The organism is Mycobacterium sp. NPDC003323, assembly GCF_053589535.1.
This window is the reverse complement of record NZ_JBSFSB010000001.1, coordinates 915,334-971,160: the sequence shown is the minus strand read 5'-3', so window position 1 is coordinate 971,160 and position 55,827 is coordinate 915,334. Positions and strand designations below refer to the sequence as shown.

General features: G+C 67.8%; 57 protein-coding genes (2 of these 57 cut by a window edge). 26 read left to right on the top strand and 31 right to left on the bottom strand.

Features of this window, described 5'->3' with window-relative positions:
- Together alaS and ACWDUN_RS04540 are read right to left on the bottom strand one after the other, a co-directional pair.
- Positions 1–719 carry the start of an alanine--tRNA ligase gene (gene alaS / locus ACWDUN_RS04545; RefSeq protein WP_449925112.1) on the bottom strand. It extends 1,969 nt beyond the left edge of the window, so the window shows 719 of its 2,688 coding nt (coding positions 1–719); it begins with the start codon at positions 717–719; its stop codon lies beyond the left edge, outside the window.
- Positions 720–783: 64 nt separating this feature from the next.
- Entirely contained in the window at positions 784–1,173 is a 390-nt protein-coding gene (locus ACWDUN_RS04540; RefSeq protein ID WP_449926264.1) for a secondary thiamine-phosphate synthase enzyme YjbQ, read from the bottom strand.
- 126 nt (positions 1,174–1,299) lie between these two features.
- Between ACWDUN_RS04540 and ACWDUN_RS04535 the strand changes: the two genes are divergently transcribed.
- A complete protein-coding gene (locus ACWDUN_RS04535; protein ID WP_449925109.1) occupies positions 1,300–1,608 on the top strand; it encodes a GlsB/YeaQ/YmgE family stress response membrane protein in 309 nt (102 codons plus the stop codon).
- Positions 1,609–1,668: 60 nt separating this feature from the next.
- On the opposite strand, the gene ACWDUN_RS04530 is transcribed toward ACWDUN_RS04535, so the two are convergent.
- Genes ACWDUN_RS04530 through ACWDUN_RS04520 form a run of 3 tightly spaced genes read right to left on the bottom strand, consistent with a single transcriptional unit; the run spans position 1,669 to position 4,166 of the window.
- Positions 1,669–2,004, bottom strand: coding sequence for a hypothetical protein (locus ACWDUN_RS04530; protein WP_449925106.1), 336 nt, complete (start codon positions 2,002–2,004; stop codon positions 1,669–1,671).
- Positions 2,001–3,308, bottom strand: a complete 1,308-nt coding sequence (locus ACWDUN_RS04525; protein WP_449926261.1) for a replication-associated recombination protein A — start codon at positions 3,306–3,308, stop codon at positions 2,001–2,003. The genes ACWDUN_RS04530 and ACWDUN_RS04525 overlap by 4 nt, the downstream gene beginning before the upstream one ends.
- A 30-nt stretch (positions 3,309–3,338) precedes the next feature.
- Entirely contained in the window at positions 3,339–4,166 is an 828-nt protein-coding gene (locus tag ACWDUN_RS04520; protein ID WP_449925103.1) for a DUF3097 domain-containing protein, read from the bottom strand.
- A 112-nt stretch (positions 4,167–4,278) separates the two neighbouring features.
- On the opposite strand from ACWDUN_RS04520, the gene ACWDUN_RS04515 reads away from it, so the two are divergent.
- Complete coding sequence (locus tag ACWDUN_RS04515; RefSeq protein WP_449925100.1) at positions 4,279–4,746, top strand: MerR family transcriptional regulator; 468 nt, start codon at positions 4,279–4,281, stop codon at positions 4,744–4,746.
- Positions 4,736–5,749 (top strand): NAD-dependent epimerase/dehydratase family protein, encoded by a 1,014-nt coding sequence (locus ACWDUN_RS04510; protein ID WP_449925098.1) that lies wholly within the window; start codon positions 4,736–4,738, stop codon positions 5,747–5,749. The genes ACWDUN_RS04515 and ACWDUN_RS04510 overlap by 11 nt, the downstream gene beginning before the upstream one ends.
- On the opposite strand, the gene ACWDUN_RS04505 is transcribed toward ACWDUN_RS04510, so the two are convergent.
- The 5 genes from ACWDUN_RS04505 to ACWDUN_RS04485 all read right to left on the bottom strand — a co-directional run bounded on the left by ACWDUN_RS04505 (position 5,746) and on the right by ACWDUN_RS04485 (position 12,381).
- Positions 5,746–6,807: a zinc-binding metallopeptidase family protein gene (locus tag ACWDUN_RS04505; protein ID WP_449925096.1), complete on the bottom strand. Its 1,062-nt coding sequence runs from the start codon at positions 6,805–6,807 to the stop codon at positions 5,746–5,748. The genes ACWDUN_RS04510 and ACWDUN_RS04505 overlap by 4 nt on opposite strands.
- A gap of 63 nt (positions 6,808–6,870) precedes the next feature.
- Positions 6,871–7,758 (bottom strand): transglutaminase family protein, encoded by an 888-nt coding sequence (locus ACWDUN_RS04500; RefSeq protein ID WP_449925093.1) that lies wholly within the window; start codon positions 7,756–7,758, stop codon positions 6,871–6,873.
- Positions 7,755–10,385: a circularly permuted type 2 ATP-grasp protein gene (locus ACWDUN_RS04495; protein WP_449925090.1), complete on the bottom strand. Its 2,631-nt coding sequence runs from the start codon at positions 10,383–10,385 to the stop codon at positions 7,755–7,757. The genes ACWDUN_RS04500 and ACWDUN_RS04495 overlap by 4 nt, the downstream gene beginning before the upstream one ends.
- Before the next feature lie 48 nt (positions 10,386–10,433).
- Positions 10,434–11,771, bottom strand: a complete 1,338-nt coding sequence (locus ACWDUN_RS04490; protein ID WP_449925087.1) for a hypothetical protein — start codon at positions 11,769–11,771, stop codon at positions 10,434–10,436.
- Between the two features lie 121 nt (positions 11,772–11,892).
- On the bottom strand, positions 11,893–12,381 hold the full coding sequence (locus tag ACWDUN_RS04485) for a winged helix-turn-helix transcriptional regulator (protein WP_449925085.1): 489 nt from the start codon (positions 12,379–12,381) through the stop codon (positions 11,893–11,895).
- A 96-nt stretch (positions 12,382–12,477) separates the two neighbouring features.
- On the opposite strand from ACWDUN_RS04485, the gene ACWDUN_RS04480 reads away from it, so the two are divergent.
- A complete protein-coding gene (locus ACWDUN_RS04480) occupies positions 12,478–13,662 on the top strand; it encodes a thiolase family protein (RefSeq protein ID WP_449926259.1) in 1,185 nt (394 codons plus the stop codon).
- 3 nt (positions 13,663–13,665) lie between these two features.
- Here the strand turns inward: ACWDUN_RS04480 and ACWDUN_RS04475 are convergent, their stop codons facing one another.
- From ACWDUN_RS04475 to aspS, 3 genes are all read right to left on the bottom strand, one after another.
- The gene (locus ACWDUN_RS04475; RefSeq protein WP_449925082.1) at positions 13,666–14,973 is read right to left on the bottom strand and encodes a hypothetical protein; all 1,308 of its coding nucleotides are present in this window, start codon (positions 14,971–14,973) and stop codon (positions 13,666–13,668) included.
- Between the two features lie 142 nt (positions 14,974–15,115).
- A complete protein-coding gene (locus ACWDUN_RS04470; protein ID WP_449925079.1) occupies positions 15,116–15,568 on the bottom strand; it encodes a nitroreductase family deazaflavin-dependent oxidoreductase in 453 nt (150 codons plus the stop codon).
- Positions 15,565–17,334, bottom strand: a complete 1,770-nt coding sequence (gene aspS / locus ACWDUN_RS04465; RefSeq protein WP_449925076.1) for an aspartate--tRNA ligase — start codon at positions 17,332–17,334, stop codon at positions 15,565–15,567. The genes ACWDUN_RS04470 and aspS overlap by 4 nt, the downstream gene beginning before the upstream one ends.
- Before the next feature lie 73 nt (positions 17,335–17,407).
- Here aspS and ACWDUN_RS04460 point away from each other — a divergent pair, with 73 nt between their 5' ends.
- Together ACWDUN_RS04460 and ACWDUN_RS04455 are read left to right on the top strand one after the other, a co-directional pair.
- Positions 17,408–18,289 (top strand): oxidoreductase, encoded by an 882-nt coding sequence (locus tag ACWDUN_RS04460; RefSeq protein ID WP_449925073.1) that lies wholly within the window; start codon positions 17,408–17,410, stop codon positions 18,287–18,289.
- Between the two features lie 18 nt (positions 18,290–18,307).
- A complete protein-coding gene (locus tag ACWDUN_RS04455; protein ID WP_449926256.1) occupies positions 18,308–18,799 on the top strand; it encodes an SRPBCC family protein in 492 nt (163 codons plus the stop codon).
- Here ACWDUN_RS04455 and ACWDUN_RS04450 read toward each other — a convergent pair.
- Positions 18,793–20,268 (bottom strand): carboxylesterase/lipase family protein, encoded by a 1,476-nt coding sequence (locus ACWDUN_RS04450; RefSeq protein ID WP_449925070.1) that lies wholly within the window; start codon positions 20,266–20,268, stop codon positions 18,793–18,795. The genes ACWDUN_RS04455 and ACWDUN_RS04450 overlap by 7 nt on opposite strands.
- Before the next feature lie 77 nt (positions 20,269–20,345).
- On the opposite strand from ACWDUN_RS04450, the gene ypfJ reads away from it, so the two are divergent.
- The 5 genes from ypfJ (at position 20,346) to ACWDUN_RS04425 (ending at position 24,633) form a co-directional block, all read left to right on the top strand.
- Complete coding sequence (gene ypfJ / locus ACWDUN_RS04445) at positions 20,346–21,239, top strand: KPN_02809 family neutral zinc metallopeptidase (protein WP_449925067.1); 894 nt, start codon at positions 20,346–20,348, stop codon at positions 21,237–21,239.
- Positions 21,236–21,778 (top strand): DinB family protein, encoded by a 543-nt coding sequence (locus tag ACWDUN_RS04440; RefSeq protein WP_449925064.1) that lies wholly within the window; start codon positions 21,236–21,238, stop codon positions 21,776–21,778. Before ypfJ ends, ACWDUN_RS04440 begins: the two co-directional genes overlap by 4 nt.
- Before the next feature lie 76 nt (positions 21,779–21,854).
- Positions 21,855–22,253, top strand: a complete 399-nt coding sequence (locus ACWDUN_RS04435) for a hypothetical protein (RefSeq protein WP_449925061.1) — start codon at positions 21,855–21,857, stop codon at positions 22,251–22,253.
- Positions 22,254–22,255: 2 nt separating this feature from the next.
- Positions 22,256–23,818 (top strand): flavin-containing monooxygenase, encoded by a 1,563-nt coding sequence (locus tag ACWDUN_RS04430; RefSeq protein WP_449925058.1) that lies wholly within the window; start codon positions 22,256–22,258, stop codon positions 23,816–23,818.
- Complete coding sequence (locus ACWDUN_RS04425; RefSeq protein WP_449925055.1) at positions 23,815–24,633, top strand: mycofactocin-coupled SDR family oxidoreductase; 819 nt, start codon at positions 23,815–23,817, stop codon at positions 24,631–24,633. Before ACWDUN_RS04430 ends, ACWDUN_RS04425 begins: the two co-directional genes overlap by 4 nt.
- Position 24,634: 1 nt before the next feature.
- On the opposite strand, the gene ACWDUN_RS04420 is transcribed toward ACWDUN_RS04425, so the two are convergent.
- Positions 24,635–25,525 (bottom strand): acyl-CoA thioesterase, encoded by an 891-nt coding sequence (locus ACWDUN_RS04420; RefSeq protein WP_449925053.1) that lies wholly within the window; start codon positions 25,523–25,525, stop codon positions 24,635–24,637.
- Positions 25,526–25,670: 145 nt separating this feature from the next.
- On the opposite strand from ACWDUN_RS04420, the gene ACWDUN_RS04415 reads away from it, so the two are divergent.
- Genes ACWDUN_RS04415 through ACWDUN_RS04405 form a run of 3 tightly spaced genes read left to right on the top strand, consistent with a single transcriptional unit; the run spans position 25,671 to position 28,661 of the window.
- Positions 25,671–26,240, top strand: coding sequence for a TetR/AcrR family transcriptional regulator (locus ACWDUN_RS04415; RefSeq protein WP_449925051.1), 570 nt, complete (start codon positions 25,671–25,673; stop codon positions 26,238–26,240).
- Between the two features lie 58 nt (positions 26,241–26,298).
- On the top strand, positions 26,299–27,420 hold the full coding sequence (locus ACWDUN_RS04410; protein ID WP_449925048.1) for an acyl-CoA dehydrogenase family protein: 1,122 nt from the start codon (positions 26,299–26,301) through the stop codon (positions 27,418–27,420).
- Complete coding sequence (locus ACWDUN_RS04405; protein WP_449925045.1) at positions 27,417–28,661, top strand: acyl-CoA dehydrogenase family protein; 1,245 nt, start codon at positions 27,417–27,419, stop codon at positions 28,659–28,661. The genes ACWDUN_RS04410 and ACWDUN_RS04405 overlap by 4 nt, the downstream gene beginning before the upstream one ends.
- Position 28,662: 1 nt before the next feature.
- On the opposite strand, the gene ACWDUN_RS04400 is transcribed toward ACWDUN_RS04405, so the two are convergent.
- The 4 genes from ACWDUN_RS04400 to ACWDUN_RS04385 are packed head-to-tail and all read right to left on the bottom strand — an operon-like array spanning position 28,663 to position 31,479.
- Positions 28,663–29,037 carry a hypothetical protein gene (locus tag ACWDUN_RS04400; RefSeq protein ID WP_449925042.1) on the bottom strand — a complete coding sequence of 125 codons (375 nt, stop codon included), beginning with the start codon at positions 29,035–29,037 and terminating at the stop codon, positions 28,663–28,665.
- Positions 29,034–29,954, bottom strand: a complete 921-nt coding sequence (locus ACWDUN_RS04395; protein ID WP_449925039.1) for a carbon-nitrogen hydrolase family protein — start codon at positions 29,952–29,954, stop codon at positions 29,034–29,036. The genes ACWDUN_RS04400 and ACWDUN_RS04395 overlap by 4 nt, the downstream gene beginning before the upstream one ends.
- 42 nt (positions 29,955–29,996) lie before the next feature.
- Positions 29,997–30,632 (bottom strand): TetR/AcrR family transcriptional regulator, encoded by a 636-nt coding sequence (locus ACWDUN_RS04390; RefSeq protein ID WP_449925037.1) that lies wholly within the window; start codon positions 30,630–30,632, stop codon positions 29,997–29,999.
- 22 nt (positions 30,633–30,654) lie between these two features.
- Complete coding sequence (locus tag ACWDUN_RS04385; protein ID WP_449925034.1) at positions 30,655–31,479, bottom strand: alpha/beta fold hydrolase; 825 nt, start codon at positions 31,477–31,479, stop codon at positions 30,655–30,657.
- Between the two features lie 140 nt (positions 31,480–31,619).
- On the opposite strand from ACWDUN_RS04385, the gene ACWDUN_RS04380 reads away from it, so the two are divergent.
- Positions 31,620–32,390 carry a phytanoyl-CoA dioxygenase family protein gene (locus ACWDUN_RS04380; RefSeq protein ID WP_449925031.1) on the top strand — a complete coding sequence of 257 codons (771 nt, stop codon included), beginning with the start codon at positions 31,620–31,622 and terminating at the stop codon, positions 32,388–32,390.
- Here the strand turns inward: ACWDUN_RS04380 and ACWDUN_RS04375 are convergent.
- The 3 genes from ACWDUN_RS04375 to ACWDUN_RS04365 all read right to left on the bottom strand — a co-directional run bounded on the left by ACWDUN_RS04375 (position 32,360) and on the right by ACWDUN_RS04365 (position 35,661).
- Positions 32,360–34,039 (bottom strand): DUF222 domain-containing protein, encoded by a 1,680-nt coding sequence (locus ACWDUN_RS04375; RefSeq protein ID WP_449925028.1) that lies wholly within the window; start codon positions 34,037–34,039, stop codon positions 32,360–32,362. The genes ACWDUN_RS04380 and ACWDUN_RS04375 overlap by 31 nt on opposite strands.
- Before the next feature lie 62 nt (positions 34,040–34,101).
- Positions 34,102–35,118, bottom strand: a complete 1,017-nt coding sequence (locus ACWDUN_RS04370; protein WP_449925025.1) for an Rv2578c family radical SAM protein — start codon at positions 35,116–35,118, stop codon at positions 34,102–34,104.
- A 111-nt stretch (positions 35,119–35,229) separates the two neighbouring features.
- The gene (locus ACWDUN_RS04365) at positions 35,230–35,661 is read right to left on the bottom strand and encodes a hypothetical protein (RefSeq protein ID WP_449925022.1); all 432 of its coding nucleotides are present in this window, start codon (positions 35,659–35,661) and stop codon (positions 35,230–35,232) included.
- 283 nt (positions 35,662–35,944) lie between these two features.
- Between ACWDUN_RS04365 and urtA the strand changes: the two genes are divergently transcribed.
- Genes urtA through urtE form a run of 5 tightly spaced genes read left to right on the top strand, consistent with a single transcriptional unit; the run spans position 35,945 to position 40,691 of the window.
- Positions 35,945–37,153: an urea ABC transporter substrate-binding protein gene (urtA, locus tag ACWDUN_RS04360; RefSeq protein ID WP_449925019.1), complete on the top strand. Its 1,209-nt coding sequence runs from the start codon at positions 35,945–35,947 to the stop codon at positions 37,151–37,153.
- Positions 37,154–37,187: 34 nt separating this feature from the next.
- Positions 37,188–38,072, top strand: coding sequence for an urea ABC transporter permease subunit UrtB (urtB, locus tag ACWDUN_RS04355; protein ID WP_449925016.1), 885 nt, complete (start codon positions 37,188–37,190; stop codon positions 38,070–38,072).
- Positions 38,069–39,193, top strand: coding sequence for an urea ABC transporter permease subunit UrtC (gene urtC / locus ACWDUN_RS04350; protein WP_449925013.1), 1,125 nt, complete (start codon positions 38,069–38,071; stop codon positions 39,191–39,193). Before urtB ends, urtC begins: the two co-directional genes overlap by 4 nt.
- Positions 39,190–39,999 carry an urea ABC transporter ATP-binding protein UrtD gene (urtD, locus tag ACWDUN_RS04345; RefSeq protein WP_449925010.1) on the top strand — a complete coding sequence of 270 codons (810 nt, stop codon included), beginning with the start codon at positions 39,190–39,192 and terminating at the stop codon, positions 39,997–39,999. The genes urtC and urtD overlap by 4 nt, the downstream gene beginning before the upstream one ends.
- Positions 39,999–40,691 carry an urea ABC transporter ATP-binding subunit UrtE gene (gene urtE / locus ACWDUN_RS04340; RefSeq protein WP_449925007.1) on the top strand — a complete coding sequence of 231 codons (693 nt, stop codon included), beginning with the start codon at positions 39,999–40,001 and terminating at the stop codon, positions 40,689–40,691. The genes urtD and urtE overlap by 1 nt, the downstream gene beginning before the upstream one ends.
- Before the next feature lie 26 nt (positions 40,692–40,717).
- Here urtE and dtd read toward each other — a convergent pair whose 3' ends face one another.
- Positions 40,718–41,149, bottom strand: a complete 432-nt coding sequence (dtd, locus tag ACWDUN_RS04335; protein ID WP_449925005.1) for a D-aminoacyl-tRNA deacylase — start codon at positions 41,147–41,149, stop codon at positions 40,718–40,720.
- A 22-nt stretch (positions 41,150–41,171) separates the two neighbouring features.
- Between dtd and ACWDUN_RS04330 the strand changes: the two genes are divergently transcribed.
- Both ACWDUN_RS04330 and ACWDUN_RS04325 read left to right on the top strand, forming a co-directional pair.
- Positions 41,172–41,693, top strand: coding sequence for a hypothetical protein (locus ACWDUN_RS04330; RefSeq protein ID WP_449925002.1), 522 nt, complete (start codon positions 41,172–41,174; stop codon positions 41,691–41,693).
- 79 nt (positions 41,694–41,772) lie between these two features.
- Complete coding sequence (locus ACWDUN_RS04325; RefSeq protein ID WP_449925000.1) at positions 41,773–42,288, top strand: hypothetical protein; 516 nt, start codon at positions 41,773–41,775, stop codon at positions 42,286–42,288.
- Positions 42,289–42,370: 82 nt separating this feature from the next.
- Here the strand turns inward: ACWDUN_RS04325 and hisS are convergent, their stop codons facing one another.
- Both hisS and ACWDUN_RS04315 read right to left on the bottom strand, forming a co-directional pair.
- Complete coding sequence (hisS, locus tag ACWDUN_RS04320; RefSeq protein WP_449924998.1) at positions 42,371–43,630, bottom strand: histidine--tRNA ligase; 1,260 nt, start codon at positions 43,628–43,630, stop codon at positions 42,371–42,373.
- The gene (locus tag ACWDUN_RS04315) at positions 43,627–44,295 is read right to left on the bottom strand and encodes an MBL fold metallo-hydrolase (protein WP_449924995.1); all 669 of its coding nucleotides are present in this window, start codon (positions 44,293–44,295) and stop codon (positions 43,627–43,629) included. Before ACWDUN_RS04315 ends, hisS begins: the two co-directional genes overlap by 4 nt.
- 121 nt (positions 44,296–44,416) lie before the next feature.
- Between ACWDUN_RS04315 and ACWDUN_RS04310 the strand changes: the two genes are divergently transcribed.
- From ACWDUN_RS04310 to ACWDUN_RS04300, 3 genes are read left to right on the top strand one after another with little or no spacing between them, the layout of a single operon-like run.
- Entirely contained in the window at positions 44,417–45,292 is an 876-nt protein-coding gene (locus ACWDUN_RS04310; RefSeq protein WP_449924992.1) for a peptidylprolyl isomerase, read from the top strand.
- 2 nt (positions 45,293–45,294) lie between these two features.
- Positions 45,295–46,272, top strand: a complete 978-nt coding sequence (locus ACWDUN_RS04305; protein WP_449924989.1) for a peptidylprolyl isomerase — start codon at positions 45,295–45,297, stop codon at positions 46,270–46,272.
- Positions 46,272–46,703, top strand: a complete 432-nt coding sequence (locus ACWDUN_RS04300) for a DUF3592 domain-containing protein (RefSeq protein WP_449926253.1) — start codon at positions 46,272–46,274, stop codon at positions 46,701–46,703. Before ACWDUN_RS04305 ends, ACWDUN_RS04300 begins: the two co-directional genes overlap by 1 nt.
- Before the next feature lie 30 nt (positions 46,704–46,733).
- Here ACWDUN_RS04300 and ACWDUN_RS04295 read toward each other — a convergent pair whose 3' ends face one another.
- The 6 genes from ACWDUN_RS04295 to yajC all read right to left on the bottom strand — a co-directional run bounded on the left by ACWDUN_RS04295 (position 46,734) and on the right by yajC (position 54,743).
- A complete protein-coding gene (locus ACWDUN_RS04295; RefSeq protein WP_449926250.1) occupies positions 46,734–49,040 on the bottom strand; it encodes a RelA/SpoT family protein in 2,307 nt (768 codons plus the stop codon).
- A gap of 69 nt (positions 49,041–49,109) precedes the next feature.
- Complete coding sequence (locus ACWDUN_RS04290; RefSeq protein WP_449924986.1) at positions 49,110–49,661, bottom strand: adenine phosphoribosyltransferase; 552 nt, start codon at positions 49,659–49,661, stop codon at positions 49,110–49,112.
- Positions 49,631–51,283, bottom strand: a complete 1,653-nt coding sequence (locus ACWDUN_RS04285; protein ID WP_449924983.1) for an ABC transporter substrate-binding protein — start codon at positions 51,281–51,283, stop codon at positions 49,631–49,633. The genes ACWDUN_RS04290 and ACWDUN_RS04285 overlap by 31 nt, the downstream gene beginning before the upstream one ends.
- Entirely contained in the window at positions 51,283–52,518 is a 1,236-nt protein-coding gene (gene secF, locus ACWDUN_RS04280; RefSeq protein ID WP_449924980.1) for a protein translocase subunit SecF, read from the bottom strand. Before secF ends, ACWDUN_RS04285 begins: the two co-directional genes overlap by 1 nt.
- 4 nt (positions 52,519–52,522) lie before the next feature.
- Complete coding sequence (gene secD / locus ACWDUN_RS04275) at positions 52,523–54,313, bottom strand: protein translocase subunit SecD (RefSeq protein ID WP_449924978.1); 1,791 nt, start codon at positions 54,311–54,313, stop codon at positions 52,523–52,525.
- Positions 54,314–54,395: 82 nt separating this feature from the next.
- The gene (gene yajC / locus ACWDUN_RS04270; protein WP_449924975.1) at positions 54,396–54,743 is read right to left on the bottom strand and encodes a preprotein translocase subunit YajC; all 348 of its coding nucleotides are present in this window, start codon (positions 54,741–54,743) and stop codon (positions 54,396–54,398) included.
- A 254-nt stretch (positions 54,744–54,997) separates the two neighbouring features.
- Between yajC and gabT the strand changes: the two genes are divergently transcribed.
- Positions 54,998–55,827: the 5' portion of a 4-aminobutyrate--2-oxoglutarate transaminase gene (gabT, locus tag ACWDUN_RS04265; protein ID WP_449924972.1), read on the top strand. Its footprint extends 517 nt past the window's final position; only the first 830 of its 1,347 coding nucleotides appear in the window; it begins with the start codon at positions 54,998–55,000; its stop codon lies off the right edge, out of view.

The following is a 55,827-nucleotide window of genomic DNA, read 5'->3' as shown; positions in this document are numbered from 1 at the left end:
AGGCACGCGATCCGTTCCACGCCCATACCGGTGTCGATGTTCTTGCGCGGCAGCGGACCGAGGATCTCGAAATCGTCCTTGCTGGTGCCCTCACCGCGCTCGTTCTGCATGAACACGAGATTCCAAATCTCGATATAGCGGTCTTCGTTGGCCTCGGGCCCACCGTCGATGCCGTATTCGGGGCCGCGGTCGTAGTAGATCTCCGAGCACGGACCGCACGGCCCGGGGATACCCATCGACCAGTAGTTGTCGGCCATGCCGCGACGCTGGATGCGCTCCAGCGGCAGACCGGCCACTTCCTGCCACAGCCCGATGGCCTCGTCGTCATCGAGATAGACGGTGGCCCAGAGCTTTTCCGGATCGAAGCCATAACCACCCTCGGACACCGGATTGGTCAGCAGCGTCCAGGCCAGCTCGATGGCGCCCTTCTTGAAATAGTCGCCGAAGCTGAAGTTGCCGGCCATCTGGAAGAAGGTGTTGTGCCGGGTGGTGATGCCGACCTCGTCGATGTCCGGCGTGCGGATGCACTTCTGGACGCTGGTGGCCCGCTCGTAGGGCGGCGTGCGCGCGCCCAGGAAAAAGGGCACGAACTGCACCATGCCGGCATTGACGAACAGCAGGTTCGGGTCGTCGAGGATCACCGAGGCGCTGGGCACCTCGGTATGTCCCGCTTTCACGAAGTGATCGAGGAAGCGTTTCCTGATCTCGTGTGTCTGCACGTGCTGCTGTCCTTTGGTTCGACCTGCGAATACTTCGACCGCACCACAGTACCGTTCGCGATCCTCAGCCCGACACGAAGCTCAGCCGCACCGATCTGCGCGGGTTGTCCCTGTTCAGGTCCACCAGCACGATGCTCTGCCAGGTACCCAGCAGCGGTGTGCCATCCCCCACCGGCACCGTGACCGACGGGGACACCAGCCCGGGCAGCACATGATCGGCACCGTGTCCGGGTGAGCCGTGCGCGTGCCGGTACCGGTCGTCGCGCGGCAGCAGGCGCTCCAGGGTGTCGACGAGGTCGTCATCGGAGCCGGCCCCGGTCTCGATGACGGCGACGCCGGCGGTGGCGTGCGGCACGAAGACATTGCACAGGCCGTCGCCCTTGGCGGCACAGAACCGCGTCACCTCCGCGGTCAGGTCGACGATCCGGCGGCGCGAGGTGTCCAGGTCCAGCATCTCGGTCTTCACGGTGTCGACCCTACGAGTCGGCCGGCGAATTGACACGGCCGTTTATCGGTCGGCGGCCGAGGGTACTTCTGCGACAACCGAAAAGCCCGCCAGCTGACACAGCACGGAGGAATGATGACCGTCACCGGAATCTTCACCGCAATTTTGATCGGCATCGTGGTCGGTGCGCTCGGGCGACTGGTGGTGCCCGGCAAGCAGAAGATCGGGATGCTGCTGACCATCCTGGTCGGCATCGTCTCCGCCCTGGTCGGCACGGCGCTGGCCCGCGCGATCGGCATCCCCACCACCACCGGCGGAGTGGACTGGATGGAACTGCTGGTCCAGGTCATCGTCGCGGCTGCCGGCGTGGCGTTGGTCACCGCGCTGGTGGACCGGCGCCGGACCCCGATCCTGGGCCGACGCCGATCGGGCATGTTCCGCTGACCCGCGCGTCGGTTCGGAGAGCGGCGCGCGTCGCGGCGTCGAGACCTCGCGGTCGGGGGTTCAGCGCAACGCGTCGCCGGGGAAACCCATACAGGGGTGCACCTCGAAGGTGAACACGCCGGCCTGTACACCGGGATCGGCGTTCATGATCTCGACGGTCTCTTCCACCGAGACCGCGAACACCCCGACCCCGCACACCTCGGAGTCATCCATGACCGGCAGCACGATGACGAGCTTGCCCTCGTCGCGTAGCCCGAAATTGCGCCTGCCGTGCTCCCACACGTGCTGCGGGGCGTCGGCGGCCGTCGCGTTCGGCCCGTCCTTGAGCAGCATCAGGCTGTAGGTCTTGGCGGTGCCGAGCACCGCGTTCATCTCGTCATCGCTGAACGTCTTCATCCGCGCTTCCTCCGAAGGATCGCCCGCAACTTCTCCAGCCGCGTCGAGATTTCCCGCTCGGCACCGTAGGTGGTGGGGTGGTAATAGTCCACACCCACCAGCTCGTCGGGTGCATATTGTTGCGACGCAACGCCACCCGGCGCATCGTGGGCGTACTTGTATCCCACCGCATTGCCCAGTTTCTGGGCGCCGGAATAGTGCCCGTCCCGCAAGTGCGGCGGGACCAGACCGGCCTTGCCCGCGCGGATGTCGCCCATCGCCGCGCCCAGTGCCGTCGTCACCGCATTGGACTTGGGTGCGGTGGCCAGGTGCACGGTGGCGTGCGCCAGGGTCAGCTGCGCCTCGGGCATGCCGATGAGTTGCACGGTCTGGGCGGCGGCCACCGCGGTGGGCAGCGCCGTCGGATCGGCCATCCCGATGTCCTCGCTGGCCAGGATCATCAGGCGGCGGGCGATGAACCGCGGGTCCTCCCCCGCGGTCAGCATCCGGGCCAGGTAGTGCAGCGCGGCGTCGACGTCGGAGCCGCGCACCGATTTGATGAAGGCGCTGATGACGTCGTAGTGCTGATCGCCATCGCGGTCATAGCGCACCGCGGCCTGATCCAGCGATTGCTCGACAACCTCCACGGTGATCCGCTCGCCTGCTTCGGCGGCCACCTCCAGCGCCGTCAGCGCCCGGCGCGCATCCCCGGCCGACAGTTTGACCAGTAGCTCCAGCGCGTCGTCGTCGACCGCCACCTTGCCGGCGAGCCCGCGTTCGTCGGTCACCGCGCGCTGCAGCACGGTGCGGATGTCCTCGGGCCCCAGCGGCTGCAACTGCAGGATCAATGAGCGTGACAGCAGCGGCGCCACCACCGAGAACGACGGGTTCTCGGTGGTCGCCGCGACCAGCAGCACCACCCGGTTCTCGACCGCAGCGAGCAGCGCGTCCTGCTGGGTCTTGGAGAACCGGTGCACCTCGTCGATGAACAACACCGTCTGCTGGCCTCGGATCGCGGCATGGCGCGCCTCTTCGATGACGGCGCGCACCTCCTTGACCCCGGCGGACAGCGCCGAAAGCGCCTCGAACCGGCGCCCGGTGGCACCTGAGATCAACGAGGCCAGCGTGGTCTTACCGGTGCCCGGCGGGCCGTACAGGATGACGCTGGCCGCACCGGAGCCCTCCACCAGACGGCGCAGCGGCGAACCCGGCTTGAGCAGGTGCTGCTGGCCCACCACGTCATCGAGTCCGGCCGGGCGCATCCGCACGGCCAGTGGGCTGGCGGCCGCGGGCAGCGCATCGCCCGGAGGCGGGTCCCCGGGCATGTCGAACAGACTGTCGGCCACCCCTCAACGCTAGGTGGTGACGAAGTCGATGAGCTCCTCGACCCGCCCGATCAGCGCCGGCTCCAGATCATTCCAATCCCGGACCCGGCCGCGGATGCGCTGCCAGGCGCCGGCGATATCGGTCTGGTCGGCGTGCGGCCAGCCGAGTGCCGCACAGACACCGTGTTTCCACTCGATCCCGCGCGGTATCACCGGCCACGCCGTGCGCCCGATCCTCTCGGGTTTGACTGCCTGCCAGATATCGATGAACGGGTGCCCGACCACCAGCGTGTGTTCTCCGCCCGGTCCGCGACGCACCGCGTCGGCGATCCGGGACTCCTTGGACCCCGCGACCAGGTGGTCGACCAGCACGCCGAGCTTGCGACCGGGCCCCGGCCGGAACTCGGCGACGATCCCGGCGAGATCGTCGATGCCGCCCAGATACTCGACGACCACCCCCTCGATGCGCAGGTCGGCACCCCAGACCTGCTCGACCAGTTCGGCATCGTGGCGGCCCTCGACATAGATGCGGCTGGCCAGTGCCACCCGCGCCTTGGCGCCGGTCACTGCGACCGAGCCCGACGCGGTTCGCGCCGGCGCCTTGACGATCTTCGGGACGGTCAGGATGACCGGTTTGCCCTCGACCAGGAAGCCGGGACCGAGCGGAAACGAGCGCACCCGCCCCGAGCGGTCCTCCAGTTCCACCCGCCCGTTCTCGATGCGCACCACCGCGCCGACGAATCCCGTGGAAGGATCCTCGACCACCAGGCCTTTGTTCGCCGGGTGTTCCACCGACCGAACACGTTTCGGCGTGTGCGGGTTGCGGGACAGGATGTCGGAGCCGTAGCGATCAGTCACGCGGGCGATCCTAGGAACGGCGCCGGCCGACGCGGCGCTGCGACATGCCGCCGTCACTGCATCGAGATCTGCGCTTGACTTGAAGCGCTTCAAGTTCGGCAGAGTGGTCGCCATGACCACCGAACTCGCCGAGGATCTGACCATCCAGCAGGTGGCGCGGCGCACCGGACTCAACGAATCGGCGTTGCGCTATTACGAGCGCATCGGGTTGATCGAACCGGTGCCCCGCGACGAGAGCAGCGGCCACCGCCGATTCCCGCCCGAACTGGTCACCGCCGTCGAGGCGCTGGCCTGCCTGCGCGGCACCGGGATGTCGGTGCAGGACATGCGGTCCTATGTGGACCTCATGCGGCGCGGGCCCGACGCGGCCGCCGAGCAGCAGCGCCTGTTCGCCGAACACGAACGGCGCCTCGGCGAGCAGATCGCACGGCTGGAACTACGCCGCCGGTACGTGGCGGCCAAGGCCCGGATGTGGGGTGCCCGCGCCGACGGCAACACCGCCGCCGAACAGCAGATCATCCGCACCGTCATCGAACTGAGTGACCGATTACTGGAACAGGAGGGCGCACATGAGCGCTGACACCGTGCTCGTCACCGGAGGATCCGGATTCATCGCGACCCACACCATCGCGCAGCTGCTGACCACCGGTCACCCGGTGCGCACGACCGTGCGATCTGCCCAGCGGCGCACCGAGGTCACCGACACGTTGGCCCGCGCCGGCGTGGACACCACCCTGCTGAGCTTCGCGATCGCCGACCTTGATACCGACGACGGTTGGGATGATGCCGTGCGCGGGGCACCCCATGTTCTGCACATGGCCTCACCGTTTCCGCCGCAGCAGCCCACCGATCCCGACGAGCTGATCGGGCCCGCCCGCGACGGCACGCTGCGGGTGCTGCGCGCCGCCGCCCGCCACGATGTGCGCCGGGTGGTGTTGACATCGTCGTTCGCCGCAGTCGGCTACAGCCCGAAGCCCTCGGACCGACCGTTCGACGAGACGGACTGGACAGATCCCGATGACGACAACAGCCCGTACGTGCGGTCCAAGACGCTGGCCGAACGAGCGGCCTGGGACTTCGCGGACGCTCACCCCGATGGCCCGGAGCTGACGGTCATCAACCCCGTCGGCGTCTTCGGCCCGGCCCTCGGGCCGAACCTGTCGAGTTCGGTCGGCATCATCGCCTTGTTGTTGGGCGGTCGGCCGTCGCCGCTGCCGCGAGCGTCGTTCTCGATCGTCGATGCCCGGGACGTGGCCGATCTGCACATCCGCGCGATGCGCAGCCCCGCCGCGGCGGGCGAGCGCTATCTGGCCGTGGCCGGCGCCCCGATGACACTGCCGCAGATCGCGGCGACGCTGCGCGCCCGCCTCGGCACCGCCGCCGACGCGGTGCCTGTCCTCGACGCCCCCGACGACGAGATCCGGGCCGCGGCCCGCGACACACCGGAGCTGCAGGCCTTCGTCGATCTGCTCGGTCCGCCGCGGAGGATCTGCGGCGCCAAGGCCGTCGATCAGCTCCGGTGGCGACCGCGGCCGGCCGCCGATGCGGTGACCGCGACCGCGCAAAGCCTGCTGAACCGCTAGCCCGGCCCTGTTACGGCGGCGAGCTTCTCCGGCGATGAGGTGATCTCGTCGATCACGGTGTGGATGAAGCGCATCTTCTCCAGCACCGCGGGCGGCAGGACGAACGGATACAGATCGTCGTGACCCATCGAGCGGTTCACCATGTTCAACGCCCAGGTCAACGGCAGCCACATCTCGATGATCGTGTCGAACCCACTGGGCCCCAGGGCTCGTCGGTCGAAGGTCGCACCGGCCGGGGCCAGCCCGAAGGCCGCGGCGGTGTCCAGGGTGTCCCGGATGTGCAGGTAATGGGCGAACGTCTCGGCCCAGTCCTCGGCGGGGTGCATGGTGGCGTAGGAGGACACGTGGCGGTCCTGCCAGCCCGCCGGCGCGCCCTGGCTGTAGTGCCGGTCCAGCGCGGCCTGGTAGTCCAGGTCGGGGTCGCCGAAGAGCTCCTCGAACCGTTCGCGGTACTCCGGTGACGGGTCGACCAGCCGGTAGAAGTAGTAGTGGCCGATCTCGTGGCGGAAATGGCCCAGCAGGGTCCGGTATGGCTCCTCCATCGACACGCGCAGCTGTTCGCGGTGCACATCATCGCCCTCGGCGAGGTCGAGGGTGATCACACCGTTGGCATGCCCGGTGAACACCTTCTGGAACTCACTGGAGAGCAGGTCGAAGGCCAGCCCGTAGTGCGGGTCGTCGGCACGGCTGACGACCGGGAGTTTCAGCTCGGCCAACTCGGCGATCAGGCGGCGCTTGGACCGCTCGGCGGCCGCGAAGGCCGCCATCGCCGCGGTGTCACCATCGGCCGGACGGGTCCTGGTCAACGCACACGATGCGCACAACCGGGCACCTCCGTCCGTTTCGACCAGCCAGTTGCATTCGGCGGCATACAGATTGGCGCACAGCGCGTACTTCTTCTCGTCGACCGCCCCGGCGTGGTTGCTCTCGTCGCTGCTGGCGATCACCAGCAGCGCCATGTCATCGAGGGAGAAGCCCAGCGCCGAGCCGCAGGACAGGCACTTGGAATTCTCGAACGCCAGTCGCCGGCCGCAGTTCGGGCAGTTGAAGTCCCGCATGCACGCTCTCCCTCATCGCACGGACGGTTGCTGGTGCCCGCTTCGGATCGCGCTCAAACCAGGTCATCTCGGCGCGACATCGACAGAGACCTCGATCACGCTACTCTCCGACTCTGTGTAGATGATCCCGCGCAGCGGCGGTACATCCGCATAGTCGCGCCCGAATCCGACCACCACATAGCGCTCGTCGACCATCTGGTCATTGGTGGGATCCAGGCCCAGCCAGACGTTCTGCGGGGTCCACACCGCCGCCCACGCGTGTGTCGCGTCCACGCCCACCATGCGTTCCTTGCCCGGCGGCGGATCGGTGGCCAGATATCCGGACACATAACTGGCCGCCAGACCGTTGGCCCGCAGGCAGGCGATGGCCAGCCGGGCGAAATCCTGGCAGACCCCTTCCCGGGCGGCCAGCACCTCGGCCACCCCGGTCGAGATCGTGGTCGAACCGGACCGGTAGGTGAAGTCGCCGAAGATGCGTGCATTGAGGTCGCGCAACACCTCGATCAACGGTCGCCCCGGCTCGAAACTCGGTGCGGCGTAGGCACGTACCTCGTCGGTGATCTCCGGCGGCGCGAGATCGAGGGTGAATTCGGATGCCAGCGCCCCGTCCGGGCCCACCGGCCGCGCGATCTCCCACGGCGCGCGTGCCGACCCACCGTCGTAGCGCTCCGGTGCCGGCGGATCGACCTCCACCACCGATCGACTGGTCACCGACAGCATGCGGTGCCGCTCGGTGACGTGGAAATACGAACTCAGGTTGCCGTAGGCGTCGTGGCTGGTGGACCTGTCGGAGGCCTCGGGTTCGATGATCAGCTCATGGGACAACATGCGCTGTCCTGGCACGTCGCGCGGCGTCAGGAAGCCGCGGCCGTAGGAACCGGTGACATCGTCGGAGTAGCGGTAGGTGGTGCGATGGGTGATCTCGTAGGCGCGCGGCACGGGCGGGGTCACGGCAGCAGCCTCCGCTCGTCGGGTCCCCACAGCGGTTGCATCCCGGTGGGCAGCGACAGATGCGCGGTGGTGATGAGGTCGGACAGTTCGCGCAGGTCGGCATGCAGACCGTCGAGGAGGTCGGCGAGTTCGGTACGGGTGCCGCCGGTTCCGGTGATCTCCAGATCCGCCGGGTCCACCCGGCGCAGCCGTGCGGTGATGTCGTCGGCCAGTCGTTCGGGGCGCGACGAGCCCGACGCGGACGGCAGCCGGCGCAGGTCCTGATGCAACCGGTCGAACTGATAGATCAGTGATCGCGGGTTCTCGCCGTCGAAGAGCACGAGGTCGGCGACCGCGACGATGCTGACCTTGCCGAGGTTCCGCCGGCGGTAGATCACCGAGGACTCGCACGCCACCAGCATCGACTCGGTGACCGTTTGTTCGGCGCCCGGCCGGCGCACCGTGGTCAGCGTCGCCCGCAGCAGCGCGGTCAATCCGAGGCTGCGCTCGATACGTTTGCCGATGTCCATCATGGTCCAGCCGATGTCCTGGACCATCGATTCGGCGGCCATTCCCGACAGTGCCAGCATGCCGGCCAGGGTCTGGGTGTGTGCGGTCAGCAGATAGGCGTCGCCGGCGGCATGGGACTCGGGCTGGCGCGCCCGGGCACCCACGGCGCGGTCGACGGCCGCCAGCACCATCCAGGTGTCATTGGACATCTGGTCACGCACGCCGCGGGCGGCCTGTCCGAGGCGTTCCACCGATTGGGCCAGCGACCCCGGACGGCGACGGTCCGCGGTCAGTGACCACAGTGTGCTGAGCGCGACCGCGATGGCCTCGTGGTCGTCATCGCGCACTCCCGTGTCGGTACCGGTGACCGCACCGACGGCGGCCAACAGCACCGGCACGCACTGGCTTTCGGCCATGTCCTGGCGGTACCGGAATTCGTGGTAACGCTCGCGGGTCACGGTGAGCAGCCGCGCCATCTGCTCGGCGCGTTCGGCGTACCGGCCCAGCCAGAAGAAGTCCGACAGCACGCGCGGCGAGCTGACCCCCCTGGTCGGGCTCGGCGTCATGACCGGTAGGTCCACCGACGGCGCCGGCACGGCCTGCGCCCGGTCCGGGGTCCGTACCCAGACATCCTTGGCGGCAACGGTATCCAGGGTGTATGCGGCGTTACCGGATGCCGGCAGGAAACCCAACCCGCCCGTCATCGGCGCGTATCCACCACGCTGGGCCACCGTGAACAACCGCATGCCGACATCGGCCGCGGACACCCCGCCGGGCAGGAAATCAGTGGGCGCGGAAGAGAATTGCGGCAGTTCCTGGCCCACCCACTGCCACGGGTTCGCGCCGATGCGGGCGGCCAGTTCCTCGCGCGCCGACAGCGACAGCGCGGGCCCGACGATCGTCGGGCCACCGGTGACGGGTTTGATCAACAATCCCGACAGATGTGCCAGCAGATGCGAACGCTCCACATCGATACCGCCCCAGTACATCTGCGGCGACCCCAACTGCGGGGACTCGCCGACCAGCAGCTCGGCCAGTTCCGGCAGGAAGCGTTGCAGTCCGGGACTTTCCAGGATTCCGCTGCCGAGCGTGTTGACCACGGTTGCCGCACCGCGGCGCAGCACCTCCACCAGACCGACGACCCCGAGCCGGGAATCGGCTCGCAGGTCCAGCGGATCGACATAGTCGGCGTCCACGCGACGCAAGACGACATCGACGCGTTTGAGCGTGCCCAGCGAGCGCATCCACAGCTTGCCCTCGCGTACCACCAGGTCGGCGCTTTCCACCAGGGGAAAGCCGAGCACGCTGGCCAGGTAGGCCTGGTCGAACGAGGTCGCGGACTGGGTGCCGGGGCTCAGCACCACCACGACGGGTTCCTCGGCGGTTTCCGGTGCCGCATCGATGAGCGCCAATCGCAGCGCCTGCGCCCAGGGCGACGCCGGCCGGGGGCCGATGTGTTCGTACAGATCGGGTGCGGCGTGCGCGATGACGCGCCGGCCGGCCAGCGCATACCCCGCGCCCGACGGCGCCTGGGTCCAGTCGGCGTTCACCCGGAAGCCACCGTCGGCGGCGCGGCTGACATCGCAACCGTGCAGGAACAGCTGATGCCGGCCCGGCACCTCGATACCGTGAGCGGCCCGCACATAGGCCGGGTGCGCGAACAGCAGCTGCGGCGGCAGCACGCCGCTGGTGACCGAGCGTCGCTCGCTGTACAGGTCGGTCAACACCGCGTCCAGCAGCCGGGAACGCTGCACCACACCGGCTTCCAGGACATCCCAGTCGGCGGTGGAGATCAGCAGCGGCAGTGCGTCGAGGTGCCATGGTTCGGCGATACCGCCGTCCCCGGGCGCGCCACCGGCGGCGTCGGCCTGCTCCACGTGCACATAGGTGATGCCGTCGTCATCGACCAGGTTGCGCACCGTCTCCCGGAGCCGGTCGAGCCCGTGACGGCCGCGGTCGGCCACGCATTCGGCGAGTTCCTGCCAGGCCGGCCGGACGTTGCCGGAGGCATCGACGAACTCGTCGTAACCGTTGCCGACGGTGCCCCGGACGTCGAACAACGCCTGCTGGGCGCGTCGACTCCGGTACCCGGCGAGCACGTCCTCGGCGCGTGTCGTCATCTCTGTGCGAAGAACCATCACCGCGAAACGGTACGCACCCGGCGCGGACAGCGCAGGAGTGGATGGCTACTCGATGACCGCCGTGAGGTCGAAGTCGTAGAAGGCCTCCTTCACCGCCTGCATGAGGGCCTCCCGGCTGTTGTCGGCACCGGGTTCCCACGCGGCGACCGTGATGCACACCGCGCCGCCGACGGTGCCGGCGGCAACCAGCATCCGTCCGCCCATCCGCTCCAGATCCAGGGCGGTGATCCCGGGCTCGGGCGAATGTGCGAAGAACACATCAGCCGGGGTGCCGTCGGGGCGGTTCACCTGCTCGGGCAGCGGTCCGCTGTTGGAGGATCCGATCGGCTTGCCGACCTTGAGCACCAGCTTCTCCAGCCGGCGCAGCAGGAACTTCGGGGTGTAGGGAGCCAACGGCAGCGGGGCGAGCAGCCGCTCGCGGTTCTCGGCGAGTTCGATCAGGGCCGACTTGATGCCGCCGCGGATGGGACCGAGGTCACCGACGGCGGCCGAGGGATCGGCCATCACCGTGATGGTGTTGAGAGCGTTGCCCCGGGTGTCACCCTCCACGCGCTCACTCACCGGCAGCGACAGCATCGCCAGGCCGTCGCCGTCCACCCGCCCGGTGATGGCACCGACGCGGGCCGCGATGCCTGCCAGCAGCGCATTACTGGTTCCGCCAAGGGCTTTCGCGCGACGGTCCCATTCCTGCTGGTCCACCCGCACCGATACCGTGGGCAGGCCGATCGCCCCGCCGGACCTACGGCGGGTCACCGTCACCGGTGCCGCCTTGGCCGACTCGGACAGCTCGGCGGACTGTTCCCGCGCCAGTCGCGCCGCGCCGACCACCGCGCCGGGTATCTCGCGCACCGCACGGGCGCTGATGGCGAGATCGTGGCGCCGCGTCTGACGGCGGGTACGCGAGCCGGGCTCGGGATAACCCAGATCGCGACCCGTGCCGTCGACGGCGTGGGTGATCGATTCGATGAGCGCCCCGGCGTCGGCGACCGTGTGTGACACCACGAGGGTGACCACGGCGCCGCCCTCGACCAGCGGTTGCACGCCGATATGCCACGGCGGTCCGTGTTCGGGGTCGACGGGGACGTTCGACCGTTCCTCGACGAAGTCCCACACCTCGTCGCGGCGCCGTTCGGCGGCCGAGATGTCGATACCCGCGGATTGCCCGCAGGGCACCCAGTGGTGGCGTCCCAGCGGTATGGAGGAACGCTCCAATCGCCGGCCGAGCAACCCGTCGGCCAGATTGCGCTGGAAACGACGCAGACCGTCCATGTCGACACCACGCTCGTAGATCCACACGTACTGGATGACCGGTCCCCGCCCCAGTGCCCGCAACGCCAGATAGGAACCCTGGTCCATATACGCCAGCGTGTTGTCAGGTTTCATGCGCGCCAGGGCCCTTTCTCGCCACGGTGTGTCGTCGGCACGGTGGGCCCCCGGGTACGGGTTCGACGAATCGGGATTTTAACGGACTAGTTAATATTGTGGGGCCGCATCGGCGGGGCGACTACGCTCGCGGGTCCGGATCCTTGCGTACCAACCGCATGGCCAACTCCCCGGGCGGCACCGAATGGCCCTTGTCGCACACGATCTCGACGTGGGCATCGGCCCCACAACCACGATGCCCCAACCGCAGCCTGCCGTTGTTGGGCAGATGATTGCGACCCCACTCGAACATCGCCCAGACCACCGGCATGAAATCGACTCCGGCCTGGGTCAGCACGTACTCGTGCCGCACACGCTGCCCCGGCTCGCGGTAGGGCTGCTTCTCCAGCAAGCCCGCTGCCACCAACTCTCCCAGCCGGGCCGAGGTGGCGGCCCTGGTGAGTCCGACCCGGCGAGCGAACTCGTCGAAACGCGTGGTGCCGTAGTACGCCTCGCGCATGATCAGCATGGTCGACTTCTGCCCGGCGACGGCCATGGTCTTCTCGATGGGACATTCGCCGATGGCCGACCACGCGTCACGGTCGACCAAGGGGCCCTGCAGCACTGTCATGCACATCACTCTATCGCTGGGTTGTTGTAACTGAACTCAGGTGTTACATCTGAGTATAGAAAGCAATACTCAGCGGTGAGTGAGCAGGAGGAGATCATGTCCGGATACTCGGATCGCGACGCGGTCATCGTCGGTGCGGTGCGCACCCCGGTCGGTAAGGGCAAGCCTGGCGGCGCATTGCACGATGTACTGCCCGCCGATCTGCTGGCACACAGCCTGCGCGAACTGATCCAGCGCACCGGCGTCGATCCGGCCCTCGTGGACGACGTCATCGCCGGGGCCGTCACCCAGGTCGGCGATCAGGCCGTCAACATCGCCCGCAACGCCTTGCTCGGCGCGGGATTCCCGGAGTCCGCGCCCGGCACCACGGTCGACCGCCAATGCGGAAGCAGCCAGCAGGCCATCAGCTTCGCCGCCCAGGGCGTGCTGGCCGGCGCATACGACATCGTGATCGCCGCCGGCGTGGAGTCGATGTCACGGGTGCCGATGGGATCATCGGTGCTGCCCGGCAGTGACCCGTTCGGTCGCGATATGGCCGCCCGTTACCCCGAAGGGCTTGTGCCCCAGGGCATCAGCGCAGAACTGATCGCGGCCAGATGGCGGTTGTCACGCACCCAGCTCGACGAGTTCTCGGCATCGAGCCACGAGAAGGCCGCCCGCGCCACCAAGGACGGCCTGTTCGACGACGAACTGGCTCCGATCGCCGGGCTGAGCACCGATGAGATCATCCGGCCGGGCACCACCGTGGAAACCCTCTCAGGCTTGCGGCCGGCGTTCTTCAACGATGCCTACGCGGCGCGGTTCCCCCAGATCAACTGGCAGATCACCCCGGGCAACTCGTCACCGCTGTCCGACGGCAGCGCGGCGGTCATGATCACCAGCGGTGCGACCGCGCGCCGACTCGGACTCAAGCCGCTGGCGCGCATCCACACCACCGCGGTGGTCGGCTCCGATCCGCTGTACATGCTCACCGGCGTCATCCCCGCCACCGAGAAGGTGTTGCACCGGGCCGGATTGACGCTGGCGGATATCGACCTGTTCGAGGTCAACGAGGCCTTCGCCCCGGTCGTACTGAGCTGGGCGGCCGATACCGGAGCCGACCTGTCGAAGGTCAACGTCAACGGCGGCGCCATCGCGATCGGGCATCCGCTGGGCGCCAGCGGCGCACGCATCATGACCACGCTGGTGAACGCGCTGCAACAGCGCGGCGGACGCTACGGTCTGCAGACGATGTGTGAGGGCGGCGGCATGGCCAACGCCACCATCATCGAGCGGTTGTAGACCTCACCATTCAATATCGGGTGTCAGGCCGAAATCACCGAACGCCGTGGAGACCGCCTTCGCCAGCGCCTCCGCGGTGTTCGGCCCGCCCACCTTCCACGAGGCGATGCTGATGGCGGCGGAGGCGCCGGTGATGGTGACCCCGAGCGCCAGATGACCGCCGCGGCGGGCGAAAGCAGCTTCGGTGACCCCGTTCTCGATCATCCGGCCGATGAAGAAGTCGGCCTCGGTACCGTCGATGCGGCTCAGCGCAGGCGGCATCTCACCGGCATTCGAGCAGCCGATCGGCTGCCCCTCCTGCAGCACCGCCTTCTCGACGGTGGCCATCAGGAATTTCGGCACGAACGGGATGAGCGGCAGTGGCGCCATGACCGCGTCGCGGATCTGGTCCATCTCGACGAGCGCCTCCTTGACCGCCCGCCGCAGAATCCCGAGATCCGCGACGACGGCATCCGGATCGACCGTCACGGTGATGACGTTGAGCGCATTGCCGCGGGTGTCCCCCGCGGTTCGCTCGCTCACCGGAAAAGTGAGCATCACGTTGCCGTCGGCGTCGACCCGGCCCAGCGCCCGGCCGAGCCGAGCCGCCAGGGCGGCGACCAGCGCGTTGCGGGTACCGCCGAGATCGGCGACCTTCTCGTCGAAACTCGCCACGTCGATACTGGCCGCCACCATCGGAACGGTGACCGGCTGATCGGATCCGGCGTCGGCCGCGACCGGCCGTTTCGGCGGTCTGGGTTTGCCCGCGCTCTGCTGCCGTTGCAGCTTCACCGTGCCGATCAGCGCCGACGGGATGCCGGGCAGCACCCGGGCGGTGGTACCGATGTCCTCGCGCAGCGCCTGTGCGCGGGTCCGCGATCCCGGCGACGGGTACCCCAGGTTCCAGTCCGTGCCCTCGACTGCCGAGACGATCGACAACGTGGAGGCGGCACCGTCGGCGATGGTGTGCGAGAAGACCAGTGACACCGCCGCGCCTCCGCCGACCAGTGGTTGGACGGCCAGGTGCCACGGCGGCCCGGTTTCCGGATCGACCGGCACCTTTGCCCGTTCGTTGGCCCATTCCCATACCTGCGCGCGGGTGCGCTCATGCGCGGCGACGGCGATGTCCTCAGGGCCGGTGTAACTCACCCAGCGGTGCCTGCCGAACGGCAGCGGTGAGCGTTCGATGCGGCGACCCAGCAGGGTGTGGCGCAGGTTGCGGTGGAAGCGCCGCAACCCGTCCATGTCGACGCCACCGTCATAGATCCACACGGACTGACCGACCGGGCCGCGCCGCAATGCGCGCAGGGCGACATACGACGCGTGGTCCATATAGTCGACCGTGTTCGCCGCCGGTAGCGCCATGGCTGAGCCCATCCCCACCCCAATCCCCGATGTATCGGGGGTGAGAGTACGTCCGGGCCTGCGTCCGCGTGCGAAATCGGCAAAGTCTGTGACGCCTCTCGCACCGCCGCTACGTGCGGACGAGCTCGAACAGTGGGATGACCCGCGACGTCTTCGCCTGATACTCGGCGAAGACCGGGGCCCGCTCGACGATCTTCGGATACGCCGTGTCGCGCTCGTCGTCGGGCAGTTCCCGGGCGGTGACGTCATAGGCGTCGGTGCCGATCTCGATGTGCGCCTTCGGGTTGGCGCGCAGATTGTGCACCCACGCCGGATCCTTCGGCGCGCCGGCATAGGAACCGACGATCAGCACCTTGCCGTCGATCTCCAGATAGGCCAACGGTGACAATCGCGACTTGCCCGATCTGGCGCCGACGGTGTGCAGCAGCAACAGCGTGCCGCCCTCGAAGGGGCCACCGACCTTGCCGGCGTTGGCACGGAACTCCTCGACTATCTGCCGGTTGAAATCGTCGAGTGCGGAGGTGTCGGCCACCAGCTTGCCCTTGTCCAACTCGTCACTCATGCCTTCTCCTCCGGCTTGGCGTCGATTCCCGCCTCCTTGCGCTGCTGCGCGGTGATGGGCGCCGGGGCATCGGTCAGCGGGTCGACGCCACCGCCGGACTTCGGGAAGGCGATGACCTCACGGATCGAGTCGGTGCCGGCCAACAGCGCGGTGATGCGGTCCCAGCCGAACGCGATGCCGCCGTGCGGCGGGGCGCCGAAGGTGAAGGCATCCAACAGGAACCCGAACTTGTCGGCGGCCTCGTCGTGGTCGATGCCCATCATCGCGAACACCCGCTCCTGCACATCGCGGCGGTGGATACGGATCGACCCGCCGCCGATCTCGTTACCGTTGCAGACGATGTCGTAGGCGTTGGCCAGCGCCGCGCCGGGATCGGTGTCGAAGGTGTCCACCGAGTCCGGCTGCGGTGCGGTGAACGCGTGATGCACAGCGGTCCAAGCACCGGAGCCGACGGCGACGTCACCGGAGGCGGTGGCATCATCGGCCGGCTCGAACAGCGGCCAGTCGACCACCCAGGTGAACGCCCACGCGGACGGATCGATCAGGTCCAGCCGCTTGGCGATCTCGATGCGGGTCGCACCGAGCAGCGCGCGGGCACCCTTGGGTGTGCCGGCCGCGAAGAACACGCAGTCACCGGGCCGGGCACCGACGTGCGCGGCCAGACCGTCGCGTTCGGCGTCGGTGAGGTTCTTGGCGACTGGGCCGCTCAGGGTTCCGTCCTCACCGATCAGCACGTAGGCAAGACCCTTGTGGCCGCGCTGCTTGGCGAATTCCTGCCAGCCGTCGAGGGTGCGACGCGGCTGCGAGGCGCCGCCGGTCATCACCACCGCGCCGACATAGGGCGCCTGGAACACCCGGAAGGGAGTGTCGGAGAAGTACTCGGTGCACTCGACGAGTTCGACGCCGAACCGCAGATCGGGCTTGTCCGAACCGAACCGGCGCATGGCGTCGGCGTGACTGATCCGCGGCAACGGCGTGGGCAGGTCGTATCCGATGGTCGCCCAGACGGCCTTGAGCACCTGCTCGGACACCGCGATGACGTCATCGGCCTCGACGAAGCTCATCTCCATGTCCAGCTGGGTGAACTCGGGCTGGCGGTCGGCCCGGAAGTCCTCGTCGCGGTAACACCGCGCGATCTGGTAGTAGCGCTCCATCCCTGCCACCATCAGCAGCTGCTTGAACAGCTGCGGGCTCTGCGGCAGCGCGTAGAAGCTGCCGGGCTGCAGCCGGGCGGGCACCAGGAAGTCCCGCGCGCCCTCGGGCGTCGAGCGGGTCAACGTGGGGGTCTCGATCTCGACGAAGTCGTGTTCGGCGAGCACCCCGCGGGCCGCGGCATTCACCTTGGAGCGCAACCGGATTGCGTTGCCGGGCCCCTCCCGGCGCAGGTCCAGGTAGCGGTACTTGAGGCGGGCCTCCTCACCGGCGGTCTCGTCGAGCTGGAACGGCAGCGGTGCGCTCTCCCCCAGCACGGTCAACTCGGTGGCGTTGACCTCGATCTCACCGGTCGGGATCTCGGCGTTGGCATTGCCCTCGGGCCGGACCTCGACCACACCGGTCACCGAGACGCAGAACTCGGCGCGCAGGCGGTGCGCCTGCTCCAACACGGCGGCATCACGGAACACCACCTGCGACACCCCCGACGCGTCGCGCAGGTCGATGAAGATGACGCCGCCGTGGTCGCGCCGGCGCGCCACCCAACCCGCCAGGGTCACGGTCTGACCGGCGTCGGTGGACCGCAACGAACCGGCGGCATGGGTGCGCAGCACAAAAACTCCTGAGTGTCTTCGGTGGTGATGGGCGATGACGAGTGGCCAGTTTACGTCGGTAGGTTGGACGCCTGTGAACGTGCCAACAGCCGTCATCGGGCCCGGTGCCATCGGATCGACCATCGCGGCCTACCTGCACGCCGCCGACCGCCCGGTCGCGGTGTACGGGCGCACACCGCGCGACACCATCGAGGTGCACCCGGCCGACGGGCCGGCGATCGTCGTGCCCGGCCCGGTGCACACCGATCCCGAACAGGTGCGCGGGCCGGTCCCGGTGGTGTTCCTGGCGGTCAAGGACACCCAGAACGCCGCCGCCGCGGCCTGGCTGCAGAAGCTGTGCGACGCCGACACCGTGGTGTGCGTACTGCAGAACGGGGTCGAACAGGTTGACCGGGTCGCTCCGCTGTGCCCCGCATCGACGGTGATCCCGGCGGCCATCTGGGTGTCGGCCGAGACCGATCCGGCCGGCCGGGTGCGGCTGCGCAACCAGTTGCGGCTGGTGCTGCCGGAAAGTCCCGCCGCCGACACCGTCGCGGCGCTGTTCGCCCACGGCATCGTCGACCGCGACCCGGACTTCAGCTCGGCGGCCTGGCACAAGCTGCTGGTGAACGCTGTGGTCGGGCTGATGGTGCTGACCGGGCGACGCGCCGGGATGTACCGCCGCGACGATATCGCCGCCCTGGCGCGGCGCTATCTCACCGAGTGTCTGGCGGTGGCCCGCGCCGACGGGGCGACCCTCGCCGACGGTGTGGTCGACGAGATCACCGACATGCTGGCCCAGTCACCGCCGGACATCACCACCTCGATGCTGACCGACCGCGAACACGGCCGGCCGCTGGAATGGGACATCCGCAACGGTGTGATCCAGCGCAAGGCGCAGCGATACGGTCTGGACACCCCCATCAGCGATGTGCTGGTCCCGCTGCTGGCCGCCGCCGGGGACGGTCCCGGTTAGGATCGGCGGGTGCCGACCATGTATCCGTGCGAACGTGTCGACCTGGACTTCATCTCCGATGCGCCGTTCCGCTTCGTCAGCACCGTGGACCTGGCCGTCACACCCGAGCAGCTGTTCGAGGTGCTCTCCGACGCCGGGTCATGGCCGCAATGGGCCAGTGTCATCACCAGGGTGACCTGGACCAGCCCGCAACCCTATGACATCGGCACCACCCGCACCGTGCACATGCGTGGCGGCATCATCGGCGACGAGGAGTTCCTGGCCTGGGAGCCCTACAGCCACATGGCTTTCCGCTTCAACGAAGCATCGACGACCAGCATCGCGGCATTCGCCGAGGACTACTGGGTGGTGCCCACCGATCAGGGTTGCCATGTGACCTGGGTGATGGCGATGAAGCCCAACGGCACCGCCGCGCGGCTCGGCATGACGGCCGGAAAACCTCTGATGGCCTGGCTGTTTCAACGATTCCTGCACAACCTCCGGCGCTACACCGACGCGCGTTATCAGTAGACGCCTTCCCACGCGGCGCGCCGCGCGGCGTCGGGATCGCTGACGGTCACATCGCGGGTGGACCGGATCACCAGCGTCTTTCTGGCGTCGGTGTCGAACCGCGGCCACTCGCTGAGTCCCTCGGTGGCGAAATCCAGCCACAACCGCTGCATCCGGCGGCCGACCGACGGTTGCACCCGGCGGCCCAGCGGATGCAGTTTGCGGCCCAGATATGAGCTGTAGCTGTGCTGGATGTGCACGATCTCGCTGCCGTGGGTGGCACCGAGGCCCAACGCCTTCAGCGTCCAGGTGGTGTGGTCGAACCGGTACATGTGCGTCGGCGCATCAGCGCTGTAGGCATCCACGAATGCCCAGGTGGGTGCGCCGAACATGGCGTCGGAACCGAAGTCGATCAGCGACCGTCGACGCGGGAAGCCCGGATAACCGGCCAGCACCCGGTCGCGGGCCTCGGGTGCCCAGCGGGTGAAGAAACCGTCGACACCGGCCGCGGTGGTGGGCAGCATCGGCGGCTTACCCCAGGCGAACATCGATGCTTCGTGGCTGTTGGTACCGATGATCAGCGGTATCGGCGTCACCGCACCGCGGCGCGCCGCCTCGATCGGGTGATGCGGCAGCAGGTCCACCCCGTGTGTCAGTCCGTAGGCCAGGGTCGGGGTGTTCGCCACGCTCTCCAATTGCAACTGGCCGGCGGCGCGTCGCAGGCGCCGTTGCGGCAGCGCCTTCACCTCGTCGGCCTCCACACCGAGTTCGGCGAGGAAGGCGTGCGACTGGCGGGCGCGCGCTTCCCGATCGGCGATCAACGGCAGCGCCGGGCTCTGCGCGATGGCCCGGTCGAACAGCCCGGCGGCCGCCGGACTGGCCAGCAGTGCCAGCACCGACGTCGCACCGGCCGATTCGCCGAACACCGTCACCTGTCTGGGATCACCGCCGAACGCCCCGATGTTCTCCCGGATCCACTGCAGCGCGGCGATCTGGTCGCGCAGGCACAGGTTGTCGTCGAAACCCGGTCCCAGATCACCGAGTTCGAACCCGCCGAAGACCCCGAGCCGATAGGTGACGTTGACGACCACCACATCACCGTTGGCGGCCAGCCGGGACCCGTTGTACAGCTGCAGCTGTCCCGCGCCGTAGACGAAGGCACCGCCGGGGATCCACACCATGACGGGCAGCGACGCGGACACATCCGGTGACCAGACGGTGACGGTCAGGCACGCCTCGTCGCGCATCTTCGGGTCGTCGCGTCCGCCGCCGACGAAGGACCGGCCCTGCGGCGGCAGCGGACCGTGATCGATGGCGTCGCGCACACCGTCCCACGGCCGCAGTGGCTGCGGGCCGAGGAACCGCAGATCGCCCACGGGCTGCTCGGCATAGGCGACGCCGCGCCACACACCGACTCCACCCTCGGTGGTGCCGCGGAGCAGGCCGTGCGTCGTCGGCACGATCGTCGACAGTTCGGCGACAGAGGGCACACCCGAATCGTAGTGTGGAAAGCTGAGTCCGGCCGAGGACGACGCGGTGCCGACACGCAGATGGGTTGGTGGGGACGATGACCTTCAACGAGGGCATGCAGATCGACACGAGCACCACGTCGAGCAGCGGTCGCGGACCGGGCGGCGGCCGGCGCATCGCCGTCGGCGGCGGTATCGGCGGTCTGCTGCTGGTCGTTGTGGCGCTGTTTCTGGGCGTGGACCCGAACAGTGTGCTGCCCCAGGATCAGGGCGCCGGCCTGGACACCGAGGGGGTCACGACCCCCGGCTTCGATCTCAGCCAGTGCAAGACCGGTGCCGATGCCAACGAACTCGTCCAGTGCCGGGTGGTGGCGACCGGCAACTCCGTGGACGCGGTGTGGCAGCAGCTGCTCCCCGACTACCGCCGTCCCCAGGTGCGGTTGTTCACCGGGGAGGTGAACACCGGCTGCGGTCCGGCCACCAGCGCGGTCGGCCCGTTCTACTGCCCCGCCGACGAGACCGCCTACTTCGACACCGACTTCTTCGATGTGCTGGTGACGCAGTTCGGCTCCAGCGGTGGGCCGTTCGCCCAGGAGTATGTGGTGGCCCACGAGTTCGGCCACCACGTGCAGAATCTGTTGGGCGTGCTCGGCCGCGCCCAACAGGATCCGACCGGACCCACCGGTGGCGGGGTGCGCACCGAGTTGCAGGCCGACTGCTACGCCGGAGTGTGGGCGCACTACGCGGCCATCACCAAGCAGGAGGGCACCGATGTGCCCTTCCTGCAACCGTTGAGCGACAAGGACATCGCGGATGCGCTGTCGGCCGCGTCGGCCGTCGGCGACGATCGCATCCAGGAGGCGGCGACCGGGCGGGTGAGCCCGGAATCGTGGACCCACGGTTCCTCCGAGCAGCGCCAGCGGTGGTTCACCACCGGTTATCAGACCGGTGACCCGAACAAGTGCGACACCTTCGCCCCGGGGTCACTGTGACCGACCCGATCGAACCCGATACCAAGGACTGGACCTGGGTCCTGACCCGCGCCTGCCCGGACTGCGGATTCGACCCGGCGTCGGTGCGACCGGCCGACGTGCCCGAGCGCATCCGGGCCGATGCCGCCGACTGGGTGCACCGGTTGGCCGGTGCCGATGTCCGGTCGCGGCCTGCCCCCGGCGTGTGGTCGGACCTGGAGTACGGCTGCCACATCCGCGATGTGCACCGCATCTTCGATCACCGGGTGCAGCTGATGCTCACCGAGGACGACCCGCGCTTCCCGAACTGGGATCAGGACGAAACGGCGATCGCCGACGACTATGCCGCTCAGGATCCCGCCGTGGTGGCCGGTGAACTCTTCGACGCGGCAACCGCGGTGGCCGACCGCTATGACCGGGTGCCCACCGATGCCTGGTCGCGGCGCGGATTACGCAGCAACGGAAGTGAATTCACCGTCGCCACCATAGCGGTGTACCACCTGCACGATATCGTGCACCATGCCTGGGACGTGACGGGGCGAGTTTCGCCGATCGGCTGATCACATTGCACACATCTGGTTAATGTGTGCAACATGGCCCGGCCCGGTTCACTGTCCCCCGCGCTGCTGGCGGCCAATGCCGACACGCTGCGCCGGCTGGGTCCGCGGCAGTCGCGACCGCGCCATCACGATCGCACTGGATCATTTGGCAGCCGGTTTCGTCGACGCGATGGCCGCCGAGGTGGACCGCCCCGGGACGCTCGCCGACCAGATGGCGGCCGCTGCGGTGTTGTTGCTGCGCAATATCGGCGATGACCTGGCGACCCGGTCGGTCGGGCTGCGGCGACAACGGGTCAAGGCGGCACAGAGCACCGGAGAGGGCGCCGGCGTGGATCCGGCGCGAGCGGGCGAATGGATCGTGCGCATGCTCTTCGGCTTCGAACTGCTGCCGCCGATGGGCGTCAACCTGGACAGCCCGCGCGCGGTGCGCAGATTCGTCGCAGATTTTCTGATCAGCGGACTCAGCGGGAGGTAGCGATGAACGAACCCGAACACGAGGTGGCCATCATCGGGGCGGGCCCCGGCGGTATCGCAGCGGCGCACCATCTGCGCGAGCACGGCATCGACGATTTCGTCATCATCGAACGCGGCGCCGATTTCGGCGGGACCTGGCGGGACAACCACTACCCCGGCCTGGCGGTCGACATCCCGAGCCTGTGGTACCAGCTGTCGTTCGCCCCGAAGGCCGACTGGTCGCGACTGTTCGCGCCGGGTCCCGAGCTCTACCGGTACCTGCAGGACACCGCGACGCAACTGGGCCTCTATCGCCATCTGCTCGCCGATGCCGAAGTGCTGCAACAACGCTGGGACGATACGGCCGGGCTGTGGCGACTGACGATCCGCGACCGGCCGGAACTCACCGCACGCTTCCTGATCAGCTCGGTGGGCGGGTACGTCAACGCCAAGCAGAGCGTCGACATCGAGGGCGCCGAGGAGTTCGCCGGTACCGTGCTGCGGCCGAACGCCTGGGATGACACCTACGACACCACGGGTAAGCGGATCGCGGTCATCGGCACCGGCTCCAGCGGGATTCAGATCTCGGCGGCGGTCTCCGCCGGCGCGACCACGCTCGACGTCTATCAACGCACGCCGGCATGGGTGCTGCCCAAGATCGACTTCGACCTGCCGCCACTGATGCGTCGCGCGCTACGACTACCCGGCGTGCTGCCGGTCGTCAACGCGGCGGGACGACTGCTCATGGATGCGGCGATGATCGCGCCGGTCGTGCATGTGTTCTCCCGGTTGCCCGACCGGGTGCTGGTCCGGTTGATGCCGCTGTACGACGCGTACTGCCGCGCGCTGTACCGGCTGCTGTTGCGGTGCACCGTCCGCGATTCGGCGACCCGCGCGGCGCTGGTGCCGCGTTACGGCATCCTGGCCAAGCGGCCCGTGATCTCCAGCGCGTTCTTCAAGGCCCTGAACAATCCGAACACTCGGCTGATCACCACCGCGATCGAACGGATCACCCGCGACGGGGTGCGCACCGTCGACGGTGTCGAGCGGCCGGTCGACCTGCTGGTGCTGGCGACCGGCTACGAGTTGTGGACCGACCCCGAAACCTACCGTCCCGCAACGATTCTGGGTGCCGACGGTTTCGACCTCGCCGAGTACTACCGCGCGCACGGTATGCAGAGTTATGCCGGCACCGCCCATCCGCGGTTGCCCAACCGCTGGGAGATCGTCGGGCCCAACGGTTTCGTCGGCTTCGCCTGGTGTGACTTCGTCGAGACCATGGCCCGGCACGCGGCGCGGGTGATCGCCGAGACCCGCTCGCGTGGCGCCCAGGTCGCCGAGGTCGGCCTGGACGCGTTCAACCGCTGGAACGCCGTGATGGCCCGCCGCGGCAAGACCGCCCACCTGTATTTCACCGACTGCAACCCCGGACTGCGCACCTACTTCATCAACTCCCGGCACGAGACGGTGTATCACCGGCCCCAGACCATCACCGCCGCGCGGCGATTCGCCGCCCACGGCCCACTGGACGATTACCGCTTCAGCACCCGCACCGTCGCGGCCGTACCCGAGGAGCAGCCCGCATGAACCTGCCACTGGCCGGCCGCGTCGCCTATGTCACCGGGGCCGCCCGTGGGCAGGGGCGCTCGCACTGTCGGCGGCTGGCGCAGGCCGGCGCCGATATCGTCGCGATCGACGCCTGCGGACCCGTCGCCGAGCACAACGGATACCCGGCCGCCACCCCGACGGATCTCGCCGAGACCGTCGCCCTGGTCGAGAACGAGGGCCGCAAGATGCTGGCCAGGCAGGTCGACGTCCGTGACGGCGACGGTCAGCAACGGGTGGTCGCCGATGCCGTCGAACAGTTCGGCCGACTGGACATCGTGGTGGCCAATGCCGCCGTGCTGAACTGGGGCAGGCTGTGGGAGATTTCGCCGCAGCAGTGGCAGGACGTCCTGGACGTGAACCTCACCGGGGTCTGGAACACCATCCGCGCCGTGGTGCCGCCGATGATCGAGGCCGGCAACGGCGGCTCGATCATCAACATCAGCTCGGCCGCGGGTATCAAGGCGGTACCGGGCTGCGGGCATTATTGCGCCACCAAGTTCGGGGTGGTGGCGCTGACCAACTCGCTGGCCGTCGAACTCGGCCCGTACGGGATCCGGGTCAACTCGGTGCATCCGTACGGCACCGACACCCCGATGGGCAACGACACCGCCATGTACCAGCTGTTCGCCGATCACCAGACCTACATCCACAGCTTTTCGCCGGGTGCGCTGCCCACGGATTCCCTGGCCGCGCCGGACCTGGTGTCCGATATCGTGCTGTGGCTGGCCGGCGACGCGTCCTCGCTGGTGACCGCCGCCCAGATCCCGGCGGACAAGGGTTATCTGAAGATCTGAGTCACAGCCGCGATTGATGCTTGATGTCGGTGTCGCTGGTGCGCAGCGGCCGGATCAACCCGTCCTGGGCGAACGAGGCCAACAACTCACCCTCCTCGGTGTGCACGGTGCCGCGCACATAGGACATGCCGGCACCGACCTGGGTGCTCTCATGCCCGTAGAGCAGCCAGCCCTGCCACTGCACCGGCTCGTGGAAACTGACCGAAACCGTCATCGGCGCGGTGGAGACGGTCAGATGCGCCTGCGCCGTACCGATACCTTCATGTGCTCGCATGGTCGTCGAAATCCCCAGGTGTCCAGTGAAATACGCGATCAGGGCCTTGGCGAGATCATCTCGCACCGGTATGGGATCGTAGTGCAGCCAGGCGTGTAGTTCAGGCGGACCGACCTCATCAGGGCTGTTGACGTCGATGACGTCGACCAGCCGCACCTGGCGGCCGGCCATCGGCATGATGGACGGCTGGGCGTCCTGCGGTCCGGCGACCTGGGCCTTGGGCAGGTGATGACGGATCACATCGCCGGACGGCACGTCGAGCAGCACCGTGACGGTGATGCAGCGCTTGCCGTTCTGCGACGCGGTGATCACCGCTGTCGCCGTCGACCGGCCCTCCGAGACGACGTCGATGTCCAGTTCGACCGGTGGGCCGACCGACACCACCCGGGCGAACACCGCGTAGACCGACCGCACCGACTTGTCCGGGAAGCGCTTGGCCGCCGCGACGATGGCCTGCGCCAGCACCTGGGTGCCCTCGACCACCTGCCGATCGTCGGCGCCGGCCAGGCCGGTCTGCGCCAGGAAGCGATTGTCCCCATCGGGTTGCGGGTCGAACAGATCGAGCAGCCCCTCCAGCGTCCACTCCACCGAGTGGGCCGCCTGGTCCGAAGTCGTCATCGTCTCCCTTTCCTGGGTGTCGGCAAGTCCGCCTGCGCGCTCTGCAAAAACGGTAACGTCATTCTCGCCACAGGCACAACGGCCACGGGAGGCAGGGGCACAGATGTCCGGCGCCGAGGATGCCGAGCCACGAACGGTCCGCTTCATGAGATCGGCGTTGTCGATCCTCGGTGAGACCGGCCGCACCGACTTCACCGTGCTCGAGGTCGTCGAGCGTTCGAAGACCTCGCTGCGATCCTTTTATCAGCACTACTCCACCAAGGACGAGCTGCTGCTGGCACTGGTGGACAAGATCATGTCCGAGTCGACGGCGCACTGGCGCGCCGATATCGCCGAACTGGACGCCGTGGCCGCCCTGCGCGCCCTGGTCGAGAAGATCAGCGCGCCGGCCGCGTCCACCAAGCAGGACAGCATCAACCGTGGTCTGACCTTCTTCAACGATCATCTGGCGGAGTCGCGGCCGCAGGAGTACGCCAGGGTGCTCGCGCCGCTGCACGCGTTGATCAGGGACATCATCGCCGCCGGCATCGCCGAGGGGGTGTTCCGCAGCGATCCGGACACCGACACCACCGCGGCGCTGATCATGCAGACCCTGTTGGGGGCGTTGCGGCTGCGCGCCCTCGGCGCCGAACTGAACGGCACTCCGATCGAGGGCCGACACATCTTCGGTTTCTGCGCGCACAGCCTGCTCAAGGATCCTTCGCACCCGCTCTGACGCGTGGTAACGTCATTACCAAGTTTCGAGAAGCGGCCTTTCGAAAGACGGAAATGCGATGACCAACCCTGAGCAGATGCTCTTCGCCTCGACCGCGCAGGCCTTCCTGGAGAAGGAGGTGCCACTGAGCCGCGTTCGTGAACTGCAGGCGGCCGGGACGTCCTTCGCCCTCGACTGGTGGCAGCGTGCCGCCGAGTTGGGCTGGTCGAGCCTGTTGGTTCCCGAGGAACTCGGCGGCGGCAGCGTCTCCGGTGACGGGGTGGCCGACCTGGCGCTGCTGGCCGAGCAGGCCGGACGCAGTGTCGCACCCGGGCCGCTGCACCCGGTCAGTGTGGTCTTGGCCGGCCTGTCCGAGGCGCCCGACAACCACGAGGATGTCATCGAATCCTTGGTGGCTGGCGAGGCCATCGCCTCCTGGGCGGTATATGAACCGGGACAACACTGGGCACCGCTGACGCCTGCACTGACCGCCACCGCGGTCGGCGATGGTTACCGACTCGACGGCATCAAAGATCGGGTGGAGGCCGGTGACGCCGCCACCATGTTGTTGGTCACCGCATCACTGGAGGGGACCGTCCGCCAGTTCCTGGTCCCGACCGAGACATCCGGGATCAGCGTGGAGGCCCATACCTCGGTGGACATGGTGCGTCGTTATGCGCGAGTGGGCTTCGACGGTGTCGAGGTGCCGGCGACCGCGCTGGTGGGGTCCGCGGAACAGACACCTGCGGTGATCGAGCGACAGCGTCAGATCGCCCTGGTGCTGCAGTGCGCCGAGATCGTCGGGATCCTCGACGCGGTGCTGGCGATGACCCACCAATGGTTGCTGGACCGGCACAGCTTCGGGCGCCCGTTGGCGTCGTATCAGGCGCTCAAACACCGGTTCGCCGATATGAAGCTGTGGTTCGAGGCCGCCCGGGCCACCACGGCCGGGGCCGTCGAGGCGGTCGGCAGCCGCTCCCCCGATGCGCCGAAACTGGTCAGCGTCGCGAAAGCCTATGTGGCCGAACGAGCCCCGGTGATGCTGCAGGACTGCGTGCAGTTGCACGGCGGCATCGGCGTCACGTGGGAACACGATCTGCATCTGTATCTGCGCCGCGTGGCGCTGAACCGGGCGATCTTCGGCTCCCCCGAGGATCATCACCGCGCCGTCTTCGAACTGAGCCGGAAGGTTCCCGCATGACCGACACCGTGACCTCCACCGAAACCGTTGCCGACTTCGCGGGTCGGGCACGCCGATGGCTGACCGAGAATCTGCCGCGCATCGATCCGGAGAATCCGCCGTTCTCGGTGCGCGCCGAGCAGCAGTCCTGGGATCGTGCCAAGGAACTGCAGAAGAAGCTCCACGAGGGTGGATTCGCCGGCATCTGCTTTCCTCGCGAGTACGGCGGGCTGGGACTGGATTACGCGTATCAGAAGGCGTTCAACGCCGAATGCCGGTTCTTCGAGATGCCGCTGATCCTGAACACCCCGTCGTTCACGATCTGTTCGGCGACCATCCTGGACGTGGGCAGCGAGGAGCAGAAGCGCGACCGGATCTCCGCCGCCATCCGCGGTGACGAGATCCTGTGCCAGCTGCTGTCGGAGCCCAGCGGCGGATCGGATCTGGCCGGCGTGATCACCCGCGCCGACCGGGTCGGCGACAAGTGGATCATCAACGGCGCCAAGACCTGGAGCACCAGTGCGTTCGCCGCCGATTACGGGCTGATGCTGGCGCGCACGGACTGGACGGTGCCCAAGCACGAGGGGCTGACCATGTTTCTGGTGCCGCTGAAGGCGCCGGGTATCACGATGCGTCGCATCACCGAGGTCAACGGTAACGAGGAGTTCTGCGAGGAGTTCTTCGACGGTCTGGAACTCGGCGATGACGCCGTAGTGGGTGCGGTCAACGGCGGGTGGACCGTGGCATCTCGTCAGCTGCATCACGAAAGGCGGGCCGTCGGAGGCGGATCGGAGTTCGCCAGCGGTACCGGGGCCGAGAATGCCAGCGAGATGCCGCCCAATCATGTGGCGATCGCCGAGGCCACCGGTCAGGCCGACGATCCGTCGATCCAGAATCTGGGTGGCCGCGCGCTGGTGCGCCGCATCGTCAAGGACCAGCTGATCGAGCACGTGACCAAGTCGATCGCCGACGGGTCGTTGCCGCCGAATGCCGGGACGCTGATCCGGTTGATGCACGCCGAGACCACCGAACTCGAGGTCGACACCGCCCTGGCCATCGCGGGCACCGCCGGTGTCATCGATGAGGGCACCGGCCTGCTGGACATCGGGGTGCGCTACCTGTCGCGCCAGACCGGGTCACTCGGCGGCGGCACCTCGGAGATGGCCCGCAACGTCATCGGCGAACGGATCCTGGGTTTCCCGCGAGAACCGGCCGCCGACCGCGGTGTGCCGTTCAATCAGGTGAAGCGCAACAAGAGCTGAGCTAGAGCGAACTCACCGCGGCCGCAACAAGTCCCACGCTGGTGGCCACGAAAGACAGTAGGCTCACAACCGTGAACAGCCGGGTCTTGGATGCGTTCTCGCTGAACGCCATCGGCAAGAAGAGGGTGGGGTTCAGCAGCGTGCCGATGATGACCAGCACCACGATCCAGGTCGCCAGTTCCGGCAGCGCCAACCCGACGGCGATCAGGATGACGCCCATCATGATGTAGTCCAGGTGCGCCTGCATTATGCGGCGCGGACTGACAATGCCCAGCCGTTTGATCAGGTCGGGTGCGATGAGGTTTGCCGCGACCGCCCACCCCAGCAGGGCGCCGAAGGCCAGTTCGAACAGGCCCACCTTCACCAGCACGCTCATCGATTCACCACATTCTTCTCGTACCAGCGTCGGCCGTGCAGCCGCTGATAGTGCCACACTGCGGCCGGCAGGACTCCGCGCCTGTGCAACCAGAACCGCTGCGGCGCAACGGCGACCGGCTCGCGGCGACCCAGCGTGATATCGGCCAGGACGACGCCTTCACCCTCCTCGCGGCGGCGTTCGGCGAGCACGGCGCCGGCGGCATCGGTGATCAGGGCGCCACCCTCGAAATACCCGCGATAGTTGACGGGCAGCCACGGCATCGGACACACCAATCGACCGACATGCGCGGCGTGCACCACGGGCGCACCGATATAGCGGGCGAAATCGGTTGCGGCCCTGCGTGCCGTCCTCGCATTCGCCGTTTCCATCCGCTGAAACAGGCGTCGCGGCGGCCAGGGCGGAATCGACCACCAACCCGAGCCGGTCATCACCAGATCGACACGGCCGCGCATCCTTCGCACGGTCTGGGTGCGCATCAGCTCCCAGCACACCGCGGCACCGACCTGATGCTCGCCGGCGGTCAGCACACCGTCGTCGCCGCCTCCGGTGTAGATGGCGTTCTCCCACATGGTGGGCAGGTCCTTGTCGTGGCGGCCGGTGATGCCGCTCGGATCGGCCAGCAGGTAGGCGTTGCGGATTTGGCCGTCCTCGTCACGACACAGAAACGAACCGCCCACCATCGCGTCATACCGGCGGGCCAGTTCGCAGAGCAGTTCGGCCGCTTGCCCATCCGGCGGCAACGCCGCGTCGATCAGCTCCGGCAGGAAACCGATGCCGGTGGTGAAAAACTCGGGCAGCGCGATGATCGCGGCGCCGGCGCGGCCGGCCTCGTCGGCGAGGCGTTCGCAGGCGGCCAGGTTCGCGGCGACATCACCGGGCACCGCATCCAGTTGCACCGCCGCTGCCAGCACCATGTTTCGAACGGTACTACAAAAATGAACGCTCCTACAAGGAAGTCAGTCCGTCCGAAGTCCGCGCAGGACGATGTCACGACCGACCGCCAGTACGTCGCGCAGTTCCTGCTCGTCGAGCGCCAGCCGATCGGGTCGCCACCGCGCGGACAACACCCCGTTCCATGCAGACCACAGGAACACCGAAGTCCGGTGGGGATCGGCACAGTGGATCTGACCGGCCTCATGCGCCCGGCGCAGCGCGGCGGCCACATCGCCGACGAGAGCTTCGACCTTGTCGGCTATCCGCTTCTCGATTTCGCCGGCGACCGCGCCGGGCGGTCCGTCGACGGCGCGCAACGCGACCATGCGGAAGTGTCCGGGGTTCTCCAGATTGAACCGGCAGTAGGCGTCGCTGGCGGCGATCAACTCCTCCACCGGGCTACGGCCGCCGCCGTATGCCTGCGCCATCACCTGTTCGTTGATCTCGAGCGCGCGCTCGACCAGCGCGAGGTAGAGATTGTCCTTGTTCCGGAAGTGGTGATAGATCGATCCGACCGCGACGTCGGCCTCCTCGGCGATGGCGTCCATTGTCACCGCGTGGAAACCGCGCTCGGTGAACAGTCGCTGCGCAGCCTCCAGAATGGTCGCCGTCGTGGCGGCGGTGCGCCGGTCCGGACGCCGAGCGGTCGGTCGAGTCACGGATCAAGGCTACGGCGGCGGTCTATCCCCGGATGAACTGCAGCAGATCGGCGTTGATGACGTCGGCGTGTGTGGTGGGCATTCCGTGCGGGAAGCCCTCGTAAGTCTTCAGGACTCCGTTGGGCAGTAGCTCTGCCGACAGGGGCCCGGCATCGGCATAGGGCACGATCTGGTCATCGTCGCCGTGCGTGACAAGCACCGGGATGGTGATCTTCTTGAGGTCCTCGGTGAAGTCGGTCTGCGAGAACGCCACGATGCCGTCATAGTGCGCCTTGGCGCCGCCCATCATGCCCTGGCGCCACCAGTTCTGGATGACGGCCTCCGAGGGCTCGACGCCGTCGCGGTTGTATCCGTAGAACGGCCCCGACGGCAGCGCCCGGTAGAACTCGGAGCGGCTGGCCGCGAGTTGGGCCTGCAGATCGTCGAAGACCTCCTTGGGCAGGCCGCCCGGATTCGCCTCGGTCTTGACCATGATCGGGGGCACCGCCGCGATCAATGCCGCCTTGGCCGCCCGGCTCTCTCCGTGGCGCGCCAGATAGTGCGCGACCTCGCCGCCGCCGGTCGAATGACCGACGTGTACCGCATCGCGCAGGTCCAGATGCTCCACCACCGCAGCCAGATCATCGGCGTAATGATCCATGTCGTGGCCGTCGCTCACCTGGGCGGAACGGCCGTGACCGCGCCGGTCGTGCGCGATCACGCGGTATCCGTGGGACAGGAAGAACAGCATCTGGGTGTCCCAGTCATCGGCCGACAGCGGCCAACCATGGCTGAAGACGATCGGCTGCCCGCTCCCCCAGTCCTTGAAGAAGATCTCGGTCCCGTCGGCGGTGGTGATCGTAGGCATGCGGCGCAGTCTATTCCGCGGGATCACCTTCTGCTTCTCCAATCGAATAGTGTACGAAATAAGCCGCGAAACAACATCTTTCGTTCAGATCGACGGAAAAGGAGTTGTGGGCCCGCGACGATGCCGGTCACCATGGCCTTGTGCCAGATACCGACCGATTCATCGCCGACGGCTTCGTCAAGATCGAGTCGGCCTTCGCCCGCGACCTAGGCTTGAGCTGCCAAGGCCAGCTCTGGCAGACCATCGGCCTCGATCCGGCCGACCCGCAGACCTGGACCGAATCGCTGATCCGGGTCACCAGCATGTCCACCCCGGAATTCACCGCCGCCGCCAACACCGACGCTCTCGTCACGGCTTATGACGCGCTGGTCGGGCCGGGCGGCTGGCGGCCTCGTGTCGGGCTGGGCACGTTCCCGCTGCGTTTCCCGAGTACCGAGCCTGCGCGCGAGGCGGGCTGGCATGTGGAGGCCTCGTTCTATGCCGAGGACGGTATGCGACTGAGCCTGCGCTCCCGCGGCCGTGCACTGCTGATGCTGTTCCTGTTCTCCGATGTCGGACCCGATGACGCACCCACCGAAATCCGCGCCGGGTCGCATCTGGCCGCACCTGAGGTGTTGGCGCGCTACGGGTCCGACGGCGCCCCATGGTTGTCGGTGTGCGAGGAGGTCGTTCCGGTCACCGAGGGTTGCCCCGTCGTGCAGGCGACCGGACGCATCGGTGATGTCTATCTGTGTCACCCGTTCGTCGTGCACACCGGCACCGCCCACCACGGCAGCGTGCCCCGGTTCATGGCGCAGCCACCGCTGGAGCCGACAAGCGAGCTCGATCTGGAGGCCGCCGATCCGAGCCCGGTGGCGCGCGCCGTGCTGGAGGGACTGCGTCAGAACGGTGGCGGGTCGCTGTCGGTGTAGGTGGTGGTGTGGTCGGGGGCTCGGGTCTTCCCGGTCGGGTGTTTGCGGGTGTGTTCGAGTGCGAGTTCGGTTGCGTTGCGGGTGCGTTCGGCGTTGATGCGGTATTCGCGGTCGTGTTTTCGGGTGCGTTGCCGTCGGGGCAGGACGGGTGTGGTGTCGTGGTCGTCGATGAGGCTGATGTGCCGGACCGGCGGTATGGGGATGTCGATGGTGTTGTGTGGGAACAGGACCGCGGCCAGGGGTGCGGCGGTGTAGCGGTGGCCGGTCGGGGAGATCCAGGTGGTGGTGGCGTCGGGGTTGGCTTTCGGGGTCCAGCCGGTGGGCAGGGTTTTGAGCAGGTGGTGTTCGCGGCATAGCGGGCGCAGGTTGGCGGGGTGGGTGGCTCCGGCCGGCCAGGCGACGACATGATCGAGGTCGCAACGGTGGGCTGGTTTTCCGCAGCCGGGGAAGCTGCAGGTCATGGCAGTCATGCGCACGTAGGCGGCGAGCTTGGCCGACGGGCGGTAGCGCGATTCGGAGCCGAGGTCGGCCGGGCTGCTCAGGGGTCGGACTGTGGCGCCGGTGGCGATGAGTTCGGCGAGTAGGTGGGCGGGGATGATGGTGCCGTCGACGGTGATGCCCGCCCCGGCCCCGGGGGGCGACGCCGGTGTTCTCGGAGCCGGTGGTGTCTTTGCGGCGGGTGCGGCCGGGGGTTGCGGCTCGGCTCCGGGTTCGGTGTCGGGGGTGGGTTTCTCGCCGCTGCCGGGGTCTGCGCGAGGCGGGTCCTGGTCGGCGGGTGTGCCTGGTGGTGTCGGGCCGGGTTCTGGGGTGGGTTCGGCGCCGTGTCCGGTGTCGGGCAGTTCATTGGCCAGCACGTAAATGCTGACCGCGGATGCGCGCGGGTCTTTCCCGGAGCCTTCACAGTCGGGGTTCCCGCACAGGCAGGTGAGCCGGTCGGCGCCGGCGGCGAGGGCGGCGGCGGCGTCGGCGCGGCGTTCGCGTTTGGTGCGCGGATCGTGGTCGCACACGCCGTCGGCGAGTTGGTCGAGGCGGGTGTTGGTGATCGCGGCGTCGGTGGCCCGCATGCGTCCCCAGAACGACACGACACCGTCGGGGTCGTCGCTGTCACCGAATTCGATGTAGCGGTCCTTGGCCGCAGCCTTGGACCGGATGACCCCGACCGGGTCGTAGCGGTGGACCCAGTGGTCGACGGCCGTGACCAGCGCTGCTTCGGACAGTGTTCCGTAGCCGGCGGCGTCCTCGGCGATGCCGGCGTCGATGTGTGCCATAGCTTCGGGGTCGGTGACCAGGTGGGTGCGCCAGGTGATCGCACCGATCACCTTGGCCGAGATCGCGCCGGTGGCGAACAGCGCCGCGGTGCGGGGTAGTCGTTGGCGTAGGGCGACGCCGATGCGCATCTGGGTGTTGGTGGCGTGGGGTCCGAGGTTGCAGGCGGCGCTGATCTGGGCTTTGGCCTGTGCCCAGCCGTCGATCAGTGTCAGCGCCGAGTCCTCGTCCTCGTCGTCGCAGTGGCGGGCGGTGACCTCGGCGATCAACGCCAGCCGTTGCGCGGCGGCGGCGGCTTCGGCCCGGGTGGCGGCCGCGACGGCGGTGATGAGCGCTTCGTCACTCAACGCCGCAAGCGTGTCGCGATCGCATACTTCGAACATGTGTTCTACACTACTCGGCCCCACCGACACGGCCGGCGACACTCAACGTCGTGACGGGCGATTCAGAACAGGGTGGGGTGCGCCGGTGCCGCGACTTCGGAGGAAACGGCACCGGCGCCAGCCATGGGCGATCGCCCGGTCAACCCGTACCTGCGCAGCAACGGGGCCGCGCGGGTACAAAGCTCATCGCGGTAGTCCTGGGGCAGATAGGCCCCACTCCGGTACAACCGCCGATACAAGAAGACCTGCTCGGGATGCGAAGTCTGCAACCACTGCATGAACCATCCTCGCGTCGATCCCCGCAGATGCAGGCCGAATACCGTGGCACCGGTGGCACCGGCGTCGGCGATCTGATGCAGCAGCCGATCCAACTGCTCGACCGAATCGGTCAACCCGGGCAGCACCGGCGCGACCATGACGTGACAGTCCAGCCCCGCCTCGCGTACCGCGGAGATCAGCGCCAACCGCGCCTGCGGTGACGGCGTACCGGGTTCGACGGCCTTCTGCAGGTCGGGATCACCCACCGCCAAGGAGATCGACACGCTCGCGCCGGCGCCGTCACGGGCGGCTTCTGCGATCAGCGGCAGATCGCGGCGCAGCAATGTGCCCTTGGTCAGGATCGAGAACGGGGTGCCGGATTGGGCCAGCGCGCTCAAGATGCCGGGCATCAACCGGTAGCGCCCCTCGGCGCGCTGGTACGGGTCGGTGTTCGTGCCCAGCGCCACCGTTTCCCTGGTCCACGACGGTCGCCGAAGTTCACGTGAAAGAACCTCGGCGACATTGGTTTTCACCACGACCTGAGAGTCGAAGTCCGCTCCCGGGTCGAAGTCCAGGTACTCGTGGGTGGGCCGGGCGAAACAGTAGCGGCAGGCGTGTGAACACCCGCGGTAACCGTTGACGGTGTAGCGAAACGGCAGCATGGCCGCGTTGGGCACCTTGTTCAGCGCCGACTTGCACAGGATCTCGTGGAAGGTGATCCCGTCGAACTCCGGCGTGCGCACGCTGCGGACGAACCCCAACCGCGCCAGCCCCGGCAGCGCGCCGTCGTCGACTCGCACCCCCTGGCCGTCCCATCGCATGGCCCTATCGAACAATTGTTCGACAGCGGTTGTCAAGTCGTCGGAAAGACAAACGACCGCCCCACCGGAGTCGGCGGGGCGGTCGGTACCGAACTTGTCGAAGCTAGCGACCTACCACTGGGTGCCCTGGCAGGTGACGCTGTACGGGTTATCGGCGGCGGCGATGATCTGATCGCCGACGGCGATGTCGCAATGCGCGTTCGGGGCACCGACACTGCCCTTGGTGGTGCTGCTCACCTGCAGAATCGCCCACTGCGGATCGGCCAGCGTCGTCTCGAAGACCCACGGCGCCCCGGGGCCGACGTTGATCGTCTCGCGCTTGGCGTAGGTGTAGGCGTCGCTGTTGTAGGCCTCCATGCTGGGCGGCTGCGCCGTCAGATAGAACACCTGGAATTGGTACGGCGCCCCGGACGTCAGCGTGTAACGCACCAACTGGCCTTCCGGCTCGGCATTGGCCGTCGCAGGACTGAATGCGAGGGCGGCACCCGCCACCACCGCTGCCGCGCCAACCGTTGCCCCGATCTTGCTCGTAGCTTTTCGCATGACCAACACATCGCCGGACGCTACCGGATCGTTACAACCACCACTTCAGCACCGCCCGCCGGCGGCCGTGACCCATGAATGGTCAGCGAACACGGATCGAGCAACAGGTTAATTTGTTCGTCACATAGAGAAATTTCACAGAAACCTAGTGCCCCTAACGTGCCGATTCGACACCCAAACGGGTCCGAAAGTTCCGCTCATACAGCGGAACTCGAACGAAAGGCCGTTGATGCCACTTCCCCGCACGACCTCCAAGAGATCTTTCCTGGTAGCAGGAAGCGTCATGGTCACCGCGTCGATGCTGCTCTCCGCCTGCGGTAGCAAGGCCACCGACGAGGGCAGCACTGCCGCCGCGTCCTGCGTGGACACCTCGGGTGACTCCATCAAGGTCGGCTCGCTGAACTCGCTGTCGGGCACCATGGCCATCTCCGAGGTCACCGTGCGGGATGCCATCAAGCTCGCGGTCGACGAGATCAACACCGCAGGTGGCGTGATGGGCAAGCAGATCGAGCTGATCGGCGAGGACGGGGCGTCGGAGCCCACGGTCTTCGCCGAGAAGGCCCAGAAGCTGATCAACAGCGACTGTGTGGCCGCGGTGTTCGGCGGCTGGACCTCCTCGAGCCGTAAGGCCATGCTGCCCGTGTTCGAGGACAACAACTCGCTGCTGTACTACCCCGTGCAGTACGAGGGCCTGGAGTCCTCGCCCAACATCTTCTACACCGGCGCCACCACCAACCAGCAGATCGTGCCGGCGCTCGACTACCTGAAGGAGAGGGGCACCAAGTCCCTCTACCTGGTGGGCAGCGACTACGTGTTCCCGCAGACCGCCAACCGCATCATCAAGGCCTACGCCCAGGCCAACGGTATGGAGATCAAGGGTGAGGACTACACCCCGCTGGGCTCGACCGACTTCTCGACCATCATCAACAAGGTCCGTACGGCCGATGCCGACGCGGTGTTCAACACCCTCAACGGCGATTCCAACGTCGCCTTCTTCCGCGAGTACCGCAACGTCGGCCTGACCCCGCAGGACATGCCGGTGGTGTCGGTGTCGATCGCCGAGGAGGAGATCGGCGGTATCGGTGTGCAGAACGTCACCGATCAATTGACCGCGTGGAACTACTACCAGACCATCGACACACCGGTGAACAACGCGTTCGTCGCCGCCTACAAGAAGGCCTACGGCGAGAACAAGCCGACCTCGGACCCGATGGAAGCCGCCTACGTGTCGGTGTATCTGTGGAAGAACACCGTGGAGAAGGCGCAGTCGTTCGACGTCAAGGCAATTCAGGACAATGCCGACGGAGTCAGCTTCGACGCCCCCGAGGGCAAGGTGACCATCGACGGCGAGAACAACCACATCACCAAGACCGCCCGCATCGGCGAGATCAAGCCCGACGGACTGATCTACACCGTGTGGGAGTCCCCCGCCCCGATCGAGCCGGACCCGTTCCTGAAGTCCTACCCGTGGGCCTCCGGCCTGTCCAGCTGACCGGGGCGAGCGAAGCGACGGGAAATTAGACAGTATGGATGTCCTCATCGGACAGCTGGCAACAGGATTGAGCCTCGGCTCGATCCTGTTGCTGGCTGCACTGGGCCTGTCCCTCACGTTCGGCCAGATGGGCGTCATCAACATGGCGCACGGCGAGTTCATCATGGCCGGTTGCTACACGACCTTCGTCGTCCAGCAGATCGTCTCCAATGCCGGTGCCTCACTGTTGATCTCCTTGGTCATCGGGTTCGTCATCGGCGGCCTGTTCGGTGTGCTGTTGGAGGTGACGCTCATCCAGCGGATGTATCACCGCCCACTGGACACACTGCTGGTGACCTTCGGCGTGGGCCTGGTACTGCAACAATTGGCTCGCGACATCTTCGGTGCACCGGCGGTCAACGTCATCGCCCCGTCGTGGCTGTCGGGCGGCTACGAGATCTTCGGCGCCGTGGTGCCCAAGACCCGCATCTTCATCCTGGTGTTGGCCGTGGCCTGTGTGACCGCATTGGCGATCGCGCTCAAGACCAGCCCGATGGGTCGCCGGATCAGGGCCGTCGTGCAGAACCGCGACCTGGCCGAGACCAGCGGCATCTCCTCTCGCCGAACGGATATCACCACCTTCTTCATCGGCTCCGGCCTGGCCGGCGTGGCCGGGGTCGCACTGACGTTGATCGGCTCCACCAGCCCGACCATAGGTCAGGCGTATCTGATCGATGCGTTCCTGGTGGTCGTGGTCGGCGGTTTGGGCCAGATCAAGGGCACGGTGATCGCCGCGTTCGGGATCGGCTTCCTGAACTCGGTGATCGAGTACAACACCACGGCATCGCTGGCCAAGGTGATCCTGTTCGTGATCATCGTGATCTTCCTGCAGGCACGCCCACAAGGTCTGTTCACCGTACGGACAAGGAGTCTGGTGTGAGAACGATCCTCGGACGTTGGCAGACCTGGGCCGGTTTCGGCGTCGCCGCGGTGCTGCTGTTCGCCGTTGCGCCGATGGCGCTGTCGACCTTCCGACTCGGACTGCTCGGCCAGTTCCTGTGCTACGCGATCGTCGCGGTCGGCATCGGACTGGCCTGGGGCCGCGGCGGCATGCTGGTGCTCGGTCAGGGCGTCTTCTTCGGTATCGGCGGCTACATCATGGGCATGCACCTGAAGATCGCCGATGCCCAGTTCGCCGGTAACGACGTGCCCGACTTCATGCAGATCCAGGGCGTGCGTGAACTACCCGGCTTCTGGGCACCGTTCGCCTCACCGCTGGTGACCCTGGTTTCGATCGTGCTGATCCCGACCGCGATCGCGGCCGCCCTGGGCCTGGGCGTGTTCAAGCGCCGCGTCAAGGGCGCATACTTCGCCATCCTGTCCCAGGCCCTGGCGGCGGCGCTGGCGATCCTGTTGGTCGGCCAGATGAGTCTCGGTGGATCCAACGGGCTCAACGGTTTCCGGACCTTCTTCGGATTCCGCCTGGCCGACCCGGCGAACAAGCAGATGCTGTACTTCATCGCGGCAGGCACCCTGCTGGTGGCCGTCGCGGTGGTGCGCCAACTGATGCAGAGCCGCTACGGCGAACTGCTGGTGGCGGTGCGCGACGGTGAGGAGCGTGTCCGGTTCCTCGGCTACGACCCGGCCAACATCAAGGTCGTCGCGTACACCGCGGCAGCACTTTTCGCCAGCATCGCCGGTGCTCTGTTCGCGCCGATCGTCGGTTTCATCAGCCCGTCACAGGTCGGCATCCTGCCCTCGATCGCGTTCCTCATCGGGGTGGCGATCGGCGGACGCACCACCCTGCTGGGTCCGGTGCTCGGCGCCATCGGCGTGGCCTGGGCGCAGACGTTGTTCTCCGAGCAGTACCCGTCGGGCTGGATCTACGGGCAGGGCCTGCTGTTCATCCTCGTCGTCGGGTTCTTCCCGGCCGGCCTGGCCGGGCTCGCGGTGTTCCTGCGCCGCCGCAGCAAGGGCAAACCCGACGCCGAACCCGAACCTGTCCCCCAACCGGATCCCGACCCGGAACCGGAACCCGAGAAGGCCGGAGCACAGCAATGACCGACCTCACGACCGAGAAGCACCCGGAGCCCACCGCCGGCGGCAACGTCGGGATGGGCACCCAATACCTCGAAGTCCGCGGTCTGACCGTCGATTTCGACGGATTCAAGGCCGTCAGCGATGTCGACCTGACGCTGTTCCAGGGCGACCTGCGCTTCCTGATCGGCCCCAACGGGGCGGGCAAGACCACCGTGATCGACGCCATCACCGGACTGGTGCCCGCCACCGGATCGGTCAGCAAGTCCGGGGTCGAACTGCTGGGCAAGAAGGTGCACAAGATCGCCCGCAACGGTGTCGGTCGCACCTTCCAGACGGCGACGGTGTTCGAGCAACTGACCGTGCTGCAGAACCTCGACATCGCCGCGGGGGCCGGCCGCTCGGCATGGACGCTGCTGCGGCGGCGCTCCGGGATCCTGCCGTCGATCGAGGAGGCCTTGGAGACAACCGGTTTGACCGCGTTGGCGGACAAACCCGCCGGCGTGCTGGCACACGGCCAGAAACAGTGGCTGGAGATCGGCATGCTGCTGGTGCAGAACGCCGATGTGCTGCTGCTCGACGAACCGGTCGCGGGCATGAGCCACGAGGAACGTGAGGAGACCGGAAACTTGTTGCGGCGCATCGGTGGTGAGCGCACGGTCGTGGTCGTCGAGCACGATATGGATTTCATGCGGGCGTTCGCGACCTCGGTGACGGTGCTGGCTCGTGGCCAGGTGATCGCCGAGGGCACGGTGGCCGAGGTGCAGGCCAACCCGAAGGTACAAGAGGTCTACCTCGGTACCGCGGCGGAACTGACCAAGGAGGCCTGATGCTTGAACTCGTCGACGTCCGAAGCGGTTATGGCCGCTCCGAGGTCATCCACGGTGTCACGCTCGAGGTGCCCTCCGACGGGGTGGCCGCGGTGATGGGGCACAACGGCGCCGGTAAGACAACTCTGCTGCGCGCCGCCGTCGGACTGCTCAAATGCAGTGCCGGCAAGGTGATGTTCGAGGGTGAGGACATCACCAAGCTGCGCCCCAGCGCCCGGGTCGCCCGCGGTATCGCCTATGTACCGCAGGGCCAGCAGTCCTTCGGCCAGCTCACCACGGCGGAAAATCTGCAGGTGGTGGCCGACGGCCGAAAGAACGGAAAATCCCTGATCGACGAACAGTTGGATCTGTTCCCGGCGCTCAAGGAGCTGCTGCCGCGGCGCGCCGGGCTGCTGTCGGGCGGTCAGCGCCAACAGCTCGCCATCGCCCGCGCACTGATCACCACACCCAAATGCCTGATCCTGGATGAGCCGACCGAAGGAATCCAGCCCTCGGTGGTCGCCGAGATCGAGGCGGCCATCACCGCGCTGACCCGGCGTGGTGATCTGGGCGTGCTGCTGGTCGAACAGCACATCGGGTTCGCGCTCGAATCCTCGCAGCGCTATTACATCCTGGAGTCGGGGCGGGTGACCTCCAGCGGTACCGGCGGCTCGGCCTCCGAGGCCGAGGTGCGCGCGGCGATGGCCATCTGACGGCACCGCCGTCGTGGCCATCTGAACTAGAGCTCCAACAACACTGTCACCGGGCCGTCGTTGACGAGTTCAACCTGCATGTGGGCACCGAACACGCCCGTGCTGACCGGCGCGCCCAGACCGCGCAGTGCCTCGGCGAAGGCGTCGATCAGCGGTTCGGCGACCGGTCGCGGGGCGGCGGCGTTCCAGGACGGCCGCCGCCCCTTGACGGTGTTGGCGTACAGCGTGAATTGACTGACCACCAGGATCGGCGCGCCGGTGTCGGCAGCGGCCTGCTCATCGTCGAGGATTCGCAGCCGCCAGAGCTTTTCGGCCATCTTCGCCGCCAACGCGGCGTCATCGGTGTGGGTGATGCCGACCAGGGCGAGCAGGCCGTGACCAGAAGGGTTGATCTCCCCCACCGTCGCACCGTCGACGGTCACCCGCGCCGATTTCACCCGTTGCACCAGAACTCGCATGTACCGACCCTAGAGTGTGCCCATGACGCGCATCATCGCCGAGCAGGGCGGTCTGGTGGTGGCCGAGGACGGACAGCACATCGTCGTCATCGATCGCGGTAACGGCGCGGGTGAGATCACCGCATTCGTCCTGCTGATCGTCACCCTGGTGTTCGGCGGATTCGGCGCGCTGGTGCTGCTGACGCCGATCGGTGTGCCCCGCATCGTCGGCGTCGCACTGATCGCCATCGGGCTCGCCACCGGGGCGAGCGTGTACGCGATACTGCGCAAGCTCCGCAGCGCGCGCAACGCCCCACTGGACGCCTTCACTCCGGTCGCGGTATTCGACCGCGAGCAGCGCACCTACCGCGATGTGACCGGACGGCGTGTACCGCTGAACCAAATCCGCATCCACCGGCAGATGCAGCTGACGTCCAGCTCACCGAGGCTGGTGATCACCACCCCGCACGGAACCGATGTGCTCAAACGTGCCAACCCCTTCGGTGGCGGCATCGGCAACCTCGACGAGGTGCTGACCGCCGCGCTGGCCGGCGAGCACAACTGAGGCCGGGCCAGGTATCAACTCCGCCCGGCGCGGGAACCCCTGACACGGCCATCATCGACGATTCCGGCGGAAGGAACACATGCACACTTCACAGCTACGCGGCGCGGGTCCTGCGGTGACGGGCGCGGCACTGATGATGCTCGTGACCGGATGCGGCGAGGATCAGGGTTCGGGCTCCTCCAACCGCGGCTCGGGTTCGCTGACCGAGGAAACCACGGTGGAGAACGCCTATATCGTGCCCGCTTACGTTGCGGGCCGATGCGCGATTCAACTCGATGCCGGCGCCGAGATGCGATTCACGATCACCAACAACCGCTCCACCGCCAGCGAGCGACTGCTGGGGCTGTCGACCGGCAGCGCCGAGATCGTCGAGATCCCGACGCCGGTGGAGATCCCGGCCGCCTCGACCGTCAGCTTCGGCGAGCCGAACGCCGCAGCAGGCGCGGGTGACGCGAGCAGGCCCGCGGTGCGCCTGCAGCGGCTGGACCCGCAGCTGCGGCCCGCCATGTCGACCGAGGTGACCTTCGACTTCGAACGGTCCGGTGAGCTGACCATGCGGGTGCCGGTCGAGGCATGCCCCGTGCAGACCCCGTGACGTCGGCACGCCGATCGCCGAGCGACCATGAAAAGTACACAATGGCGGCGTGTCGGCGTACAGACACGGTCACTCGCGGAAATCAACCCAGCCGGGACAGCACCTCGGTCACAACCGCGTCGTAGGCGACATCAATCTGCTCGCCGTTGGACAGATCCTTGACCCCGACCGTGCCCGCCTCGATATCCCGGTCGCCGGCCACCAGGGCCAGTCGTGCGCCGGAGCGGTCGGCGCCCTTCATCGATGCCTTCAGGCTGCGGTCACCGTAGGCCAGGTCCACCCGAATCCCGTTGGCCCGCAACGCCGCCGCGAGCTTGGCCAGCTCCAGCTTGGCCGTCTCCCCCAGCGGCACGCCGTACACGTCGACCCGGTTGGTCGCACCCACCGACCTGCCCTCGGCCCGCAGCGCCAGCAGCGTGCGGTCGACGCCCAGACCGAAACCGATACCGGAGAGGTCCTGGCCGCCGAGCTGACCCATCAGTCCGTCGTACCGTCCGCCGCCGCCGATACCGGACTGCGCGCCCAGCCCGTCGTGCACGAACTCGAAGGTGGTCTTGGTGTAGTAGTCCAGGCCGCGCACCATCCGCGGATTCACCACATACGGCACGCCCAGTGCATCCAGATGCGCCAGCACCGTTTCGAAGTGGGTCTTCGCGCCTTCGGAGAGGTGGTCGAGCATCAGCGGGGCGTCGGCGGTCATCTCCCGGACGTGGGGCCGTTTGTCGTCGAGCACCCGCAGTGGGTTGATCTGCGCGCGGCGCCGGGTTTCCTCGTCCAGGTCGAGCTTGAACAGGAAGTCCTGCAACAGTTCCCGGTACTGAGGCCGGCAGGTGTCGTCACCGAGAGAAGTGATCTCCAGCCGGAATCCGTCCAGCCCGAGCGACCGGAAACCGGCGTCGGCGACGGCGATCACCTCGGCGTCCAATGCGGGATCGTCGACGCCGATGGCCTCCACGCCGACCTGCTGCAACTGGCGGTAACGTCCCGCCTGCGGGCGCTCGTAGCGGAAGAACGGACCCGAATAGCACAACTTGACCGGCAGCTGGCCGCGATCCAGACCGTGCTCGATGACGGCCCGCATGACGCCGGCGGTGCCCTCCGGACGCAGCGTCACCGAACGTTCCCCACGATCGGCGAAGGTGTACATCTCCTTGCTCACCACGTCGGTGGACTCACCGACGCCGCGGGCGAACAGCGCGGTGTCCTCGAAGATGGGCAGTTCGATATCGCCGTAGCCGGCCCGCCGGGCGGCGCCGAGCAGACCCTCGCGCACCGCGACGAAGGCGGCGGAGTCGGGCGGGAAGTAGTCCGGTACGCCCTTGGGCGCCCTGAATTCAGTCAAAGTCTCAAACCTTCGAGGAATGGATTGCTACGTCGTTCGATGCCGATGGTGCTGCTCGGACCGTGCCCAGGTAGTACCACGGTGTCATCGTCGAGCACCAACAATTTCGTGATGATCGAGTCGAGCAGGGCATTGCCGCTACCGCCGGGGAGATCGGTGCGGCCCACCGACCCCTGGAACAGGGTGTCGCCGGTGAACACCCGATCCTGCACCCGAAAGCACACCGACCCCCGCGTGTGTCCCGGGGTGTGGTCGACCGTCACCGCCAGATCGCCCAGCTCGAGCACCTCACCATCGGTGCCCAGTTCGACCAGTTGCCGAGGTTCGGAGAACACGGCTCCCAGCGTCAGCCTGCCCAGGGTGCCCCACAGACCGCCGGTGGTCAGTCCCTTGACCGGGTCGGTGAGCATCGCCCGGTCCGCCGGGTGGATGAACACCGGGCAGCCGTAGCGATCGGCGATCTTCTGCGCCGACCAGATGTGGTCGATGTGCCCGTGGGTCAGCAGCACGGCCGCCGGCGTCAACCGGTGCTCGTCGAGGATGCGCTGCACCCGCGCCGACGCCGACTGCCCCGGGTCCACGATGACGGCGTCGGCCCCGGCATGCGGCGCCAGCACGTAGCAGTTGCACGCCAGCACCCCCGTCGGGAATCCGGTCATCAGCACGTCGCCAGTTTCCCACGTGGCGTCCGACGACCGGTACTCGCGCGGGTCGCACGGCCCTCACTCAGAATCGCCTGGCACACTCGTTTCCGACGTGGAACGGCGAACGAGGAGGACATCGGCGGTGCCGACCAACGAACAGCGACGGGCAGCGGCCAAACGCAAGCTCGATCGGCAACTCGAGCGCCGGGCCGCGCGCGCCAAGCGGCAGAAGCTCGTCACCATCATCGCCTCGGCGACCGGTGTGGTCGTGGTGGTCGCCGCCGTGGTGGCGGCCGTCGTCTTCATCAACAAGGACTCCGACACCACCGCATCGGCATCGACCACCACCAGCGCGGATCCGAACGCCCCGCAGCCCGTCGCCGACGGCAAACTGCCCGCGTTCGTGGCGCCCGCCGGCCTCGGCCAGGACTGCCAGTACCCGGCGGCCGGCACGGCCAGCAAGCAGGTCGAGCCGCCGCGCACCGGCGCCATCCCGATGGACGAGGCCCAGATCAGCGTCAGCATGGAGACCGACCAGGGCAATCTCGGGCTGATGCTCGACAACGCCAAGGCGCCGTGCACCACCAACAGCTTCGCCAGCCTGGCAGGCCAGGGCTATTTCAACGACACCCCGTGCCACCGGCTGACCACCAGCGACAGCCTGTCGGTGCTGCAGTGCGGTGATCCCACCGGCCAGGGCACCGGCGGCCCGGGCTACCAGTTCGCCAACGAGTACCCGACCAACCAGTACCAGCCCGACAACCCGGCGCTGCAGCAGCCGGTGGTCTACCCGCGCGGCACCCTGGCCATGGCCAACGCCGGTCCCGGCACCAATGGCAGCCAGTTCTTCCTGGTCTACAAGGACTCGCAGCTGCCGCCGGGCTACACCGTGTTCGGCACGATCGACGAGACCGGCCTGGCCACCCTGGACAAGATCGCCGCCGGCGGCGTCGAGGGCGGCGGCCAGGACGGGGCGCCGGCCACCAAGGTGCAGGTGAAGACGGTTCAGCTGGACTGACGATGTACACCCCGCCGGGTGGCCCCTACGGCTACCCACCGCAGTACGGCTATCCGCCACCGGCATCGCGACCCACCAATTCGCTGGCGGTGGCGGCGCTGATCTGCGGGATCCTGATCGCCCCGCTGGGCATCGTGTTCGGCCACATCTCGCTGCGGCAGATCAAACGCACCGGCGAGGAGGGCCGCGGGATGGCCATCGCCGGCCTGGTGGTCGGCTATCTGCTGACGGTGTTCGGTGTGCTGGTGCTCATCATCGCCGTGGTCGCGACCCGGGCGATCGTCGAGGACATCCGCAACTACGACCCGTCCGCGCCGGGCTACACCGCCCGACCGGGCATGGTCGAGGAGCTGCCGGCGTTCGACCCGCCGGAGACGCTGGGGTCCAACTGCCAGTACCTGCCGACACCCGAGGAGGCCAGCAGGCCGGTCGACCCGCCCCGGATGGGCCGCGTTCCGCGGACACCGGCAACGGTGGAAAGCGAGATCACCACCGACAACGGCATCATCGGCATCCTGCTGAACAACGGGCAGGCGCCGTGCACGGTGAACAACTTCGCCAGCCTGGCCGCGCAGGGCTACTTCGACGGGACGAGCTGCCACCGGCTGACCACCTCGGCCGACCTGCGGGTACTGCAGTGCGGCGATCCGGCCGGCACGGGCACCGGCGGGCCGGGCTACCAGTTCCCCAACGAGTACCCGACCAACCAGTTCCGGCTGACCGACCCCGCCATCCGGACCCCGACGCTGTACCCGCGCGGCACGCTGGCCATGGCCAACGCCGGCCCGGGCACCAACGGCAGCCAGTTCTTCCTGGTCTACGAGGATTCGCAGCTGCCGCCGACCTACACCGTGTTCGGCACCATCGACGCCAGCGGCCTGGACGTGCTGGACCAGATCGCCGCCGGCGGCGTCGCCGACGGCAGCGACGACGGCGAACCGGCCACGCCGGTGACCATCGACTCGGTGCTGGTGCAGTGATGCTCGCCGGCGGATTCCTGCTCTTCATCGGACTGTCCGCGCTGGTGTCCGCCGGAGTCCTGGCCCGACGGGTCTGGCAGGTCCGGTCCTATGTCGCGGTGCGCGGGCGGGTCGTGGCCCGCGGTCTGGACGCGGCCGATCCGACCGAGGCGGGCGGTGACGCGCAACGCTACGAGACGGCGGTGCGCTACGAATACACCTTCGGCGGCACCGTCTACACCGGCGAGCGGCTCACCCCCGTCACCGGTGCGCGGATACGCTCCAATGCCGCACGCGATCTGGCCCGGCTACCCGACGAGGTGACGGTCTACGTCAATCCCGCCGATCCCGCCGACTCGGTGCTCGGCCGGGCCGGGTTCGGCCTGACGCTGACCGCCGCGGCGGCCGGTGTCATCGCCGTCCTCATCGGGACGGCGCTGATGGTCGACTAGACCGTCACGCCGCGGCAGCCGGATTGCGGCTCACGCCGCGGACGTGACGCGGTAGACGTCGTAGACACCCTCGACATTGCGCACCACGTTGAGCACATGACCCAGATGCTTGGGGTCACCCATCTCGAAGGTGAAGCGACTGATGGCAACCCGGTCGTTGGACGTGGTCACCGACGCCGACAGGATGTTGACCTTCTCGTCGGCGAGCACCCGGGTGACGTCGGAGAGCAGCCGGTGCCGGTCGAGCGCCTCGACCTGGATGGCCACCAGGAACACCGAGGACGGCGACGGCGCCCAGTGCACCTCGATGATCCGTTCGGACTGCTCCTGCAGCGACTCCGCATTGGTGCAGTCGGTGCGGTGCACGCTCACCCCGCCGCCGCGGGTCACGAATCCCATGATGGTGTCCCCGGGCACCGGGGTGCAGCACTTGGCGAGCTTGGTCAGCACGCCGACCGCACCCGGCACCGACACGCCCACATCGTCACTGGTGCGCTGGCGCACCGGCATGGTCGCCGGGGTGGACCGCTCGGCGATCTCGTCCTCGGCCTCCTCGTCCCCGCCGAACTGGGCCAGCAGCCGCTGCACCACGTGCCGGGCCGAGGTGTGTCCCTCTCCCACGGCCGTGTACAGCGCCGACACATCGGCGTAGTGCAGTTCGCGGGCCAGCGTCGCCATCGAGTCCACACTCATCAAGCGCTGCAAGGGAAGTCCGCCGCGGCGCACCTCGCGGACGATGGCGTCCTTACCGGCCTCCAGCGCCTCCTCGCGACGCTCCTTGGCGAACCACTGCCGGATCTTGGCCTTGGCGCGCGGCGACACGACGAAGGACTGCCAATCCCGCGACGGGCCGGCGTTGGCGGCCTTGGAGGTGAACACCTCCACCTGATCGCCGTTCTCCAGCTTGCGTTCCAGGGCGACGAGCCGGTGATTGACCCGGGCGCCGATACAGCGGTGCCCGACCTCGGTGTGCACGGCATAGGCGAAGTCGACCGGTGTCGAGCCGGTGGGCAGGGTGACGACGTCACCCTTCGGGGTGAAGACGAAGATCTCCTGGACCGCAAGGTCGTAACGCAGCGACTCCAGGAACTCCCCGGGGTCGGCGGCTTCCCGCTGCCAGTCGAGAAGTTGGCGCATCCAGGCCATCTCGTCGATCTCGGCGGCGGTGTGCCCGGCCGGTAAGCCGTTGCGCCCCTTGGCTTCTTTGTAACGCCAGTGCGCGGCGATGCCGAACTCGGCGGTGTCGTGCATGTCGATGGTGCGGATCTGCACTTCCAGCGGCTTGCCCTCGGGGCCGATGACGGTGGTGTGCAGCGACTGGTACACCCCGTAGCGCGGCTGGGCGATGTAGTCCTTGAACCGGCCGGCCATCGGCTGCCACAGCGAATGGACCACGCCGACGGCGGCATAGCAGTCACGCATGTCATCGCACAGGATCCGCACGCCGACCAGGTCGTGGATATCGTCGAAGTCGCGGCCCTTGACGATCATCTTCTGGTAGATCGACCAGTAGTGCTTGGGCCGGCCCTCGACCGTGGCGTTGATCTTCATGGCCGCCAGCGAGGAGCCGATCTCGGCCCGGACCCGGGCCAGGTAGGTGTCGCGCGACGGCGCCCGGTCGGCCACCAGCCGGACGATCTCCTCATAGCGCTTGGGATGCAGGATGGCAAAGGACAGGTCCTCCAGCTCCCACTTCACCGTCGCCATGCCGAGTCGATGCGCAAGCGGGGCAATGACTTCCAGCGTCTCGCGGGCCTTGCGGGCCTGCTTCTCCGGCGGCAGGAAGCGCATCGTGCGCATGTTGTGCAACCGGTCGGCGACCTTGATCACCAGCACGCGCGGATCGCGCGCCATCGCGATGATCATCTTGCGGATGGTCTCGCCCTCGGCGGCGGTGCCCAGCGCCACCTTGTCCAGCTTGGTCACCCCGTCCACGAGGTGGCCGACCTCACTGCCGAAATCTCCTGTCAGCGCCTCCAGCGCGTACCCGGTGTCCTCGACGGTGTCGTGCAGCAGCGCGGCCACCAGCGTCGTGGTGTCCATACCGAGCTCGGCCAGGATGTTGGCCACCGCCAACGGATGGGTGATGTAGGGGTCGCCGGAGCGGCGCAACTGGTCGGCATGGCGCTGCTCGGCGACATCGTAGGCGCGCTGCAGGATCGCCAGGTCGGCCTTGGGGTGGAACTGCCGGTGCACCGCCACCAGCGGTTCCAGCACGGGATTGACCAGGCTGCGCTGCGATGTCATCCGTCGGGCCAACCGGGCCCGCACGCGCCGCGACGCGCTGATCTTCGAGGTGTCCGGCTGCGTGCCGTCGCCCGCCGGCGCGGATTGCACCGCCTGACCGGTACCGGGGTCGTCTGCCACGTTCACCTCCTCGCCATCTTCGGACTTCGAGGATATCCCTCAGCCGGTGATGAGACTGGTGACCGGCAGTGGTTGTACCGCCGCGCGCCCATTCAGTGCCACCAACTCCAACACCACCGCGGCGCCGGTGACCCGGGCCCCGGCCTTCTGCAGCACCGCGGCGGCGGCGGCCAGCGTGCCGCCGGTCGCCAACACATCATCGATCACCAGAACGCTGCGGCCGGCCAGATCGATACCGTCGGCGGGGATCTCCAGCGTCGCCGAACCGTATTCGAGGTCGTAGTGCACGGTGTGCACCGGCGGGGGCAGCTTGCCGCCCTTGCGCACGGCCAGCACCCCGGTGCCGCGGCGCAGCGCGACCGCCGCACCGAGCAGGAACCCGCGGGCGTCGACGCCGGCGATCAGATCGGCCCCCTCGGCCGCCTCGGCCAGCGCGTCGGTGAGGGCGGCCAGGCCCTGCGGGTCGGCCAGCACGGGAGTCAGGTCCTTGAACTGCACACCGGGGCTCGGGAAATCGTCCACCTCGCGGGTCAGCCGATTGATCAACGCAGCGGTATCGCTCACGAGAGGGTCCACCGATCCATGTTCCATCCTGCTCCCCATCGGGTCGGATTGCTGCTGACGGCGCCCACCTGCTTGGAGGTCAGCAGGGTGCGCTGCTGACGGTACAGCGGCAGGGTGGGAACGTCCGCCCAGAGGATGGGTCCGCTCTCGGCCAGCAGCCGGGCCAGTTCCTTGGGGTCGGCCGTGACCACCAACGCGTCGATGATGCCGTCGATGCGTTCGTTGCTGTAGCCGGACAGGTTGTTGCCGTTGCCGGTGTGCAGGTCGTAGGCGTCCAGCGCCGACGAACCGGTGGAACCGCTGCCGGCCGCGCCACCGGTGCTGGCGATCAGCACGTCGATGGTGTTGTCGCGCAGGCTTTGCGGGCCGACGACGTCATCGGCGGCGTCGGTCACCGTGATGCCGGCCGGGGCGCATGCTTGGGCGATCGCCCCGACGGTGGCCGCCAATCGCGGGTTGGGGCTCTGGTAGCCGATCCGCACGGTCAGCGGCTGGTTGTTGAGCGCCAGCCGCGCGCCCGCGATGTCCGGGACCACGAACTGTCCTGCCGCACCGGCACTCTCGGCGGCCGACAGGGCGTCCTCGGCGGTCGGGCTGAGCCGGGCGTTGGCGATCGGTACCTGGGCGTTACGCGCGATGTTCTCGCGCGGCGTGCACAGCGACAGCGCCCGCCGGTTGGGCGGTGCGGCCATCGGTCCCTGCGCTGAGAAGATGAGCTGCTCGATGCCCGCCGACGGTGTGTCCGTGCGGGTATAGCCGGCGGGCAGGTTCAGCGTGCCCGAGGAACCGGCCGCGATATCGACGACGTCGAAGGATCCGTTGTTGATCCGGTCCTGGATGTCGGCCCCGCGCGCCCATACCGTCACCCGGGGCGCGGCCGGGGCGGCGCCCCACCACTTGTCGTTGGCGATCAGCGTCACCGCCCCGTCGTCGGTGACGGATTCGATCTTGTAGGGACCCGACGACGGCAGCTTCTTCACATCGGTGTCCGGACCGAGGTCCCAGCTCGAATTCCACGCGGCGGCGATGCGGTCCAGCGCGGGGAGGTCGGGAGCCTGCACGGCCCGGGTCACGCCGCCCTCGCCGAGCCCGAGCTCGTCGGCGATGACATGTGAGGGCATCAGCGAGGTGGCACCGAAGAGCTGACCGTAGTCGACGATCCCGCGGTCCTGGGCGAAGGTCACCCGGGCCTTCTTCTGACCGGGCACGCAGTCCACCGTCGCGATATCGCGGTAGCCGGCGCTGCTGGCGGCGTCGAAGGCCGGGAACCGGCCGGACTGGGCAGCCCAGGTCAGCACCATGTCGTCACAGGTGATCGGTTTGCCGTCGGAGTACACCGCGTCGGCGTTGATCTCGTAGTCCAGGATCAGCGGCGCGCGGCCGACCACGGCGACGGTGCCGTAATCGCGGTCGCTGACGGTCTGCCCGTCCGGGCCGCGGTAGGTGAAACCGGTCAGCACCCGGGCGAACGCCTGCGGACCACCCGAGGCGGCGCCGTTGACGGTGTTGGCGTTGTAGGTGGTGAGCATTCCGTCGACGGCGTAGTCGATGACGTCGTCGGAGCCCGCAGAGCAGCCGGCCAGCACCAGGGCCGCCGACATCGCCAGGCTTGCCGCAGCACCCGCCCGGCCGGTCACGCGCCGAGGCATTAGGTCCGCCGTTTGCCCGACGGTCGGTTGGGACGCAGCGGCTTGGCTCCCGGCGACGGCTTGTCCGGTGCCGGGGCCGCGGGTGCGCTGACCTCGACGGCCGACGCGTCCTCGACCGCGTCCTCGGACTCGTCGAGTTCGACCGCGCCACCGGTCTTGGCCGCGACGGCCGCCCGCCGCCGCATCACCTTGCGGGTGTGGTTGCGCACCAGTTCGGTGCGCTCACGCAGGCTCACCAGCAGCGGGGTGGCGAAGTAGATCGACGAGTAGGTGCCGACGACCACGCCGACCAACTGCACCAGCGCCAGATCCTGCAGTGTGCCCACACCGAGCAGCCAGACCGCCACGACCATCAGCGCCAGGATCGGCAGCACCGAGATGAAACCGGTGTTGATCGACCGCATGAAGGTCTGGTTGATGGCCAGGTTGGCCTGCTCGGCGAAGGTGCGTCGGGTGGTGTGCTCGAAACCTGCGGTGTTCTCCTCCACCTTGTCGAACACGATGACGGTGTCATACAGCGAGAAGCCGAGGATGGTCAGCAGGCCGATCACGGTGGCCGGGGTGACCTCGAAGCCGACCAGGGCGTAGAAGCCCGCGGTCACCACCAGGTCGAAGACCAGCGTCGCCAGTGCGGCGATCGCCATGTACCGCTCGTAGCGCACGGTGATGTAGATGGCCGCCAGCACCAGGAACACCACCAGGGCGATGAGCGCCTTCTGGGTGATCTGCCCGCCCCAGGTGGACGACACCGCGGAATCGCTGATGGCCTGCTTGCTGGGCTGGCCGTCGGATCCCTTGGGTGCGAACGCGTCGAACAGTGCGGTGCGCAGCTTCTCGGTGTCCTCGTTGGACAGCGTCTCGGTACGGATCTGGACCGTCGCCGACGGGCCGTTGCCGACGATCACGACGGTCTCGGGCGGGCTGCCGAAGGTGTCGCTGTAGACGGTCTCCACCTGTTCGGTGGTCGCCTGCCCGTTGGCGCCGTCGACCGGCATGGACACCTTGGTGCCGCCCTCGAAGTCGATGCCCAGGGCGAAGCCGCGCAGCAGCATCGCGAGCAGGCACACGAGCACGATGACACCGCTGACGGCGTACCAGAGTTTGCGCTTGCCGATGACCTCGAAGGCGCCGGTGCCCGTGTAGAGGCGGACGAAGAACCCGTGCTGCGGCGTGGATCCGGTGCCGGTCAGTTCGACCGCTTCGGTGCTCTCGGCGCTGGAATGTTTGGCCGACATCTGATCAACCCCGTCCCGTCGTGTGCGCGGCGCGCCGTTCGCGGGCGATCAACTGGACCGCACCGAGACCGTTGAACGCCGGTTTGGCCAACGTCGTCGACTTCGACGACAGATAGACCAGCGGCCAGGTCACCAGGAACACCACCATCACGTCCAGGATGGTGGTCAGGCCGAGTGTGAAGGCGAAGCCCTTCACCTGGCCGACGGCCAACATGTAGAGCACCGCGGCGGCCAGGAAGGTCACCGCGTTACCGGACAAGATGGTCTTGCGGGCCCGCGCCCAGCCGCGCGGCACCGCCGAGCGATAGGAGCGGCCCTCGCGGATCTCGTCCTTGATGCGCTCGAAGAACACCACGAACGAGTCCGCGGTGGTGCCGATACCGATGATCAGACCGGCGATACCGGCCAGGTCGAGGGTGTAGCCGATCCATCGACCGAGCAGCACCAGCAGCGCGTAGACCATGGCGCCGGCCAGCACCAGTGACAACGCCGTGAGCAGTCCCAGCGCCCGGTAGTAGAGCAACGCATAGATCAGCACCAGCGCCAGACCGACCGCACCGGCGATCAGACCGGCCTCCAGCGAGGCCAGTCCCAATGTGGCCGAGACGGTCTCGGCTTCCGACGAATCGAAGGACAGCGGCAGCGAACCGTACTTCAGCACGTTGGCGAGCTCACGCGCCGAGGATTCGGTGAACTGACCGGTGATCTGGGTGCGGCCGCCCGGGATCGCCTCCTGGATCTCGGGCGCGCTGACCACCTGCGAGTCGAGCGTGAACGCGGTCTGGGTACCGACGTTGGCGGCGGTGAAATCGGCCCAGGTCTTGGATCCGCCGCTCTTGAATTCGACGTCGACGACGTAATCGCCGCGCTGCTGGTCCAGCCCGGAGCCGGCGGTCGCGATCTCCTCGCCGCTCATGATCGACTTGTCCAGCAGGTAGACCGTGTTGTGGTCGGTGGAGCAGGTGACCAGCGGCAGATTGGGATCATCGTTGCCCGCCAGCACGTCGTCCTCATCGCAGCGGGTGGCCTGGAACTGCAGGGCCAGCAGCTGGATGCTCTGGTCGGTGCTCTGGCGCAGCTGCTTCTCATCGGCGATGCGCTGGGCCAGGGTGGCATCCTCGTCCGGGGTGCCCGGCGCCGGCGCCTCGGGCGCCGGTGCGGGGGCGGGGGCCGGCGCGGGGGTGGGCTCCGGACCCGGTGGCGGCGGCGGCTCCAGCGGGTAGGGCCGCGGCTGCGCGGGCGGCGGCGCGGCCGGATCACCCGGCTGCCCCGGCGTGCGGATCGGCGCCTCGGGCTCGGCCGGCGCGATCAGCGGTGGCATGTTCTGGTCCAGCCCCGGCGGCAACTGACCACCCGGCGGCAGACCCGGTGGAGCGCCTTCGGGAGCACCCTCGGGCTGTTCACCGGCGGGCTGGGCGGGCATGGCGTGGATCACCGGACGGATGTAGAGCCGGGCGGTCTGACCCAGGCTGCGGGCCTCGGAGCCGTCGTTGCCCGGCACGGTGATCACCAGGTTGTCACCGTCGATGACGACCTCGGACCCGGAGACACCCAGGCCGTCGACGCGGGAGCTGATGATCTCCTGCGCCTGCAGCAGCGACTCACGGCTGGGCTGCGATCCGTCGGGGGTGCGCGCGGTGAGGGTGACGCGGGTACCGCCCTGCAGATCGATACCCAGCTTGGGCTCGGCCTTCTTATCGCCGGTCAGGAACACCAGCAGATAGGAACCGACGAGGAGCGCCAGGAAGAGCGACAGATAGCGGGCAGGGTGGACCGGCGCCGAAGACGATGCCACGGTTCTGGGGTCTCCTCGAAACGATCAGGACGGCGGGTACTGGAGGGACTGCGTTACCGGGAGGGTACGCGGTGACCCTGGGTCAGTTGCTGTCAGTCTTGGGTGTCGGGCGATCGGTCAGTTCGACGGCACCGGACTCGTCCTCGACGGTGTCGTCCTCGTCGTCGTAATCGGCCTCTTCGATGCGGTCCCGAACGGCCAGTTTCATCCAGGTGGTCACGACGCCGGGGGCGATTTCCAGGTCGACGTAGTCGTCGGTGATGCCGGCGATGGTGCCCTGCAGACCGGACGTGGTGTGCACGCGGTCGCCGACGGTCAGCGAGTTGTGCAGGTCGATGGTGGCCTGCATGGCCTTCTTCTGACGGCGCGACGCGAAGAACATGAAGGCGCCCAGAATGATGAAGAGGGGCAGGAATACGACGAGATCCATGAAACTGCTGTCCTTCGCGGTTGTTCAGCGGGTACGGCACACCAGTGTGCCATTACCGAGGTCGCCGCCCTGCCGGTCACCCCGAACTCCGGAGCCGCCGTGTCACGTCTCGACTGAATCCGTGGCACAATCGAGGTGAATAAACGTGATCCGCAGCAAGATCACGCGCCAACTGCTGTTTTCACCCGCATCCGCAGCCAGCGGACTAGGGTTGGATCTGCGCGTCCCCACCACCCGACCAGCAGGAGTCAGCTGTGACTGCCGTCGAACAGACCCGCCACCTCGCGACCGCCATCCCCGGACCGAAATCCGCCGCCCTCATCGCCCGCAAGGGCGCCGCCGTGTCCAGCGGCGTCGGGACGACCATGCCGGTCTATGCCGCCCGCGCCGCCGGCGGCATCCTGGAGGATGTCGACGGCAACCGCCTGATCGACCTGGGCTCCGGTATCGCCGTGACCACCATCGGCAATGCCTCCCCGCGGGTGGTGGAGGCCGTCACCGCGCAGGCCGGTCTGTTCACCCACACGTGCTTCATGGTCACGCCGTACGAGGGTTATGTGGCGGTGGCCGAACAGCTCAACCGGCTGACCCCCGGCGGCGGCGAGAAGCGCTCGGCGCTGTTCAACACCGGCTCCGAGGCCGTCGAGAACGCCGTCAAGATCGCCCGCTCGTACACCCGCAAACAGGCCGTGGTCTCCTTCGACCACGCCTATCACGGCCGCACCAACCTGACGATGGCGCTGACCGCGAAGTCCATGCCCTATAAGCACGGGTTCGGTCCGTTCGCCCCGGAGATCTACCGGGCGCCGCTGTCGTATCCGTTCCGCGATGCCGAGTTCGGCAAGGAACTGGCCAACGACGGTGCGCTTGCGGCCAAGCGGGCCATCAACATCATCGACAAGCAGGTCGGCGCCGACAATTTGGCGGCGGTGATCATCGAGCCGATCCAGGGCGAGGGTGGCTTCATCGTCCCGGCGCCCGGATTCCTGCCCGCGCTGCTGGCATGGTGCCGCGACAACAACGTGGTGTTCATCGCCGACGAGGTGCAGACCGGCTTCGCCCGCACCGGCGCGATGTTCGCCTG

Coding starts and splice junctions, on each gene's coding strand:
- ACWDUN_RS04430 (WP_449925058.1), top strand. CDS start 22,256: ATGAACGAACCCGAACACGAGGTGGCCATCATCGGGGCGGGCCCCGGC.
- ACWDUN_RS04510 (WP_449925098.1), top strand. CDS start 4,736: ATGAGCGCTGACACCGTGCTCGTCACCGGAGGATCCGGATTCATCGCG.
- ACWDUN_RS04370 (WP_449925025.1), bottom strand. CDS start 35,118: ATGCGATGGGACGGCCAGGGGGTGCGAGTCGACGACGGCGCGCTGCCG.
- ACWDUN_RS04455 (WP_449926256.1), top strand. CDS start 18,308: ATGTATCCGTGCGAACGTGTCGACCTGGACTTCATCTCCGATGCGCCG.
- ACWDUN_RS04485 (WP_449925085.1), bottom strand. CDS start 12,381: ATGACAGTGCTGCAGGGCCCCTTGGTCGACCGTGACGCGTGGTCGGCC.
- ACWDUN_RS04490 (WP_449925087.1), bottom strand. CDS start 11,771: ATGAAACCTGACAACACGCTGGCGTATATGGACCAGGGTTCCTATCTG.
- ACWDUN_RS04515 (WP_449925100.1), top strand. CDS start 4,279: ATGACCACCGAACTCGCCGAGGATCTGACCATCCAGCAGGTGGCGCGG.
- ACWDUN_RS04530 (WP_449925106.1), bottom strand. CDS start 2,004: ATGAAGACGTTCAGCGATGACGAGATGAACGCGGTGCTCGGCACCGCC.
- ACWDUN_RS04365 (WP_449925022.1), bottom strand. CDS start 35,661: ATGCGAAAAGCTACGAGCAAGATCGGGGCAACGGTTGGCGCGGCAGCG.
- ACWDUN_RS04535 (WP_449925109.1), top strand. CDS start 1,300: ATGACCGTCACCGGAATCTTCACCGCAATTTTGATCGGCATCGTGGTC.
- ACWDUN_RS04470 (WP_449925079.1), bottom strand. CDS start 15,568: ATGAGTGACGAGTTGGACAAGGGCAAGCTGGTGGCCGACACCTCCGCA.
- ACWDUN_RS04300 (WP_449926253.1), top strand. CDS start 46,272: ATGCTCGCCGGCGGATTCCTGCTCTTCATCGGACTGTCCGCGCTGGTG.
- ACWDUN_RS04505 (WP_449925096.1), bottom strand. CDS start 6,807: ATGCGGGACTTCAACTGCCCGAACTGCGGCCGGCGACTGGCGTTCGAG.
- secF (WP_449924980.1), bottom strand. CDS start 52,518: ATGTCGGCCAAACATTCCAGCGCCGAGAGCACCGAAGCGGTCGAACTG.
- yajC (WP_449924975.1), bottom strand. CDS start 54,743: ATGGATCTCGTCGTATTCCTGCCCCTCTTCATCATTCTGGGCGCCTTC.
- ypfJ (WP_449925067.1), top strand. CDS start 20,346: ATGACCTTCAACGAGGGCATGCAGATCGACACGAGCACCACGTCGAGC.
- urtE (WP_449925007.1), top strand. CDS start 39,999: ATGCTTGAACTCGTCGACGTCCGAAGCGGTTATGGCCGCTCCGAGGTC.
- dtd (WP_449925005.1), bottom strand. CDS start 41,149: ATGCGAGTTCTGGTGCAACGGGTGAAATCGGCGCGGGTGACCGTCGAC.
- ACWDUN_RS04375 (WP_449925028.1), bottom strand. CDS start 34,039: ATGTTCGAAGTATGCGATCGCGACACGCTTGCGGCGTTGAGTGACGAA.
- ACWDUN_RS04290 (WP_449924986.1), bottom strand. CDS start 49,661: ATGGAACATGGATCGGTGGACCCTCTCGTGAGCGATACCGCTGCGTTG.
- ACWDUN_RS04305 (WP_449924989.1), top strand. CDS start 45,295: ATGTACACCCCGCCGGGTGGCCCCTACGGCTACCCACCGCAGTACGGC.
- urtD (WP_449925010.1), top strand. CDS start 39,190: ATGACCGACCTCACGACCGAGAAGCACCCGGAGCCCACCGCCGGCGGC.
- urtA (WP_449925019.1), top strand. CDS start 35,945: ATGGTCACCGCGTCGATGCTGCTCTCCGCCTGCGGTAGCAAGGCCACC.
- ACWDUN_RS04540 (WP_449926264.1), bottom strand. CDS start 1,173: ATGCTGGACCTGGACACCTCGCGCCGCCGGATCGTCGACCTGACCGCG.
- urtB (WP_449925016.1), top strand. CDS start 37,188: ATGGATGTCCTCATCGGACAGCTGGCAACAGGATTGAGCCTCGGCTCG.
- ACWDUN_RS04480 (WP_449926259.1), top strand. CDS start 12,478: ATGTCCGGATACTCGGATCGCGACGCGGTCATCGTCGGTGCGGTGCGC.
- ACWDUN_RS04420 (WP_449925053.1), bottom strand. CDS start 25,525: ATGACGACTTCGGACCAGGCGGCCCACTCGGTGGAGTGGACGCTGGAG.
- ACWDUN_RS04330 (WP_449925002.1), top strand. CDS start 41,172: ATGACGCGCATCATCGCCGAGCAGGGCGGTCTGGTGGTGGCCGAGGAC.
- ACWDUN_RS04495 (WP_449925090.1), bottom strand. CDS start 10,385: ATGGTTCTTCGCACAGAGATGACGACACGCGCCGAGGACGTGCTCGCC.
- ACWDUN_RS04400 (WP_449925042.1), bottom strand. CDS start 29,037: ATGAGCGTGCTGGTGAAGGTGGGCCTGTTCGAACTGGCCTTCGGCGCC.
- ACWDUN_RS04405 (WP_449925045.1), top strand. CDS start 27,417: ATGACCGACACCGTGACCTCCACCGAAACCGTTGCCGACTTCGCGGGT.
- ACWDUN_RS04285 (WP_449924983.1), bottom strand. CDS start 51,283: ATGCCTCGGCGCGTGACCGGCCGGGCGGGTGCTGCGGCAAGCCTGGCG.
- ACWDUN_RS04325 (WP_449925000.1), top strand. CDS start 41,773: ATGCACACTTCACAGCTACGCGGCGCGGGTCCTGCGGTGACGGGCGCG.
- ACWDUN_RS04410 (WP_449925048.1), top strand. CDS start 26,299: ATGACCAACCCTGAGCAGATGCTCTTCGCCTCGACCGCGCAGGCCTTC.
- ACWDUN_RS04415 (WP_449925051.1), top strand. CDS start 25,671: ATGAGATCGGCGTTGTCGATCCTCGGTGAGACCGGCCGCACCGACTTC.
- ACWDUN_RS04435 (WP_449925061.1), top strand. CDS start 21,855: ATGCCGACACGCTGCGCCGGCTGGGTCCGCGGCAGTCGCGACCGCGCC.
- ACWDUN_RS04475 (WP_449925082.1), bottom strand. CDS start 14,973: ATGGACCACGCGTCGTATGTCGCCCTGCGCGCATTGCGGCGCGGCCCG.
- ACWDUN_RS04525 (WP_449926261.1), bottom strand. CDS start 3,308: ATGCCCGGGGACCCGCCTCCGGGCGATGCGCTGCCCGCGGCCGCCAGC.
- ACWDUN_RS04425 (WP_449925055.1), top strand. CDS start 23,815: ATGAACCTGCCACTGGCCGGCCGCGTCGCCTATGTCACCGGGGCCGCC.
- ACWDUN_RS04395 (WP_449925039.1), bottom strand. CDS start 29,954: ATGGTGCTGGCAGCGGCGGTGCAACTGGATGCGGTGCCCGGTGATGTC.
- ACWDUN_RS04385 (WP_449925034.1), bottom strand. CDS start 31,479: ATGCCTACGATCACCACCGCCGACGGGACCGAGATCTTCTTCAAGGAC.